At 71.2% G+C, this 56713-nt stretch carries 54 protein-coding genes and 1 pseudogene (1 of these 55 only partly in view); 37 read left to right on the top strand and 18 right to left on the bottom strand.

Features of this window, described 5'->3' with window-relative positions:
- Positions 1-156: 156 nt before the first annotated feature.
- A complete protein-coding gene (locus E1292_RS07425) occupies positions 157-1074 on the top strand; it encodes a gluconeogenesis factor YvcK family protein (RefSeq protein WP_132593361.1) in 918 nt (305 codons plus the stop codon).
- Positions 1075-1145: 71 nt separating this feature from the next.
- Positions 1146-2126, top strand: coding sequence for a DNA-binding protein WhiA (whiA, locus tag E1292_RS07420; RefSeq protein WP_026214667.1), 981 nt, complete (start codon positions 1146-1148; stop codon positions 2124-2126).
- Between the two features lie 615 nt (positions 2127-2741).
- Here whiA and E1292_RS07415 read toward each other — a convergent pair.
- On the bottom strand, positions 2742-3392 hold the full coding sequence (locus E1292_RS07415; protein WP_132593359.1) for a hypothetical protein: 651 nt from the start codon (positions 3390-3392) through the stop codon (positions 2742-2744).
- 186 nt (positions 3393-3578) lie between these two features.
- Here E1292_RS07415 and gap point away from each other — a divergent pair, with 186 nt between their 5' ends.
- The 5 genes from gap (at position 3579) to E1292_RS07390 (ending at position 7434) form a co-directional block, all read left to right on the top strand.
- Positions 3579-4583 (top strand): type I glyceraldehyde-3-phosphate dehydrogenase, encoded by a 1005-nt coding sequence (gene gap, locus E1292_RS07410; protein WP_132593356.1) that lies wholly within the window; start codon positions 3579-3581, stop codon positions 4581-4583.
- Positions 4584-4701: 118 nt separating this feature from the next.
- Positions 4702-5901 carry a phosphoglycerate kinase gene (locus E1292_RS07405; RefSeq protein WP_165974428.1) on the top strand — a complete coding sequence of 400 codons (1200 nt, stop codon included), beginning with the start codon at positions 4702-4704 and terminating at the stop codon, positions 5899-5901.
- Position 5902: 1 nt separating this feature from the next.
- A complete protein-coding gene (gene tpiA, locus E1292_RS07400; RefSeq protein WP_132593352.1) occupies positions 5903-6685 on the top strand; it encodes a triose-phosphate isomerase in 783 nt (260 codons plus the stop codon).
- 99 nt (positions 6686-6784) lie between these two features.
- Positions 6785-7015 carry a preprotein translocase subunit SecG gene (secG, locus tag E1292_RS07395; protein ID WP_132514759.1) on the top strand — a complete coding sequence of 77 codons (231 nt, stop codon included), beginning with the start codon at positions 6785-6787 and terminating at the stop codon, positions 7013-7015.
- A 74-nt stretch (positions 7016-7089) separates the two neighbouring features.
- Positions 7090-7434, top strand: coding sequence for an RNA polymerase-binding protein RbpA (locus E1292_RS07390; RefSeq protein WP_090942943.1), 345 nt, complete (start codon positions 7090-7092; stop codon positions 7432-7434).
- A gap of 72 nt (positions 7435-7506) precedes the next feature.
- Here the strand turns inward: E1292_RS07390 and E1292_RS07385 are convergent, their stop codons facing one another.
- A complete protein-coding gene (locus tag E1292_RS07385; RefSeq protein WP_132593350.1) occupies positions 7507-9108 on the bottom strand; it encodes an amidohydrolase in 1602 nt (533 codons plus the stop codon).
- A gap of 171 nt (positions 9109-9279) precedes the next feature.
- Between E1292_RS07385 and E1292_RS07380 the strand changes: the two genes are divergently transcribed.
- On the top strand, positions 9280-10302 hold the full coding sequence (locus tag E1292_RS07380; RefSeq protein ID WP_132593348.1) for a GNAT family N-acetyltransferase: 1023 nt from the start codon (positions 9280-9282) through the stop codon (positions 10300-10302).
- A gap of 3 nt (positions 10303-10305) precedes the next feature.
- Here the strand turns inward: E1292_RS07380 and E1292_RS07375 are convergent.
- A pseudogene (locus E1292_RS07375) lies at positions 10306-10881 on the bottom strand (Clp protease N-terminal domain-containing protein); the annotation flags it as partial.
- Positions 10882-10955: 74 nt separating this feature from the next.
- Here E1292_RS07375 and E1292_RS07370 point away from each other — a divergent pair.
- Positions 10956-11720: a hypothetical protein gene (locus E1292_RS07370; protein WP_132593344.1), complete on the top strand. Its 765-nt coding sequence runs from the start codon at positions 10956-10958 to the stop codon at positions 11718-11720.
- Positions 11721-11805: 85 nt separating this feature from the next.
- On the top strand, positions 11806-12672 hold the full coding sequence (locus E1292_RS07365) for an oxidoreductase (RefSeq protein WP_132593342.1): 867 nt from the start codon (positions 11806-11808) through the stop codon (positions 12670-12672).
- Positions 12673-12674: 2 nt separating this feature from the next.
- Here E1292_RS07365 and E1292_RS07360 read toward each other — a convergent pair whose 3' ends face one another.
- On the bottom strand, positions 12675-13421 hold the full coding sequence (locus tag E1292_RS07360) for a class I SAM-dependent methyltransferase (RefSeq protein WP_220446712.1): 747 nt from the start codon (positions 13419-13421) through the stop codon (positions 12675-12677).
- A gap of 99 nt (positions 13422-13520) precedes the next feature.
- Between E1292_RS07360 and add the strand changes: the two genes are divergently transcribed.
- Positions 13521-14540, top strand: coding sequence for an adenosine deaminase (gene add, locus E1292_RS07355; RefSeq protein WP_132593338.1), 1020 nt, complete (start codon positions 13521-13523; stop codon positions 14538-14540).
- A gap of 55 nt (positions 14541-14595) precedes the next feature.
- Here the strand turns inward: add and pgl are convergent, their stop codons facing one another.
- The 6 genes from pgl to tkt all read right to left on the bottom strand — a co-directional run bounded on the left by pgl (position 14596) and on the right by tkt (position 22756).
- Positions 14596-15369, bottom strand: coding sequence for a 6-phosphogluconolactonase (gene pgl, locus E1292_RS07350; RefSeq protein WP_132593336.1), 774 nt, complete (start codon positions 15367-15369; stop codon positions 14596-14598).
- 66 nt (positions 15370-15435) lie between these two features.
- Complete coding sequence (locus tag E1292_RS07345) at positions 15436-16350, bottom strand: glucose-6-phosphate dehydrogenase assembly protein OpcA (RefSeq protein ID WP_132593334.1); 915 nt, start codon at positions 16348-16350, stop codon at positions 15436-15438.
- 61 nt (positions 16351-16411) lie between these two features.
- A complete protein-coding gene (gene zwf, locus E1292_RS07340; RefSeq protein WP_132593391.1) occupies positions 16412-17941 on the bottom strand; it encodes a glucose-6-phosphate dehydrogenase in 1530 nt (509 codons plus the stop codon).
- Between the two features lie 73 nt (positions 17942-18014).
- The gene (locus E1292_RS07335; RefSeq protein ID WP_132593389.1) at positions 18015-19628 is read right to left on the bottom strand and encodes a glucose-6-phosphate isomerase; all 1614 of its coding nucleotides are present in this window, start codon (positions 19626-19628) and stop codon (positions 18015-18017) included.
- Positions 19628-20719: a transaldolase gene (gene tal / locus E1292_RS07330; protein ID WP_132593332.1), complete on the bottom strand. Its 1092-nt coding sequence runs from the start codon at positions 20717-20719 to the stop codon at positions 19628-19630. Before tal ends, E1292_RS07335 begins: the two co-directional genes overlap by 1 nt.
- Before the next feature lie 6 nt (positions 20720-20725).
- Positions 20726-22756, bottom strand: coding sequence for a transketolase (tkt, locus tag E1292_RS07325; protein WP_246089978.1), 2031 nt, complete (start codon positions 22754-22756; stop codon positions 20726-20728).
- Between the two features lie 334 nt (positions 22757-23090).
- Here tkt and E1292_RS07320 point away from each other — a divergent pair, with 334 nt between their 5' ends.
- Genes E1292_RS07320 through E1292_RS07305 form a run of 4 tightly spaced genes read left to right on the top strand, consistent with a single transcriptional unit; the run spans position 23091 to position 26657 of the window.
- Positions 23091-24035 (top strand): heme o synthase, encoded by a 945-nt coding sequence (locus E1292_RS07320; RefSeq protein WP_132593328.1) that lies wholly within the window; start codon positions 23091-23093, stop codon positions 24033-24035.
- A 51-nt stretch (positions 24036-24086) separates the two neighbouring features.
- Positions 24087-24470: an ArsR/SmtB family transcription factor gene (locus E1292_RS07315; protein WP_132333267.1), complete on the top strand. Its 384-nt coding sequence runs from the start codon at positions 24087-24089 to the stop codon at positions 24468-24470.
- The gene (locus tag E1292_RS07310; protein ID WP_132593326.1) at positions 24467-25477 is read left to right on the top strand and encodes a cation diffusion facilitator family transporter; all 1011 of its coding nucleotides are present in this window, start codon (positions 24467-24469) and stop codon (positions 25475-25477) included. The genes E1292_RS07315 and E1292_RS07310 overlap by 4 nt, the downstream gene beginning before the upstream one ends.
- Complete coding sequence (locus E1292_RS07305) at positions 25464-26657, top strand: PrsW family intramembrane metalloprotease (protein ID WP_132593324.1); 1194 nt, start codon at positions 25464-25466, stop codon at positions 26655-26657. The genes E1292_RS07310 and E1292_RS07305 overlap by 14 nt, the downstream gene beginning before the upstream one ends.
- A gap of 183 nt (positions 26658-26840) precedes the next feature.
- Here E1292_RS07305 and E1292_RS07300 read toward each other — a convergent pair whose 3' ends face one another.
- Positions 26841-27827, bottom strand: coding sequence for a COX15/CtaA family protein (locus tag E1292_RS07300; RefSeq protein ID WP_132593322.1), 987 nt, complete (start codon positions 27825-27827; stop codon positions 26841-26843).
- A gap of 105 nt (positions 27828-27932) precedes the next feature.
- On the opposite strand from E1292_RS07300, the gene E1292_RS07295 reads away from it, so the two are divergent.
- From E1292_RS07295 to E1292_RS07265, 8 genes are read left to right on the top strand one after another with little or no spacing between them, the layout of a single operon-like run.
- The gene (locus E1292_RS07295) at positions 27933-29090 is read left to right on the top strand and encodes an NAD(P)/FAD-dependent oxidoreductase (protein WP_246089977.1); all 1158 of its coding nucleotides are present in this window, start codon (positions 27933-27935) and stop codon (positions 29088-29090) included.
- On the top strand, positions 29087-29329 hold the full coding sequence (locus tag E1292_RS50940; RefSeq protein WP_165974426.1) for a (2Fe-2S)-binding protein: 243 nt from the start codon (positions 29087-29089) through the stop codon (positions 29327-29329). The genes E1292_RS07295 and E1292_RS50940 overlap by 4 nt, the downstream gene beginning before the upstream one ends.
- Complete coding sequence (locus E1292_RS53535) at positions 29326-30951, top strand: FAD-dependent oxidoreductase (protein WP_165974425.1); 1626 nt, start codon at positions 29326-29328, stop codon at positions 30949-30951. Before E1292_RS50940 ends, E1292_RS53535 begins: the two co-directional genes overlap by 4 nt.
- Complete coding sequence (locus tag E1292_RS07285) at positions 30948-31709, top strand: dihydrodipicolinate synthase family protein (RefSeq protein ID WP_246089975.1); 762 nt, start codon at positions 30948-30950, stop codon at positions 31707-31709. Before E1292_RS53535 ends, E1292_RS07285 begins: the two co-directional genes overlap by 4 nt.
- Complete coding sequence (locus tag E1292_RS07280; RefSeq protein WP_132593316.1) at positions 31706-32707, top strand: proline racemase family protein; 1002 nt, start codon at positions 31706-31708, stop codon at positions 32705-32707. The genes E1292_RS07285 and E1292_RS07280 overlap by 4 nt, the downstream gene beginning before the upstream one ends.
- Positions 32704-33696, top strand: coding sequence for a proline racemase family protein (locus E1292_RS07275; protein WP_246089974.1), 993 nt, complete (start codon positions 32704-32706; stop codon positions 33694-33696). The genes E1292_RS07280 and E1292_RS07275 overlap by 4 nt, the downstream gene beginning before the upstream one ends.
- A complete protein-coding gene (locus E1292_RS07270) occupies positions 33693-34637 on the top strand; it encodes an ornithine cyclodeaminase family protein (RefSeq protein WP_132593314.1) in 945 nt (314 codons plus the stop codon). Before E1292_RS07275 ends, E1292_RS07270 begins: the two co-directional genes overlap by 4 nt.
- 14 nt (positions 34638-34651) lie before the next feature.
- Positions 34652-35320, top strand: coding sequence for a GntR family transcriptional regulator (locus E1292_RS07265; RefSeq protein ID WP_132593312.1), 669 nt, complete (start codon positions 34652-34654; stop codon positions 35318-35320).
- Between the two features lie 384 nt (positions 35321-35704).
- Here the strand turns inward: E1292_RS07265 and E1292_RS07260 are convergent, their stop codons facing one another.
- The gene (locus E1292_RS07260) at positions 35705-36640 is read right to left on the bottom strand and encodes an EamA family transporter (RefSeq protein WP_132593310.1); all 936 of its coding nucleotides are present in this window, start codon (positions 36638-36640) and stop codon (positions 35705-35707) included.
- 112 nt (positions 36641-36752) lie between these two features.
- On the opposite strand from E1292_RS07260, the gene E1292_RS07255 reads away from it, so the two are divergent.
- Both E1292_RS07255 and E1292_RS07250 read left to right on the top strand, forming a co-directional pair.
- A complete protein-coding gene (locus tag E1292_RS07255; RefSeq protein WP_132593308.1) occupies positions 36753-37934 on the top strand; it encodes an MFS transporter in 1182 nt (393 codons plus the stop codon).
- A gap of 123 nt (positions 37935-38057) precedes the next feature.
- On the top strand, positions 38058-38327 hold the full coding sequence (locus E1292_RS07250; RefSeq protein ID WP_246089973.1) for an RNA polymerase sigma factor: 270 nt from the start codon (positions 38058-38060) through the stop codon (positions 38325-38327).
- Between the two features lie 135 nt (positions 38328-38462).
- Here E1292_RS07250 and E1292_RS07245 read toward each other — a convergent pair whose 3' ends face one another.
- From E1292_RS07245 to E1292_RS07235, 3 genes are all read right to left on the bottom strand, one after another.
- A complete protein-coding gene (locus E1292_RS07245) occupies positions 38463-39944 on the bottom strand; it encodes a cryptochrome/photolyase family protein (RefSeq protein WP_132593383.1) in 1482 nt (493 codons plus the stop codon).
- Positions 39945-40155: 211 nt separating this feature from the next.
- Positions 40156-40920, bottom strand: coding sequence for an ABC transporter permease (locus E1292_RS07240; protein ID WP_132593306.1), 765 nt, complete (start codon positions 40918-40920; stop codon positions 40156-40158).
- Between the two features lie 29 nt (positions 40921-40949).
- On the bottom strand, positions 40950-41858 hold the full coding sequence (locus E1292_RS07235) for an ABC transporter ATP-binding protein (RefSeq protein WP_132593304.1): 909 nt from the start codon (positions 41856-41858) through the stop codon (positions 40950-40952).
- Positions 41859-42041: 183 nt separating this feature from the next.
- Here E1292_RS07235 and E1292_RS07230 point away from each other — a divergent pair, with 183 nt between their 5' ends.
- From E1292_RS07230 to E1292_RS07185, 10 genes are all read left to right on the top strand, one after another.
- A complete protein-coding gene (locus tag E1292_RS07230) occupies positions 42042-43268 on the top strand; it encodes a multidrug effflux MFS transporter (protein WP_132593302.1) in 1227 nt (408 codons plus the stop codon).
- Positions 43269-43359: 91 nt separating this feature from the next.
- The gene (locus tag E1292_RS07225) at positions 43360-44058 is read left to right on the top strand and encodes a helix-turn-helix transcriptional regulator (protein WP_132593381.1); all 699 of its coding nucleotides are present in this window, start codon (positions 43360-43362) and stop codon (positions 44056-44058) included.
- Complete coding sequence (gene sufB, locus E1292_RS07220) at positions 44055-45467, top strand: Fe-S cluster assembly protein SufB (protein ID WP_132593300.1); 1413 nt, start codon at positions 44055-44057, stop codon at positions 45465-45467. Before E1292_RS07225 ends, sufB begins: the two co-directional genes overlap by 4 nt.
- Positions 45467-46591, top strand: coding sequence for a Fe-S cluster assembly protein SufD (gene sufD / locus E1292_RS07215; RefSeq protein ID WP_132593298.1), 1125 nt, complete (start codon positions 45467-45469; stop codon positions 46589-46591). The genes sufB and sufD overlap by 1 nt, the downstream gene beginning before the upstream one ends.
- Positions 46588-46908: a non-heme iron oxygenase ferredoxin subunit gene (locus E1292_RS07210; RefSeq protein ID WP_132593296.1), complete on the top strand. Its 321-nt coding sequence runs from the start codon at positions 46588-46590 to the stop codon at positions 46906-46908. The genes sufD and E1292_RS07210 overlap by 4 nt, the downstream gene beginning before the upstream one ends.
- A gap of 5 nt (positions 46909-46913) precedes the next feature.
- A complete protein-coding gene (sufC, locus tag E1292_RS07205; protein WP_132593294.1) occupies positions 46914-47660 on the top strand; it encodes a Fe-S cluster assembly ATPase SufC in 747 nt (248 codons plus the stop codon).
- On the top strand, positions 47657-48913 hold the full coding sequence (locus E1292_RS07200) for a cysteine desulfurase (RefSeq protein WP_132593292.1): 1257 nt from the start codon (positions 47657-47659) through the stop codon (positions 48911-48913). The genes sufC and E1292_RS07200 overlap by 4 nt, the downstream gene beginning before the upstream one ends.
- A gap of 2 nt (positions 48914-48915) precedes the next feature.
- Positions 48916-49356 (top strand): Fe-S cluster assembly sulfur transfer protein SufU, encoded by a 441-nt coding sequence (gene sufU, locus E1292_RS07195; RefSeq protein ID WP_132333233.1) that lies wholly within the window; start codon positions 48916-48918, stop codon positions 49354-49356.
- 61 nt (positions 49357-49417) lie between these two features.
- Positions 49418-49777 (top strand): metal-sulfur cluster assembly factor, encoded by a 360-nt coding sequence (locus tag E1292_RS07190; RefSeq protein ID WP_132593290.1) that lies wholly within the window; start codon positions 49418-49420, stop codon positions 49775-49777.
- A gap of 305 nt (positions 49778-50082) precedes the next feature.
- Positions 50083-51852 carry a DEAD/DEAH box helicase gene (locus E1292_RS07185; RefSeq protein ID WP_132593288.1) on the top strand — a complete coding sequence of 590 codons (1770 nt, stop codon included), beginning with the start codon at positions 50083-50085 and terminating at the stop codon, positions 51850-51852.
- Positions 51853-51919: 67 nt separating this feature from the next.
- Here E1292_RS07185 and E1292_RS07180 read toward each other — a convergent pair whose 3' ends face one another.
- From E1292_RS07180 to E1292_RS07170, 3 genes are all read right to left on the bottom strand, one after another.
- Complete coding sequence (locus tag E1292_RS07180) at positions 51920-52876, bottom strand: carbohydrate ABC transporter permease (protein WP_132593286.1); 957 nt, start codon at positions 52874-52876, stop codon at positions 51920-51922.
- Positions 52876-53787: a carbohydrate ABC transporter permease gene (locus E1292_RS07175; protein WP_132593284.1), complete on the bottom strand. Its 912-nt coding sequence runs from the start codon at positions 53785-53787 to the stop codon at positions 52876-52878. Before E1292_RS07175 ends, E1292_RS07180 begins: the two co-directional genes overlap by 1 nt.
- An 86-nt stretch (positions 53788-53873) precedes the next feature.
- Complete coding sequence (locus E1292_RS07170; protein ID WP_132593282.1) at positions 53874-55130, bottom strand: extracellular solute-binding protein; 1257 nt, start codon at positions 55128-55130, stop codon at positions 53874-53876.
- 419 nt (positions 55131-55549) lie between these two features.
- Between E1292_RS07170 and E1292_RS07165 the strand changes: the two genes are divergently transcribed.
- Positions 55550-55813, top strand: a complete 264-nt coding sequence (locus E1292_RS07165) for a phosphoribosyl-ATP diphosphatase (RefSeq protein WP_132593280.1) — start codon at positions 55550-55552, stop codon at positions 55811-55813.
- Between the two features lie 62 nt (positions 55814-55875).
- Positions 55876-56713: the 5' portion of an ATP phosphoribosyltransferase gene (gene hisG, locus E1292_RS07160; RefSeq protein ID WP_132593278.1), read on the top strand. The gene runs 8 nt beyond the window's last position; 838 of the gene's 846 nt are visible here — the first part of the coding sequence; the start codon lies at positions 55876-55878; its stop codon lies beyond the right edge, outside the window.

Raw genomic sequence — 56713 nt, 5'->3', positions numbered from 1 at the left:
TTGGGTCCGTCGGAGGGTGGCCTGGGCGAGGCTGTCTCGGGTCCGTCGGGGAGTGGCTCGGATGGAGTCGTTGCGGACCTCTCGGGCGGTGGCGCCAGGTCGTTGACTGCCGGCGCGGATGAGTGCGGGGCTCGGGTCGGCGGGATCGGGCCGAAAGTGGTGGCGCTCGGAGGCGGGCACGGGCTCTACGCCTCCCTGTCGGCCTTACGGATGGTCACCGACCAGCTGACCGCCGTGGTGACCGTCGCCGACGACGGCGGATCGAGCGGCCGGTTGCGCCGCGAGCTCGGCGTGCTGCCGCCCGGCGACCTGCGGATGGCGCTGGCCGCCCTGTGCGGCGACGACGAGTGGGGCAGCACGTGGAGCGAGGTCGTGCAGCACCGCTTCCGCAGCGAGGGCGAACTGCACGGGCACGCCGTGGGCAACCTGCTGATCGTCGCGTTGTGGGAACTGCTCGGCGACTCCGTGGCCGGGCTCGACTGGGTCGGACGGCTGCTCGGCGCACACGGCCGGGTGCTGCCGATGGCGTCGGTGCCACTCGACATCGTGGCGCAGGTGGAGCTGGACGGCGTCATCTCGACCGTACGCGGGCAGGTGGCGTGTGCGCTGACGCCCGGCAGGGTGCAGGCGATCACGCTCGTGCCCGAGGATCCGCCGGCGCGGCCCGAGGCGGTCGCGGCCGTGCTCGACGCCGACTGGGTGGTGTTCGGGCCGGGATCGTGGTTCACCAGCGTGTTGCCGCACCTCAAGGTGCCCGAGCTGGCCAGGGCCCTGCACGCGACCAGAGCCAGGCGGCTCGTCACGCTCAACCTGGCGCCCCAGCCGGGCGAGACCGACGACTTCTCCCCCCAGCAGCATCTGGAGGTGCTCAGGCAGCACGCTCCCGATCTGTCGATCGACGTCGTGCTCGCCGACACCGGGATCGTCGACGATCCCGGCGCGCTGGAGAAGGCCGCCGCCGCCCTCGACGCCCGGCTGGTGATGGCCGACGTGGCGGCCGCTGACGGGTCTCCCCGGCATGACCCACGACGTCTTGCCTCCGTCCTGGACGAGATTTTCCTCCAGAAGCGTTGATCCTGGTCGGCGTGGCGCCAAGGTGCGAGAGACTGACGGGAGCCGGTCTGAATGGGGGAGGACTAACGCTTATGGCGATGACAGGTGTGGTGAAAGACGAGCTGAGCCGCCTGCCGGTGCTGAAGCCGTGCTGCCGCAAGGCGGAGGTTTCGACGCTGCTGCGGTTCGCCAGCGGCCTGCACCTGGTGGGCGGGCGGATCGTGATCGAGGCCGAGCTCGACACCAACGCCACGGCGCGGCGGCTGATCAAGGACATCGGTGAGGTGTTCGGGCACAAGGCGGAGGTCCTCGTGCTCGCGCCCGCCGGGCTGCGCAAGGGCTCGCGCTACGTGGTCCGCGTCTACCGCGACGGCGAGGCGCTCGCCCGGCAGACGGGCCTCATCGACAACCACGGCCGGCCGGTTCGCGGGCTGCCCCGCCAGGTGGTGGCGGGGGCCGCCTGCGACGCCGAGGCCGCCTGGCGCGGGGCCTTCCTCGCCCACGGCTCGCTGACCGAGCCGGGCCGCTCGATGTCGCTCGAGGTCACCTGCCCGGGGCCGGAAGCCGCCCTCGCGCTGGTGGGCTCGGCACGGCGGCTGAAGATCCACGCCAAGGCGCGCGAGGTGCGCGGCGTCGACCGCGTCGTGGTGCGCGACGGCGACGCGATCAGCGCGCTGCTCACCCGGCTCGGGGCGCACGACAGCGTGCTCGCCTGGGAGGAGCGGCGCATGCGCCGCGAGGTGCGGGCCACCGCCAACCGGCTGGCCAACTTCGACGACGCCAACCTGCGGCGTTCGGCGCGGGCCGCGGTGGCGGCCGGAGCGCGGGTGCAGCGGGCGCTCGAGATCCTGGGCGACGAGGCGCCCGAACACCTGGTCGTGGCCGGGCGGTTGCGGGTCGAACACAAGCAGGCGTCCCTGGAAGAACTGGGGCAGATCGCCGACCCGCCGCTGACGAAGGACGCGATCGCGGGCCGCATCCGGCGGCTGCTCGCCATGGCCGACAAGCGCGCCTCCGACCTGGGCATCCCCAACACCGAGGCCAATCTCACCGTCGACATGCTCGCTCCCTGACCGGCGTCACGGTGCGTCCCCCCGCGCCGACGTGGCCGTTCGTGCTTGTGGCATGTTTTACGGCACCGCACAGTGGACCGCACGCGCCGACGTGTGTCGCCGTCTGTCCTGGCCGGTCGTGAAGGCTCACGGGCTGCTCGCCGTGACGAGCGCGTCGTCGGCCGGGTTCCGTGGTCCGGAGGGACGGCGGGGGTTCGCCCGACGAATGTGCCTGCCGGGGTCGGCGTGTTCGGTGCGGGCACTGGCTGGGTGAGGCTTTGCGGGCATGGGCTTCTGCGCTGGGCAGTCATTCGTGGACATGGGCTCTGCGCTGGGCAGTCACAGGTCAACCCGTGCGACTGCGCGGGTTCGGTCCGGCCGCCTGGTCACGGGTCGGGGTTGTACCGGGTGGCATGGTTGGGGCTGGGTGGCCGCCTGGTCACGGGTTGGACTGTGGTGGGCGGCCAGGGTGAGCCGCCCTTGGTGGGGCGGTGCCGCCGCAGGCGGAGTGGTCTGAGCCGCCGTCCGATACGGGTTGGTTGTGTGCCGTCTGATTGTGGGCATGCTGGGCCGAGGGTCGCGATGGGTCGTGGGTCGTAGGTGGTGATGGGTCGTGGGTCGTGATGGGCCGTGTGATCATTCGCGGGCCGGTTTGCGGGGGGTGAACAGGTCCGTGGTGGGCTTGGGCGCCGGGGCCTGGGCGGGTTCGAACGGCGCCCGGTATTCCGGCTCGCGCGGCTCCTCCGCCTCCACCTCGGTTTTCTCGGCTTCCTGGGCCCGCTGCGAGCGGCGTACGCGGGTGACCCGGAGAGTGACCAGGACGAGGGCGGCCAGAGCGGCGACGGCGATGTAGAGCCAGGCGGGCCAGGTTTCCGTCAGCGGGTCACGATAGAGGGCCGTCGCCTCGGGCAGGCCTTCGGTGAAGGCGGGCAGGGTGACGTCGGACAGACCGGCCGGGGTCTGCCTGCCGGGTGTGCGCTGGGCGGAGCCGATCATGACGGCCAGCCCCGCGATCTGGCCCGCCGCCACGGATCCGCCCGCGTACAGCGTGGCGACGGGCACCAGGACGAAGGTGCGCGGGCGCACCGAGCCCATGGCGAAGGACACCACCAGAGCGATGACGAGAGACAGGGCCAGAGGGAGAGGAAGTCCGTTGCCGAACGCCGTGATGTCGCCGGGCAGGCTTTCCTGCAAGAGCACGGCCGCCCCCAGGCCCGCCGCGCAGATCAGCCCGGCCAGCAGGCCGACGATCAGTCCGGATAGCAGGCCGGACCGCTTGTGTGACATCTCAGCCCCCAGAGAATCACGAATTTACTCCGACGAGTCGGGCACTTTACTCGAACCTCGCAAAACGCGCCCCCGGAACGACGATTCACAGCGGGGCACCTGAAGTGGTCTAAACCAATTTGAGTCCGATAAGGTTCGTGGTTGAGGTACCAGCCCGCCATCATTTGTTCGAGGAGATCGGTTCCCGTGAGCATCCGCGTAGGCGTCAACGGCTTCGGCCGCATCGGTCGCAACTTCTGGCGCGCTGTCGCCGCCAGCGGCAAGGACATCGAGATCGTCGCGGTCAACGACCTGACCGACAACGCGACGCTCGCTCACCTGCTGAAGTACGACAGCATCCTCGGCCGGCTGCCCTACGAGGTGAAGGCCACCAGCGACGAGATCACCGTCGACGGCAAGGCGATCAAGGTCTTCGAGGAGCGTGACCCGGCCAAGCTGCCCTGGGGCGACCTCGGCGTCGACGTGGTGCTCGAGTCCACGGGCCTGTTCACCGACGCCACCAAGGCCAAGGTGCACGCCGACAACGGCGCGAAGAAGGTCATCATCTCCGCGCCCGCGAAGAACGAGGACGTCACGATCGTCCTGGGCGTCAACGACGGCGCCTACGACCCGGCCAAGCACACCATCATCTCCAACGCCTCCTGCACCACCAACTGCCTGGCGCCGATGGCCAAGGTCCTGCACGACACCTTCACCATCGAGAAGGGTCTGATGACCACCATCCACGCCTACACGCAGGACCAGAACCTGCAGGACGGCCCGCACAAGGACCTGCGCCGCGCCCGCGCCGCCGCGCTCAACGTGGTGCCCACCTCCACGGGCGCAGCCAAGGCCATCGGCCTGGTCCTGCCCGAGCTCAAGGGCAAGCTCGACGGCTTCGCCATGCGGGTGCCGATCCCCACCGGCTCGGCCACCGACCTCACCGTCGACGTCAGCCGCGACGTCACCGTCGACGAGGTCAACGCCGCGATCAAGGCCGCCGCCGACGGCCCGCTCAAGGGCATCATCAGCTACACCGAGGACCCGATCGTCTCCTCCGACATCGTCACCGACCCGGCCTCCTGCATCTTCGACGCCGGCCTCACCAAGGTCATCGGCAACCAGGTCAAGGTCGTCGGCTGGTACGACAACGAGTGGGGTTACTCCAACCGCATCGCCGACCTGATCGAGCTGGTCGGCCGCGGTCTCTGATGCTGCGAGGGAGCGCCGCCGCCTGGAGGAGCGGCGGGAGCGAAGCGACCAGAGTGGGGGAAGGCGGCGGCATATGGCGACCGCGCCGGCCTCACGGAGTGAGAGCAGGAGCATGAGCATGCGCACGCTCGACGATCTCGACGTGAAGGGCCGGCGCGTGCTCGTGCGCGCCGACCTCAACGTTCCCCTCGACGGGGAGAAGATCACTGACGACGGCCGTATCCAGGCGTCCGTGCCGACGATCACCGCGCTGACCGGCGCGGGCGCCAAGGTCGTGGTCTGCGCCCACCTGGGCCGGCCCAAGGGCCAGGTCACGGCGAAATACTCGCTCCGGCCGGTGGCCAGGCGGCTCGGCGAGCTGCTCGGCCAGGACGTGGCATTCGCCTCCGACGTGGTCGGCGACAGCGCCCGCGGTTGTGTCGAGTCGCTCCAGGACGGCCAGGTCGTCCTGCTGGAAAACCTGCGGTTCGAGCCCGGCGAGGAGTCGAAGGACGACGCCACGCGGCGTGCCTTCGCGGAGCGGCTGGCCGGGCTGGCCGAGCTCTACGTCGGCGACGGCTTCGGCGCGGTGCACCGCAAGCACGCCAGCGTCTACGACGTGCCCCAGCTGCTGCCGCACGCGGCGGGCGGGCTGGTCGTGGCCGAGGTCGAGGTGCTGAAGAGGCTGACGCAGGAGCCCGAGCGGCCCTACGTGGTCGTGCTGGGCGGCGCCAAGGTCTCCGACAAGCTGGGCGTCATCGCCAACCTGCTGACCAAGGTCGACCGGCTGCTCGTCGGCGGCGGCATGGCCTACACCTTCCTCAAGGCGCAGGGCCACGAGGTCGGCAGGTCGCTGCTCCAGGAAGACCAGCTCGACCAGGTCCGCGGCTTCCTCGACGAGGCCGCCAAGCGGGGCGTCGAGCTCGTCCTGCCGGTCGACGTGCTGGCCGCCGTCACCTTCGCCGCCGACGCCGAGCACGAGGTGGTCGACGCCACGGCGATCCCGGCCGACCGGGAGGGGCTCGACATCGGGCCCAGAACGCGCGAGCTGTTCGCGAGCAAGCTGGCCGATGCCAGAACGGTCTTCTGGAACGGCCCGATGGGCGTGTTCGAGTTCGACGCGTTCGCGGGCGGCACGAGGGCGGTGGCCGAGGCACTGATCGCCCAGACCGGCAGCGGCGGCGCCTTCACCGTGGTGGGTGGCGGCGACTCCGCGGCGGCCGTACGCCGGCTGGGGCTGCCGGAAGACGGGTTCTCGCACATCTCCACAGGCGGCGGGGCCAGTCTCGAATATCTTGAAGGCAAGACCCTTCCCGGACTCGCGGCTCTGGAGGCATGACGTGACCACCCGCAAGCCGCTCATCGCCGGCAACTGGAAGATGAACCTCAACCACCTCGAGGCCATCGCGCTGGTCCAGAAGCTGGCCTTCGGGCTCAGCGACAAGGACTTCGACAAGGTCGAGGTCGCCGTCCTGCCGCCGTTCACCGACCTGCGCAGCGTCCAGACCCTGGTCGACGGCGACAAACTGCGCATCGTCTACGGCGCCCAAGACCTCTCCGAGCATGACGCCGGGGCCTACACCGGCGAGGTGTCGGGCGCCATGCTGGCCAAGCTCGGCTGCACGTACGTCACGATCGGCCACTCCGAGCGGCGGCAATACCACGGCGAGGACGACGACGTCGTCAACGCCAAGGTGCAGGCCGCCTACCGGCACTCGCTCACCCCCATCCTGTGCGTGGGCGAGGGGCTGCCGGTGCGCCAAGAGGGCGGCCACATCGCGCACAGTCTTGGCCAACTCGACGGAGCGCTGCGCAAAATCACGGCCGAGCAGGCAAAATCGATAGTGGTGGCCTACGAACCGGTGTGGGCGATCGGCACCGGCGAGGTGGCCACCCCGGAGGACGCTCAGGAGGTCTGCGGAGCTTTGCGAGTGAGACTCGCTGAGCTCTACGACTCCGAAGTGGCCTCCGCGGTCCGTATCCTTTACGGTGGCTCGGTCAAGTCAGGCAATATCGCAGGGATCATGGCTCAGCCCGATGTCGATGGCGCGCTCGTTGGTGGTGCGAGCATCGACGCCGGGGAGTACACGAAGATCTGCCGTTTCTCCGATATGCCCGGCTAACTGAGCCGTTCTGGGGGTGCGACTTGACATCAGGCCGTACCCTCAAGAAGCAAGTCTGAATCGTCACGCGTAACAGAGCATTGAAGGAACAGGCATACCGTGGAACTCGGAATCTCTATCGCCCTCATCCTGGCGAGCCTTCTCATGATCCTGCTCGTCCTGATGCACAAGGGTAAGGGCGGCGGCTTGTCCGACATGTTCGGCGGCGGGTTCTCGTCGAACTTCGGTGGTTCCTCGGTGGTGGAGCGCAACCTCGACCGGCTGACCGTCATCACCGGCATCATCTGGTTGGTCTGCATCGTCGCTCTCGGCCTGCTTCTGCGGCCCTGAGCAAGCAAGTCAACGCGTGACAGTGATTCTCCCCCCGTGTCTGCGCGCGGGGCGATCGAGCGAGGAGTTCATCCGTGGGTAGTGGCAACGCGATCCGTGGCAGCCGAGTCGGCGCCGGCCCTATGGGGGAGGCCGAGCGCGGCGAGGCAGCTCCGAGAGTGCGGGTCTCGTTCTGGTGCGCCAACATGCACGAGACGCGCCCCAGCTTCGCCAGTGACGCGGCGGTCCCCGAGCTATGGGACTGCCCGCGTTGCGGCCTCCCAGCCGGACAGGACGAGGAGGCCCCGCCTGCCCCGCCCAAGAACGAGCCGTACAAGACGCACCTGGCTTACGTGAAGGAGCGCAGGAGCGACAAGGACGGCAAGGCGATCCTCGAGGAGGCACTGGAGCGCCTGCGTAACAACAAGTCCCCCTGGTAGGCGTGTCAACGGAAGGGTCCCGGCGTCGTGCGGGGCCCTTTCGCCGTTCCCGGCCCTGGAGGGATGCGCTCGTCAGCCCTGTTCGTGGACCGGCTCGCCGTCCACGAACGTCATGCGCACCCGCGTCGTCCAGAGGTCGCCAGGCGGCAGCTCGAACGGGTCGCGGTCCAGGACCACCAGGTCGGCGGGGCGTCCCGGTTCGACCACGCCCGCCGGGGAGCGGTTGATCCAGGCCGAGCCCGCCGTGTAGGCGGTCATGGCCGTCGCCAGGTCGAGGCGCTGGGCGGGCAGGAACGGGATCTGCGCGGTGGGGTAGCCGGCGTGCACCGAGCCGCCCGGCTCCGTGCGGTTCACCGCGACGTGCATGCCCTGCAGCGGGTCGGCGTCCGAGACCGGCCAGTCGCTGCCCGCGCAGCACCGGGCGCCGTGCGCGATCAGGTCGGCGAAGGGATACTGCCACGACGCGCGCGGCTCGCCCAGGAACGGCAGCGTCAGCTCGTCCATCTGCGCGTGGTGTGTGGCCCAGAGCGGCTGCAGGTTGGCCGTGACGCCCAGGGCGGCGAAGCGCGGCACGTCGGAGGGCTCGATGATCTGCAGGTGGGCGATGTGGTGGCGGTTGGCGGGGTTCGTGCCCTCGAAGCCGTCCAGCGCCTCGCGCACCGCCCGCTCCCCGATGGCGTGGACGTGCACCTGGAAGCCGTGCCGGTCCAGCTCGGCCACATAGCGCCTGAGCTCGACCGGGTCCACGTACGACAGGCCCGTGCCGCCGCACACGCAGTACGGCTCCAGCGTGGCCGCGGTGAAGTTCTCCGTGATCCCGTCCTGCATGATCTTGACTGAGGTGGCGCGGAACCGGTCGAGTCCCTCGGTGGCGGCCCGCCGCTCGACCAGGCCGGGGATCTGGTCCAGGCCGCGCGTTCTGTCCCACCACAGGGCGCCCACCACGCGGGCCCGCAGCAGGCCGGAGCCGGCCGCCGCCACATAGGTGGGCAGCTGGTCGTCCGAGCCCGCGTAGGAGCCCACGATGGCGTCCTGCCAGCCGGTGATGCCCAGCGAGAACAGGTGCTCCTGCGCCCGTGCCAGCGCGTCGAGCAGATCCTGGGCGGACGGGCGCGGGGTGAGCAGGCCGACGAGATCCATCGCACCCTCGTGCAGGACCCCGGTGGGCGCGCCCCCGGCGTCGCGCTCGATCCGGCCGTCGGGCGGGTCGGGGGTGGCGGCGGTGATGCCGGCCAGTTCGAGTGCCCGGCCGTTGACCCAGGCGGCGTGGTGGTCACGCTGGATGAGGTACGCGGGACGGTCGAGGAAGTCGAGCTGGTCGCGGTGGGGGAGCCCGTTCGGGAATGCCGACATGTCCCAGCCGCCGCCATCAATCCACGCTTTATCGGGATTTTTCGCAGCATAGGCGGCGATCGTTCCGACATACGCATCAAGGCCGAATACCTCCGACAAATCGCACCTTGCGCGTTCGAGACCCGCCTGCACCGGGTGCATGTGCGCGTCGATGAATCCCGGCGCCAGCAGCCCGCCGTCCAGGTCCACGGTCTCGTGGGGGAGCCGCGCCAGCTCCCGCTCGGGGCCCACCGCGGCGATCACGCCGTCGCGCACCAGCACCGCCTCCGCCACGACGCCGTCGGGCGTGAAGACGCGGCCTCCTCGGAAGAGGATGTTCATGGGGTCTCCCTCTCTGGACAGGTCGTCGGGCGCCCATCGTGCCGTCCCCGCGGCGTGCCACGATGAGGGCCGGTGGGCGGATGCATCGCCAGATACGGTGATAAACCGGCACATATCCCGATGAAACACTTCGTTAGCGGTGGTGTAACAGCCACCAGGCATGCTCGTGCCATGGGATTCTTGCGCATCCGGACCACGGTGGACGAGCGACCCGGACGGCTGGCGTCACTGGCGGCGGCCCTGGCCGACAGGGGCGGCAACATTCTCGGGCTGAGCGTCCAGCCCGACACCGACGGCACCGTCGACGAGTTCGTCGCCGACATCCCCGCCCACCCCGAGACCGTGCGTCAGGCTCTGGAGGCGGCCGGTGGCCGCCGGGTCCAGGTGGTCCCCGCCACGGCCCATGAGCTCACCGACGAGCCCACCAGGGCCCTGCTGCTGGCCTCCCGGCTACGCTCGATGCCGTGGCGGCTGCCGGAGCTGCTGGCCGAGCTGCTGCGCGCGGACGATGCCCGGTGGATCTATGGTGAATCCGTGCCTGATCTTCCCGACCCCACCCTGCTCGTCGTGCCCGTGGCCGCCCGGCGCGCGGTCCGCCTGCGCCGCGGCGAGCTGCCCTTCACCTCGACCGAGGCGGCCAGGGCGGCCGCCTTCGCCCGGCTCGCCCAGCCGGCGACCGAGCGGGAGGGCGCCGAACGCGGCATCAAGCTCGCCGACGGGGTGGAGGTCACGGTCCGCCCGCTCACCTCGATCTACCGCGAGGCCGTACGCGACCTGCACGACAGGTGCTCGCCGGAGTCGCGCAGGTTCCGCTACTTCACCGCGCTGCCGGTGCTGCCCGAGCGCGTTTTCGACCGGATGTGCGACAGGAACCGGGGGCATTCGCTGGTCGCCGGGCATGACGGGCAGGTCGTCGGGCTGGCGAACCTCATGTTCACCTCCGATCCCGGCAGCGCCGAGATGGCCATCCTGGTCGAAGACCGCTGGCAGGGGCGCGGTCTGGGCGCCGTGATGGCCAGGCTGCTGGTGCACGCGGCCCGCGATCTCGGATACGCCGAGGTCAGGGCCACCCTGCTGTCGGACAACGCCAGGATGCGCAGGCTCCTGATCTCTCTGGGCGCCACGCTCGGCTACACCGAGGACCCTGGGGTCGTGGCGGCCCGCCTGCCCGTGGGCGCGATGGCCTCAGCCTAGGCCCTCTTCGTCCTGCGGCTTTCCGGCCGGCGGTTGGATGCCCAGGTGGCGTTCGATGCGCTCCAGGCTCTCCTGGATCTGCGTGAGCCGTTCGTTGAGGGCGGCGCCGCCGGAGTGGAACATCTCGCCGGGGTGGTCCCTGGAGCCGCGGCCCACCCGGTCCAGCAGGCGCTGGCGTACGTCGGCCAGGTCCGCGCCGGCGTCCACGAGCGCCTGGGCGGCCAGCCCCGCGCCCTCCCTGACCAGCCCGAGCAGGATGTGCTCGGTGCCGATGTAGTTGTGGCGCAGTTGCAGCGCCTCGCGCAGCGACAGCTCCAGCACCTTCTTGGCGCGCGGCGTGAACGGGATGTGCCCGCCCGGCGACTTCACGCCGCGGCCCTCCTCGCGCTCGACGAAGGCGCGTACGGGGCCCAGCTCCACCCCGCAGCCGTCGAGCACCAGGGCGGCCAGCCCCTCGCCCTCGTGGATGAGGCCGAGCAGGATGTGCTCGGTGCCGATGTGGTCGTGGTCCAGCCTCCGCGCCTCCTCCTGGGCGAGGACGACGACCCTGCGCGCACGGTCGGTGAAGCGCTCGAACACCGGATGTCTCCGTTCGACTCGGGGCTGTTTCCACTATGCGCTAGAAACCCGCGGATGTGGGGTATTTGTCCTGTGTGGATCTTGACGAGGTGGCCGGCCGGCTCTACGCCCTGCCGCCGTCCGAGTTCACCGCCGCCCGCGCGGCCGAGGCAAGCGCGGCCAAGGACGCGGGTGACGTACGGCTGTCGCGCGAGATCGCGAAGCTGCGCAAGCCGACCGTGTCCGCCTGGGCGGTGAACCGGGTCGCCCGCGAGCACCCCGGCGAGCTGGGCGAGCTGCTGGAGGTGGGGGAGCGGCTGCGGGCGGCCTGGGAGGAGCAGGACGCCGCCGCGCTGGCCGAGCTCACCCGGCGTCGCGGCGAGGTGACGCGTACGGTGGGCAGGCTCGCCAGGCAGGCAGGGGACCTGTCGGCCGCGGCGTCCGTCGAGGTGGATCAGACCCTGGACGCCGCCATGGTCGACGCCGACGCGGCCGGGCAGGTGCGGCGCGGCACTTTGGCGAAGCCGCTCAGCTACAGCGGCTTCGCCCCCGCTCCGGTCCCGCACGAGCGGCCGGCGGGCCGCAGGAAGCCGTCACCCGACGACGAGGCCGCCCGCGCGAGGGAGCGCGAGGAGGCCGAGGCCAGGAAGGCCAGGGAACGCCAGGAGGCCGAGGCCGCGCACCGCGAGTGGCGCGAGGCGCTCGATGCGGCCACGAAGGAGCACGACGAGCGCGCGGACAAGGTCGCGTCGCTGGAGCGCAAGCTGGCCAAGGCACGCAGAAGGCTGGCCGACAGCCGGCAGCGGCTCGAGGTGGCGCGGCGCGAGGAACGGCACGCGCGCGGGCGACTGGAGCACTGACCACGGGAGCGGCACGTGCGCCGGCAGGCGTCCCGAGCCGGGCTTGTAACGTGAGGGAAACGGCTGCGTACACCCAGGAGTGGCGATGAGCTGGACTTCCGCCTCGATGCCCGGCCTCGCGGGCACGACGGCCATCGTGACCGGTGCCAACACCGGCATCGGCAAGCCCACCGCTCTCGAGCTGGCCAGGCACGGCGCCCACGTGATCGTGGCGGCGCGTGACCCGGCCAAGGGAGCCGCGGCCGTCGCGGAGATCCGGCGGGCCGCGCCCGGCGCGCAGGTCGGGTACGGGCGGCTCGACCTGGCCGACCTGGCCTCGGTCAGGGAGTTCGCCGCCGGGGTCGAGCGGCTCGACCTGCTGGTCAACAACGCGGGCGTCGGCATGATCCCCAGGCGGGAGACCAGGGACGGGTTCGAGGAGCAGTTCGGCACCAACCACCTGGGTCACTTCGCGCTCACCGGGCTGTTGTTGCCGCTCCTGCTCGCCGCCCCCGCCGCCCGCGTGGTGACCGTCGCCAGCGACGCGCACTCCGCGGGCAGCATCGACTTCGACGACCTGGGCATGAGGCGCGGTTACGGCAGGATGAAGGCCTACGCCCGCTCCAAGCTGGCCAACATGCTCTTCGCCCTTGAACTGCAGCGACGCGCTGAGCGGGCCGGCGCGAGGCTGATCAGCGTCGCCACCCATCCGGGCATGACCGCCACGGGCATCTTCGGCACAGGGCTGGTCAAGCCCGTCGCGAACCTGCTCATGAAGCGGCCCGAGCGCGGCGCCGTGTCCTCGCTCTACGCCGCCACCTCGCCGGACGTCCGCGGCGGCGAGTACATCGGCCCCACCCTCAAGCGGCTCACGCCCTCCGCAGCGGCCAGGTCGGAGGAGCTCGCCCGGCGGCTCTGGGAGGTCTCCGCGGAGCTGACGGGCGTGCGTTTCGAGGAGCTCGCCCTCAGCTGACGTCAGCGCGCGGCTCGGGCCAGGTGGGCGCCGACGGGAAACCCCTCCAGCGCGTACGGGGCCGCGAGGCGGGCGTAGTGGGCCTTGACGCGCTCGACGGTCTCCGGCGGCTGCCGGGAGATCACCGCGAAGCGCGGGCCGCCCGCCTGGACGATGTCGTCCCACCACGAGCCGGGGTCGACGCGGTGCCGCCACCGCACGGTGTCGACGGCCACTCCCTGGAAGCCCGCCGCCCGCAGCAGCGCGGTGAAGCGCGGCGGCGTGTCGTGGGCCGTGAAGGGGCGCGGCGGGGGGTCGTACGGGATGCCGGCGGCGGCGATGGCGTCGGCGAAGACGCTCGTGGCGGTCATCTCGCCGGACTTCCACCAGGTCAGGGCGAGCGTGCCGCCCGGGCGCAGCACGCGGTGCAGCTCGGCGAGTGCCTTGGCGGTGTCGGGCACATGATTGATGACGAAATTTCCCGCTACGGCGTCGAATGCTTCGTCCTCGAACGGCAGGTCGGGCAGCGCGGCCGCCCGTACCGCCGCGTGCGGGTGGCGGCGGGCGACCAGCTCCAGCATGCCGGGATCGGGGTCGACGGCGGTGACCTCGGCGCCCAGCGCGAGCGCCGCCGCCGTCACCACACCGGTGCCGCAGCCGACGTCCAGCAGCCGCGGCGCCCGGGTCTCGCGGGCCGGAGCGAGCAGGGGCGCGACGGTGTGCGCGCTGAGACGGGCGAAGCCGCGATCGTACGCTTCGGCGTTGGTCACGCCTCTCAGCCTAGCCCTGTCGCAGAAACTAACATCTTGATGTGAAATTTCGTGCCAAAGCCTGTTTTGCCCTGTGAAGCCGGTCATATCGTCGTCGTCATGACCATCGACGCCTTCATCGACGCCCTACCCAAGGTCGAACTCCACGTGCACCTGGTTGGCTCGGCCTCCGTCGCGACCGTGCTGGAGCTCTCACGCCGCCACCCCGGCAGCGAGGTCCCCGTGACGGAGGAGGAGCTGCGCCGCTTCTACGCCTTCCGCGACTTCCCCCACTTCGCCCAGGTGTACGCCGCCGTCAACGCGCTCGTCCGCGAGCCGGAGGACGTGGCCACGCTCGTGCTCGGCCTGGCCCGCGACCTCGCCCCCCAGGGTGCCCGCTACGTCGAGCTCCAGGTCACGCCCTACGCCCACCACGTCGTCGGCATGCCCATGCGCGAAGTGACCGAGGCCCTGGACCTGGCGGCCCGCCGGTCGCTGGCCGAGCACGGCGTGGAGATGGCCTACATCTTCGACATTCCCGGCGAGTGCGGCGAGGAGGGCGCCAGGATCACGGTCGAGCACGCCCTGCAAGAACCTCCCGCCGCGCTGGTAGGTTTCGGCATCGGCGGGATCGAGCAGAGGCGCCCGAAATACCGCGACGCCTACCGTTCGGCCTTCTCGGCGGCGCGCGCGGCGGGCCTGCACAGCGTCCCGCACGGTGGCGAGATGAGCGGGCCCGAGACGATCTGGGAGGTCATCGAGGGCTACGGCGCCGAGCGCATCGGCCACGGCATCAACTGCCTGGCCGACGACCGCCTGGTCGCCCACCTGCGCGAGACGCAGCTCCCCTTGGACGTCTGCCCCACCTCCAACCTCCGCACCGGCCAGGTCGCCCGCATCGAGGAACACCCGCTGCCACGGATGCTGGAGGAAGGCCTGTACGTCACGCTCAACAGCGACGACCCGCCCATGTTCGCCACCACGCTGGCCGGGGAGTACCGGCTCGCCGCGAACGTCTTCGGGCTCGGCCAGCGGGAACTGGCCTCCCTCGCCCGCAACGGCGTCCGGGCCTCCTACCTGGCCGAGGAGCGCAAGCAGGCCCTGGTGGCGGAGATCGACGCGCTCGTCGCGGCCGGCTGACAGGACGAGGCGACCGCCCGACCCCACGGCGAGGGTCGCCCGCGGAACGGCAGGTCTACGGCGAGGCCATGCGGCCGAGCCCCGGCGGGATCTTGCCGGCCGCCGCGCGGTCCAGGAGGAACAGGGTCCGCCCCCGGCCCCTGGCGCCCGCCGCCGGCACCTGCACGGGCCCCGAGTCGGACAGGGCCAGGCGTACCGCGCCCGACTTCTCCTCCCCGGCGGCCACCACCCACACCTCGCGCGCGGCCTGGATGGCGGGCAGCGTCAGGGAGATGCGTGTGGGGGGCGGTTTCGGCGAGCCGTGCACGGCCACAACCGGGCGCGTGTCGTAGAGCGCCGGCATGCCGGGGAACAGGGAGGCCACGTGGGAGTCGGGGCCCATGCCGAGCAGCATCACGTCGAAGCTCGGCACCGGGCCGTGATCCTCCGGCCTGGCGGCCTTGCGCAGCTCGGCGGCGTAGGACTCGGCGGACTCCTCGGCCGTCATGCCCGAGTCGGGGCCGCGCATGACGTGCACCCGCTCGGGGTCGACGTCGACGTGGTCGAGCAGCGCCTCGCGGGCGCCGGTCTCGTTGCGTTCCTTGTCACCCGAGGGCACGAACCGCTCGTCGCCCCACCAGACGTCCAGGCGCCGCCAGTCGACGGCGTCGCGGGCTGGCGTCGCGGCGATGGCGGCGAGCGTGGCGATGCCGACCGTACCGCCGGTCAGCACGATGGACGCGGCCCCCTTGGCCGACTGCACGTCGACCAGCCGGGTGATGATCCGCGCCGCCACCGCCTTGGCCAGGACGTCGGCGTTGCGGTGTACGACAACATTGGGCACGCTCACGAGCACTACTTTCTCACCAGGATCAGCAGGAGGCCCCGGACGGCCGGGCCGCCCGGGGAGGGAGAGTCATCCCTTGTACGTGCGGGCGAAGTGCTTGACCGCTGCCTCGTAGACCTCGTCGCTGTCGAGCCGGCGCAGCTCCTCGGCCAGCAGCTCGGAGGTGTGGCGCCGGGCCAGCGCCACGTTCCTGTCGGGCTGCCCAGGCCGCGACAGCGTGGCCAGGCGGGCGTCGGTCCGGCAGATCGACAGCTCGCCGCCGTCCAGGCTCAGCCGCACGGACGTCAGGCCGGGGCCCGCCGAGTCGGCGACCTCGATCGGCGCGCCGAGGCGCTCCGACAGCCAGGAGGCCAGCAGCGGCGCGCTCGGGTGACCCTTCGAGCTCTCCACGACCCCCTCGCGCACCTGGCCCACCGGCTGGTCGAACGCGGCGGCCAGCAGGCTGCGCCACGGCGTCAGCCTGGCCCACGACAGGTCGGTGTCGCCGCGGGCGTACCCCTTGGCCCTGGTCACCAGCGACTGGATGCCGCCCTCGTCCAGGCCCTTGGCGTCGGTGATGCGCCGCTGCGCCAGAGCTCCGATGGAGTCCTTCGACGGCACCTCGGGAGCCGCGCCCGGCCACCACACCACGACCGGGGTGTCGGGCAGCAGCAGCGGGCTGACCACGGAGTCGGCGTGGTCGACGAGCTCGCCGTACAGGCGCAGCACCACGACCTCGCCGGGCGTGGACTCGCCGATGCGCAGCTCCGCGTCGAGCCTGATCGGCTCGTCGTCCTCCCGCTTGATCACGACGATGATGCGGGAGGGGTGCTCGCGGGCCGCCTCGGTGGCGGCGCGCAGGGCGTCGTACTGGTGGCGCTCCTCGCAGACGACCACGAGCGTCAGCACCATGCCGATGGCGGGCGCGCCCATCTGGTGGCGCAGGTGCATGAACTGCGCCGAGATCCTGCCCGCCGTCGTGTCGGACAACATGAAGGTCGTCACGGGCGCTCCTCCGTCGAACTCGCGGCGACAGCCGTGCCGGGTCGGATGGTTCGTTCGCTCACTAGAGCCTCCTCCAGACGCGGCCGTCGCGGGCCATCATCGCGTCGGCCGACTCCGGCCCCCACGAACCCGACTCGTAGCCTTCCGGCTGGCCCTGCGTGGCCCAGAACTCCTCGATCGGGTCGAGGATCTTCCACGACAGCTCGACCTCCCGCTGGTGCGGGAAGAGCGGCGGATCGCCGATCATGACGTCGAGCAGCAGCCGTTCGTACGCCTCCGGGGACGACTCGAGGAACGACTCGCCGTAGGCGAAGTCCATGGAGACGTCGCGCACCTCCATGGCCGTGCCCGGCACCTTGCTGCCGAACCTGACGGTGATGCCCTCGTCCGGCTGGACCCTGATGACGAGCGCGTTGTGGCCGAGGATCTCGGTGTCGTCGGCGCTGAAGGGCAGGTGCGGCGCCCGCTGGAACACCACGGCGACCTCCGTCACCCGGCGGCCCAGGCGCTTGCCGGTGCGCAGGTAGAACGGCACGCCCGCCCACCGCCGGTTGGCGATCTCCAGCTTGATGGCGGCGTACGTCTCCGTGGTGGACGCTGACGAGATGCCGTCCTCCTGGAGGTAGCCGACGACCTTCTCGCCGCCCTGCCAGCCCGCCAGGTATTGTCCGCGCGCGGTGTTGAGCCCGAGATCGGCGGGCAGCCGCACGGCCTTGAGCACCTTCTCCTTCTCCCGGCGCAGCGCGGAGGCGTCGAACGAGGTCGGGTCCTCCATCGCGACCAGCGCGAGCAGCTGGAGCAGGTGGTTCTGGATCACGTCGCGGGCGGCGCCGATGCCGTCGTAGTAGCCGGCCCGCCCTCCGATGCCGATGTCCTCGGCCATCGTGATCTGCACGTGGTCGACGAAGCTGCGGTTCCAGATGGGCTCGTAGAGGTTGTTGGCGAACCGCAGCGCCATGATGTTCTGGACGGTCTCCTTGCCCAGGTAGTGGTCGATCCGGAAGATCGAGCTCTCCGGGAACGCGGAGGTGGTGATCTCGTTCAGCTCGTGCGCCGAGCGCAGGTCGTGACCGAACGGCTTCTCGATAACCACCCGCCGCCACGAGCCCTCGGGCGCGTCGGACAGCCCCGTCCGCTTGAGCTGCTCGACCACCACGGGAAAGAACTTCGGCGGCACCGACAGGTAGAACGCGTAGTTTCCCCCGGTGCCCCGTGTCTCGTCGATCTCGTTCAAGGCCATGGCCAGCGCGTCGAACGCCCCGTCGTCGTTGAACTCGCCGGGCACGAAGTGGATGCCCTCACGGAGCTGCTTCCAGACCTCCTCGCGGAAGGGCGTCCTGGCGTGTGCCTTGACGGCGTCGTGCGTCAGCTGGGCGAAGTCCTGGTCCTTCCAGTCGCGCCTGGCGAACCCGACCAGCGAGAAGCCGGGCGGCAGCAGCCCTCGGTTCCCCAGGTCGTAGATCGCCGGCAGCAGCTTGCGCTTGGCCAGGTCGCCTGTCACGCCGAACAACACCATCACGCACGGTCCTGCCACCCGCGGCAGCCGCTTGTCACGCGGGTCGCGCAGCGGGTTGGCCGCCAGGACTTCCATGGTGGTGGAGGTGCCCGCGGCCGAGGTTGCCACCGTGGCGGCCTCCTCCGCGGGTGCTGCCGGGTCTGTCATCTCAAGCCTCCTGTGCGGCTGCGAGCAGGTGCGCGACTCCCGCCGCGCGGTCGGTCAGATGCAGGCGTACGGCGGGACGCCCGCGGGTCTCCACGGCGCCGAGATCGCCGAGAGCCTGCGCCAGCTGGAGCCGGCCCAGGGTGTACGGCCGCCCGGGGACCGCGACGTCCTCGGCCACCGCCCCCGTGATCAGCAGGAACACGCCGTTCTGGGGGCCGCCCTTGTGATACTGGCCGGTCGAGTGCAGACAGCGCGGGCCCCAGCCGAAGGTCACCGGCCGGTCGGTACGCAACGCGAGCAGCGCCCGCAGCGTCGCCGCGTCGGCCATCATCCAGGCGTCGGTCATCTGCTCGAAGTCGGCCCCGTCGGGCACCGGAGCGTCGAACGCGGCCAGCCGGTCGAGATAGGCCATGATCGACAGGTATCCGCCGGCCGGAACGGTGCGCAGCAGCTCCGCGAACAGCCCGGGCAGGTCCTTGGCCGTGACCCCGCCGTACACCTCGACGGGGCCGTCGGTGAACGCGGGAGCGCCGGTCGGCAGGTCGGGCAGGGCCAGCAGCGCGACGGTGTTGTCGCGCGCGCCGGCCTCGTCGGGCCGGTCGAACGGGTCGACGTCCAGCGCCAGCCCGGCGACGGCGGCGGCGTACTCCCACACCGGGAACTGCGCGCCGAGGGGTCCGTCGACGCGTACGTCGCCGACGTCGGACTCGATGGCGACGACCAGTTCGTCGCCGCCGCGGCCGGGATCGGCGCCGACGACGGGGAGGATGCCCCTGCCCCGCTTGCCGGTGGCCCCCGCGACCAGCTCCTCGATCCAGCCGGGCAGCCCGGCGATGGCCGAGAGCTGGTCTTCGAGCAGCAGCTTGTCGCGCCCGCCCAGCGCCGCGCCGCCGAGCGCCGCCCCCAGGTCGAGCCCGGGGTTGCCGGTGTCGAGGGACAGCAGCGGGAGGGCCTGCTCGGCGTCGTCGAGCAGCCGCTCCACGCGGGCGCCCGCCAGCGCGCAGGCCACCAGCGTGTACGCCGACAGCGCCGGAGCACGGCCGCCCGCGCCGGGGGCGGCCGGCACCACCTGGTGGCCGCTCTCACGCGCGCGCCGCTCCAGCGGCGAGCCCGGCGCGGTGACGACCACGATGCGCTCGGCCGGCGCGATGCCCGCGTCGGTGAAGTATCGCTCGTAGATCCGCAGCAGGCAGCCGGTCTCCAGGGCCGAGCCGTCCGCGTCGGCCACGACCACGATCGTGGCGTCCGGAGGCTCGGCGAGCGCGCGCAGCACCTGCCCGGGATCGGTCGTGTCGAGCACCGTGAGCGGCACGTCGTCGGTGTCGCAGATCACCTCGGCGGCGGCGGGCGAGCCGCCCGCCCCCGCCAGCACCACGTTCGTCAGTCCCTGCGCGCGCGCTCGCTCGGCGAGCCTGCCCAGCTCGGGCAGCAGCTCGCGCGAGGTGCGGGACGGCGCCGGCCGGCGGGGGCCGGCCGGCGCTCCCGCTTCGGCGTCCTCACCCCACAACGTGGGGTCGCCGGCGGCGAGCCGCGCGGGCACGCCGCCGGCGACGAGGCGCCCCGCGAAGGAGGCGGCGGCGGACGCCACCCCCTCGTCGCGGCAGGAGACCTCCATCACGGGACCAGGTTCTTGGTGACGCTCTCGAGCAGCTCGTTCCAGGATGCCTCGAACTTGTCGACGCCCTCGTCCTCCAGGACCTTCACCACGTCGTCGTAGTCGACGCCGGCCTCCTTGAGCGCGGCCATGGTGTTCCAGGCCTGCTCGTAGAAGGGCCGCACGGTGTCGCCCGAGATGTTGGCGTGGTCGGCCGTCGCGTCGAGCGTCTTCTCCGGCATCGTGTTGACGGTGCCGGGGACGACGAGCTGGTCGACGTAGAGGGTGTCGGAGTATTCGGGGTTCTTCACGCCGGTCGAGGCCCACAGCGGCCGCTGCGGGCGGGCGCCCGCGGCGCGCAGCCGCTGCCAGCGCTCGGAGTTCATCACGTCCTCGAACGCCGCGTACGCCAGGCGCGCGTTGGCCACGCCCGCCTTGCCCTTGAGCTCGGGCTTGCCGAGCTTGTCGAGCCGCTTGTCGATCTCGGTGTCGACCCGGCTGACGAAGAACGACGCCACCGAATCGATCTTGCTGAGGTCGAGGCCCTTGGCCTGCGCCGCCTCCAGACCGGCCAGCCAGGCGTCCATGACCGCGCGGTAACGCTCGAGGGAGAAGATCAGCGTGACGTTGACGCTGATGCCCTCCGACAGCGCCTGCGTGATCGCGGGCAGCCCCTCCACCGTCGACGGGATCTTGATGAACAGGTTGGGCCGGTCGACCAGCCACCACAACGCCCGCGCCTCGGCCACGGTCTTCTCGCTCTCGCGGGCCAGGCGCGGGTCGACTTCGAGCGACACCCGGCCGTCCACGCCGCCGGTGGCGTCGTAGACGGGACGCAGCACGTCCGCGGCCCAGCGGATGTCGTAGGAGGTGATGGCGCGTACGGCCTCGCCCACGTCGACGCCGCGTACGGCGAGGTCGTGCAGCTGGGCGTTGTACGCGTCGCCCTTGCTGAGCGCGTTGGCGAAGATCGTCGGGTTGGAGGTCACCCCGACGACGTTCTTCTCGCGGATCAGCTGCTCCAGGTTGCCGGTGCGCAGGCGCTCGCGGCTGATGTCGTCGAGCCAGATGGCGACGCCCTGGCCGGACAGCTTGTTCAGGATCTCAGTCATCTTCGTTCAGTTTCCCGTCGTCTCGCCCTTTTCCTGACCGAGCTTGGCCAGGCTCGCATGTGCCGCCGCGGCCACGCGTTCCGCCGTCAGCCCGAACTGCTCGTACACGGTCCTGTACGGGGCCGACGCGCCGAAGTGTTCGAGGCCGACGACCTCGCCGCACTCGCCGACGAACTGGTGCCAGCCGAGGGCGACGCCCGCCTCGACCGCGACCCGAGCCCGGATCGACGCAGGCAGGACCGTCTGCTTGTATGCGATGTCCTGCCCGTTGAACCATTCGACACACGGCATCGACACCACGCGCGTCGGGATGCCCTGCGCCTCCAGCAGGTCGCGGGCGTTCACCGCGATCTCCACCTCGCTGCCCGTGGCGATGAGCAGGACCCGCGGCTGGCCGTCGGAGGCCTCGCGCAGGACGTAGCCGCCCTTGGCCACGCCCTCGGCGCTGGTGCCCTCGAAGACGGGCAGGTTCTGCCTGGTCAGGGCCAGGGCAGCGGGCCGGTCGGTGTGCTGGAGCACCGCCTTCCACGCGTACGCGGTCTCGTTGGCGTCGGCCGGGCGGACCACGTCGAGGCCGGGGATCGCGCGCAGCGCCCACAGGTGCTCGATCGGCTGGTGCGTGGGGCCGTCCTCGCCCAGGCCGATGGAGTCGTGCGTCCAGACGTAGGTGACCGGCAGCTTCATCAGGGCGGCCAGGCGCACCGCCGGCCGCATGTAGTCGGAGAAGACCAGGAACGTGCCGCCGTAGGGGCGAGTGCCGCCGTGCAGGGCGATGCCGTTGAGAATGGCGCCCATGGCGTGCTCGCGGATGCCGAAGTGCAGCGTGCGGCCGTAGCGGTTACCCGGGAACTCCTTGGTCTGGTATTCCTCGGGGATGAAGGACGGCTCGCCCTTCATGGTGGTGTTGTTCGACTCGGCCAGGTCGGCCGAGCCGCCCCACAGCTCGGGCAGCACCGGCGCCAGCGCGTTGAGCACCTCGCCGGAGGCCTTGCGGGTGGCCATCGAGGCGCCCGCCTCGAACGACGGCAGCGCCCGCGCCCAGCCGTTGGGCAGCTGGCGCTGGGAGATGCGGTCGAGCTCCTCGGCCCGCTCGGCGTTGGCCTGCCGCCACTCCGCGTAGCCCTTCTCCCACTCGGCATGGGCGGTGCGGCCGCGCTGGGCGACCGCGCGGGCGTGCTTGAGCACCTCGTCGGGCACGTCGAAGCTCTTGGCGGGGTCCATGCCGAGGACTTCCTTGGTGGCGGCTACCTCCGCCTCGCCCAGGGCCGAGCCGTGGATCTTGCCGGTGTTCCGCTTGTTGGGCGCGGGCCAGCCGATGATGGTGCGCAGCCGGATGAACGACGGCCGGCCGGTCTCGGACCTGGCCGCCTGCAGCGCGTCGTAGAGCGCCTGGACGTCCTCGGCGTAGTCGCCGTTCTCGGTCCAGTCGACGCTCTGGGTGTGCCAGCCGTAGGCGTCGTAGCGGGCGACGACGTCCTCCGACTTGGCGATGAGCGTGTCGTCCTCGATGGAGATCTGGTTGTCGTCCCAGATGACGATGAGGTTGCCCAGCTTCTGGTGGCCGGCGAGCGAGCTGGCCTCGTGGCTGATGCCCTCCTCGATGTCGCCGTCGCTGACCAGGCACCAGATGTGGTGGTCGAACGGCGAGACGCCCGGCTCGGCGCCGGGGTCGAACAGGCCGCGCTCGCGGCGGGCCGCCATCGCCATGCCGACCGCGTTGCCCAGACCCTGGCCGAGCGGACCCGTCGTGGTCTCGACGCCGGCCGTGTGGCCGTGCTCGGGGTGACCGGGCGTGAGGCTGTCCCATTGGCGCAGCCGCCTGAGGTCGTCGAGCGACAGGCCGTAGCCGGAAAGGAAGAGCTGGATGTAGAGCGTCAGACTGGTGTGGCCGCACGACAGCACGAAGCGGTCGCGCCCGATCCATCCGGGATCGGTCGGATCGTGGCGCATCACGCGCTGGAAAAGCAGGTATGCGGCGGGGGCCAGGCTCATGGCGGTGCCGGGATGACCCGAGCCCGCCTTCTCCACTGCGTCCATCGCCAGGGCTCGAACGACGTCGACGGCCTTCTTGTCGAGGTCGGTCCATTCGAGGGCTGGCACGAGTTCGGTGCTCAAGTGCTCGATCTCCGGAATCTAGTTGTCTTTGGTCACGCCGGTTTGGCTATCCCGCCCACAGGGACCCTAACCGAGTGGAGGCGACGATCAATTCCCGTTCCACTCCGGCGTCCCACATGGGGCGCAAGCCCCCCATTGGCCGGACCGGCCGACCCTGCGACTACAGTTTGGTTGTTCGCAGAGGCGTCACGGCGCCCACCCATGGATCCGCTCTAATCAGAGGTTACGCGTTGACCCCGCACAGGCTGGAAGCGCCTTGACGGTGCTCACCAACAGGCAGGCGACGGCCCCGTCCCCGAAGGTGGGCGAGCCGCGTTCGATCGGCATGATCGTCAAGGCCTACATCGCGCTCACCAAGCCGCGGATCATCGAGCTGCTGCTGATCACGACGCTGCCCGTGATGTTCCTCGCCGCGGGCGGGCTGCCGCCGCTGTGGACGTCCGTCGCCGTCATGGTGTTCGGCACCCTGTCGGCCGGCAGCGCCAACGCGCTCAACTGCTACGTCGACCGTGACATCGACCAGAAGATGCGCCGCACCCGCCGCAGGCCGCTGGCCAGGCACCAGGTGTCGCCGCGCGCGGCGCTCGTCTTCGGCATCGTGCTCGGCGTGCTCTCCACCCTGGGCCTGTGGCTCACCACCAACGCGCTGGCCGCCCTGCTGTCCACCGGCGCGATCCTGTTCTACGTGCTGGTCTACTCGATGATCCTCAAGCGGCGCACCGCCCAGAACATCGTGTGGGGCGGCATCGCGGGCTGCATGCCGGTGATGATCGGCTGGGCGGGCATCACCGACCGGCTCGCCTGGGCGCCGCTGGTGCTGTTCGGGGTGGTGTTCTTCTGGACGCCGCCGCACACCTGGACGCTGGCCATGCGCTACAAGGAGGACTACGCGGCGGCCAAGGTGCCGATGCTGCCGGTCGTGGCCACCGAGCGGCGGGTCGTCCTGGAGTCCATCGCCTACACGTGGGCGACCGTGCTGTGCTCGCTGGCGCTGTGGCCGGTGGCCGGCACCACGCTGTTCTACCCCGTCGTGGCGGCCGTGCTCGGCGCCGTGTGCCTGTGGGAGGTGCACCGCCTGCTGGCCCGGCTCAACGCCGGCAAGAGCGGTGTCGCCCTGCGCCCGATGCGGTTCTTCCACTGGTCCAACGCCTACCTGGCGCTGCTCTTCCTCGCGGTCGCGATCGACCCGCTGCTCGCCTGACCCTCCGCCCGGCCGTTGCGCCGGGCCCTCCTTGCTCCTTATAGTGCACATATGAATAGCTCTTCAGGTGTTATCACGGGTCTGGACGGCTGCGCGGTGCAGGAGCCGGACGCCGCCAGGGTCGCGGCCACCCGCGACCGGCTCGTGACGCCGGAAGAGGCCACCCGGCTGGCCGAGTTGTTCCGCCTGCTCGGAGACCCGACACGGGCCCGGTTGCTCTACGCCCTGCTGGAGGCGGGGGAGCTGTGCGTGTGCGACCTGGCCGACGCCGTCGAGGTGACCGACACCGCCGTCTCCCACGCGCTGCGCCTGCTGCGTACGGCGGGGATCGTCGCCAGCCGCAGGGCCGGACGGATGATCTACTACCGGCTGGCCGACGCCCATGTCCGCATGCTGCTCGACCTGAGCCGGGAGCATCTGAAGGAGACCGGATGAGCGGAGATCATCACGGCCAGGGGGCCGGTCGCGGGTCCGATGGGGGGCAGGGTCATGGGCACGGTCATGGGCACGGTCACGCGCTGAGCGCGAACGCCGACAGGCGTTATCTGGCCGGGGCGCTCGCGCTCATCGTCGGCTACATGGTCGTCGAGGTGATCGCCGGGGTGATCGCCAACTCGATCGCGCTGATCTCCGACGCCGCCCACATGCTGACCGACGCGAGCGCCATCGCGCTGGCCCTGCTCGCGATGCGCATCGCCGCCAGGCCGGCCAGGGGCGCCTACACGTTCGGCTGGAAGCGGGCCGAGATCCTCTCCGCGCAGGTCAACGGCGTGACGCTGCTTCTGCTCGTGGCCTACTTCGTCTACGAGGGCGTGCGCAGGCTCATGGAGCCGCCCGAGGTGTCGGGGCCCGTCGTCGTGTTCACCGCGCTGGCGGGCATCGGCGTCAACGCGCTGGCCGTCTGGCTGCTGTCCAGGGCCGACCGGCGCAGCCTCAACGTCGAGGGCGCCTTCCAGCACGTGCTCAACGACATGTACGCCTTCATCGCCACGGCGGTGGCGGGTGTCGTGGTCTGGCTGACCGGCTTTCGCCAGGCCGACACGATCGCCGCCCTGGCGGTGGCCGCGCTCATGCTCAAGGCCGGCTGGGGGCTGCTGCGCGACTCCGGCCGGGTGCTGCTGCAGGCGGCGCCGAGCGGGCTCGACCCCGACGAGATCGGCGGCGTGCTGGCCGCCGACCCCGACGTCGAGGAGGTGCACGACCTGCATGTCTGGGCGGTGACGAGTGGCTACCCCACGCTGTCGGCCCACGTGATCGTGGCGGAGGGCTCCGACTGCCACGACGTACGCACGCGCCTCGCCCGCCTGCTGCACGAGCGCTTCGAGATCGGCCACACCACGCTCCAGGTCGACCACGGCATGCCGGGCCTGGACCCGCACTGCTCCGACCCGCACGGACCCCGGCACTCTGATCCGTTAAAGTCACCCTATGGCGACCCGTGATCCACGCTGGGTGTTCAAGGACCGCCCATCGTTCGCGTTGATCATCGGGCTGGTGCTCACCGGCATCTGTGCTCTCGTCTCGTTCTCGTTCGACGTGGTGTTCAACGGCGCGCCGGTGCAGTTCTTCATCGCCCTCATGCTCGCGCTGGCGCCGGTGCCGCTGCTGCTGGCCGCGGTGCTGGCGCTCGACCGGATGGAGCCGGAGCCGCGCAGCAACCTGGTCTTCGCGTTCGCGTGGGGCGCGGGCATCGCGGTGCTGGTCGCCGGCGTGATCAACTCGCTCAACCTGCACTACATCATCGACACCGCCCGCCTGTCGGAGGCCAGCGCCCGCAACATCGCGGCCACGTTCGGCGCGCCCGTGGTGGAGGAGACGATGAAGGGCCTGGTCCTGCTGGGCCTGCTCAGGTTCCGCAGGGCCGAGCTCGACGGGCCGACCGACGGCGTCATCTACGCGAGCATGGTCGGCCTCGGCTTCGCCATGAGCGAGAACGTCAGCTACTACATCGCCGCGCTGTCCGGCTCGGGCGTCAAAGGGCTGGCGGTCACGGTGGTGCTGCGCGGCATCCTGTCGCCGCTCGCGCACCCGCTGTTCAGCTCCATGATCGGCGTCGCGGTCGCCTACGCGGCCCAGCGCGGCGGCGGCGACCGGATCTTCCCCGTCCTGGCCGGCTGGTCGGGCGCGATGATCCTGCACGGCCTGTGGAACGGCCTGGCCTCCTACGGCGGCTTCCCTGGGCTCGTGGTGGCCTACCTGACGCTGCTGGTCGTGCTGGTCGTGCTCATCGGCGTGGTGTTCAGGGACCGGCGGCGCATCGTCGCCCTCATCCAGCGCTATCTTCCGCCCTACGAGCCGACCAAGCTGGTCACCCAGGCCGACATCTACATGTTGTCGGCGTTCACCCGGCGGCGGCAGGCCAGGCAGTGGGCCAAGGCCCACGGCGGCAAGCGAGGGTTGCGCGCGATGCGCGACTACCAGCTGGCCGCCACCGAGCTGGGCCTGCTGCACGAGCGGGCGGCCCGCCACGTGGTCGACGAGCAGACCTTCCACGAGGAGCAGCGGGCGCTGCTGGAGTGCATGAGCACCGCCAGGGCGGACTTCCCCGTACGATCGATGCACGCCGGCTCGGTCGCCAGGGGCTCATCCCCGCCGGGCTACGCCCCCGGTGCTCCCGGTTGACGCGGGCCGCCCCGGGCTCCCGGCTGGGGCGTGGTGCCCTGAGGCTGCCCGGCTGACGCGGGACGCGCGTGGTGCGTACGGCCTGAGCGGTTTTCCGAGCGGGGCGGACCTATCCCCGCAAAACGCACCTGTCCCAGGCCGGGGGAGTGGCGGACCTAACGCCAGAAACCACGCGATTTCCCCTCAGACGGCGGCGTGCGCCGCGGTGGGGGAGGGGCCGGCGGGCGCGGTCTCAGGGGCACGCGTGCGCAGCGAGGTGACCACCCGCAGCGCGGCGATCCAGACCAGCGTCGAGCCGAGGACGTGGAGCAGGACCAGCATGGCGGGCACGGCCAGGAAATACTGGGTGTAGCCGATCACGCCCTGGGCCAGCTCCACCGCGAAGAGCACCAGCGCCGCCCGGCGTGCGGGGCGCGGGGCGTTGTTCACGTGCAGCGCGAACGCCAGCGCGAACGTCAGCCCCACCACGACGTAGGCGATGTCGGCGTGGACGCGCGCCACGATCTCGATGTCGAGGTCGAAGCGGGAGGCCATGGCGTCGCCCGAGTGCGGCCCCGTGCCGCTCACCACCACGCCGGCCACCAGCAGCACGAACACCGCCGCGAGCAGCACGTGGCCGAGCCGCCTGATGTCGCGGTGCGTCACCCGGCGCGCGGGGCCGTCGCCCTCGCCCGCGCGGGCGTACAGCACCCAGCAGGCGGCGATCAGGCCGCTGGAGATCAGGAAGTGCATGCCCACCGTGAACGGGTTGAGCATGGTGTTGACCACCAGCCCGCCCCACAGCGCCTGGGCCACGATGCCGACCGGCTGGAGCCAGGCCAGCAGCACCAGCGAGCGCCTGCGCGGCGTCATCCGCAGCGCGGACAGCACGCACGCGACCCCCACGGCCAGCACCAGGAAGGTGAGCAGCCGGTTGCCGAACTCGACGGCCATGTTGAGCGGTGAGACCTCGGGGTGCGCGACCGGGATGAAGCTGTCGGGCGTGCACCTCGGCCAGGTCGGGCAGCCCAGCCCGGAGCCGGTGACCCGCACTCCCGCGCCCGTCACCGTGATGCCCGCGTTGACCACCACCGAGGCCATGGCCCAGCCGCGCATCGACCTCTCGGTGGGCGCCCAGAAGGAGAACAGGCGGCGCACGAAGGGGTGGGGATGGTCCGTGGGTAGCTTCACGTATCGATGGTAAGGGCCGGGCGGGCCGGTCCCTGGAACGGGGCTTCTCAAGGTCATTGAGTATGTGACATATTACTGTTTGGGAGGTGGTGGTTTTTGTCCGACGTGATCGTCGTCGGCGCCGGCGTGGTGGGAGCGGCCTGCGCCTACTACGCCGCACGGGCGGGACTCGACGTGACCGTGATCGACCGTGGCCCCGTGGCGGGCGGCACGACCGGCTCGGGCGAGGGCAACGTCCTGGTGTCCGACAAGGAACCCGGGCCCGAGCTGGAGCTGGCCGTCCTGTCGAACCGGCTGTGGCGCTCGCTGGCGGAGCGGCACGGCGGTAACGGCGGGTTCGAGTTCGAGGCCAAGGGCGGGCTCGTCGTCGCCGAGACCCCCGAGGTCCAGGAGCGGCTCGCCGACCTCGCCGCCGAACAGGCCGCCAAGCACGACGTCGAGCACACCCTCGTGCCCGCCGGATCGTTGCGCGACTACGAGCCGCACCTGGCCGGCGACCTCGCCGGCGGCGTCCACTACCCGCAGGACGCCCAGGTGCAGCCCATGCTGGCCGCCGCCGCCCTGCTCGGGCACGGGGCACGCAGCTACGGCCGCGGCACGCTGCGCCTGCGGCTGGGCGCCGCGGTGACCGGGTTCACGCGTTCGAGCGGCCGGGTGACGGGCGTGCGCACCACGCAAGGCGACGTCCGCGGCGGAGCGGTGATCAACGCGGCGGGCACCTGGGGCGGCGAGGTGGCCGCGCTGGCGGGCGCCGACCTGCCGATCCTGCCCAGGCGCGGGTTCATCCTCGTCACCGAACCCCTGCCCGAGCCGCTGATCAGGCACAAGGTCTACACCGCCGCCTACGTCACGAACGTCGCCAGCGACTCGGCGGGACTGGAGACGTCCGCCGTCGTCGAGGGCACCCCCGCGGGGACCGTGCTCATCGGGGCCAGCAGGGAACGGGTCGGCTTCGACCGGACGACGTCGGTGCCGGTGCTCGCGCGGCTGGCCGGGCAGGCGGTCGCGCTCTTCCCGGCGCTGCGCGAGGTGCGGGCCATCAGGTCCTACTGCGGGTTCCGGCCGTACTGTCCCGACCACCTGCCCGTCATCGGCGCCGACCCGCGCGTGCCCGGGCTCTACCACGCGTGCGGGCACGAAGGCGCGGGGATCGGGCTCGCCCCCGCGACCGGGCACCTGCTCGCCCAGCTCGTCGCCGGCCAGGAGCCCGACCTCGACCTGAGCCCCTTCCGGCCCGGACGTTTCTCCGAGGAGGACCAGTGACGTTCCACATCACGGTCGACGGCCGGTCCGTGCCGGTCGTCCCCGGGCAGACGATCGGCGCGGCCCTGCACGCGGCCGGCGTGCGGTCGTGGCGCAGCACCCGCTTCGGCGGGCGGCCCAGAGGGCTGTTCTGCGGGATCGGCGTCTGCTTCGACTGCCTGATCTCCGTCAACGGGCGCGCGCCCGAGCGGGCCTGCCTCCTGGAGGCCGCGCCGGGGGACGAGGTGACGACGTCGTGACGTACGACCTCGTGGTGATCGGCGGCGGGCCCGCGGGGGTCGCGGGCGCGCTCACGGCGGCGCGGGCGGGCCTGCGGGTGGCGCTCGTGGACTCCGGCGCGCGGCTCGGCGGCCAGTACTTCCGCCACTCCGCCGTCCCGGGCGCGGAGCCCGGGCTCGGCCGGTTCCTGCGCCAGGGACGGGCCCTGGGCGAGCGTGCCGACGTGCTGCTGCGGCACCAGGCGTGGAGCGCCGCCCGCGAACCGGACGGGACCCTGGTCGTGCACTGCGTGACGCGCTCCTCCTCCGCGCCGGGCGGCGGGGCGGGTGAGCGGACGGTCGCCGTGCGGGCGCGGCGGCTGCTCATCGCCACCGGCGCGTACGACCGGCCGCTGCCCTTCCCCGGATGGGACCTGCCCGGCGTGCTCACCGCCGGCGGCGCGCAGGCGCTGCTCAAGGGCAGCGGCGTCGTGGCGGGCCGGCGGATCGTCGTCTCCGGCACCGGGCCGTTCCTGCTCCCGGTGGCCTGCGGGCTGGCCGGGGCGGGGGCGCGTGTGCTCGGCGTGTTCGAGGCCGGCGTGGGGCTCGGGCTGGTCAGGCAGCCGCTCCTGGCCCTGGACAAAGCGGGCGAAGCGGTACGGTACGCGGTGGGCCTGGCCCGGCACCGGGTGCCGTACCGCACCCGCCAGGCGGTGGTCGCGGCGCACGGCGAGCGCGAGGTGGAGGCCGTCACCGTGGCCCGCCTCGACAAGGCGTGGAACGTCCTCGCCACCCGCGTCGTCGAGTGCGACACCGTGGCCGCCGGGTACGGTTTCGTGCCGCAGATCGAGCTGGGCACGCAACTCGGCTGCGAGACCCGGCACGACGTGGACGGCAGCCCCGTGCTCAGCGTGGACGCCGCCCAGCGCACCACCGTCCCGGGCGTCTGGGCGGCGGGCGAGCCCACGGGGGTCGGCGGGTGGCGGCTGTCCGAACTGGAGGGCCGCATCGCCGGCCTGGCCATCGTGGCCGGCCACGGGACGGCACCCCGGACCGCCCCGGCGCCGTCCACGGACGCGGCAGCGGGCCCTCGCGGTGACCTGACGACGGCGCGTGCTCCGGCGCCCGGCGGCGATCCGGCGGCTGCTGCCGGGAGGCCCGGGGAGCAAGAAATGCCCGGGGAGCCAGAAGTGCCCGGGGAGTTGGAAATGCCCGGGGAGTTGGAAATGCCCGGGGAGCCGGGGGAGCCCGGGGTGCCCGTGGTGCCTGGGGTTCTCGTGCGGCGGCGGGCGCGGTGGCGGGCATTCGGGGAGGCGTTGCAGCGGGCCTACCCCGTCGAACCGGGCTGGCAAGGGTGGCTGCGCGACGACACGCTGGTGTGCCGGTGCGAGGAGGTGCCGCTGGCCCGCGTACGCGAGGCGCAGGACCTCGGCGCGACCGACGCGCGCTCCGTCAAGTTGCTGGCCCGGCCGGGCATGGGCTGGTGCCAGGGCCGCATCTGCGGATACGCCGTCTCCTGCCTGGCGGGGGAGCCGCCGCGGCCGCCCCGCCGCCCCATCGCCCAGCCGGTCACCCTCGGCGCGCTCAGCGAGAGCGGCGAGGCGAGCGATCGGGCCCCCGCGGACGATCCACCCCCTCACCCGAACCCCCGGAGGAGCTCGTGACGGAACACCGCAGCAAGCCCTGGCACGGCGTCATGGTGGCCACCGCGCTGCCGATGCGCGGCGACGGCGACGGCCTGCCGGTCGACTTCGACGCCTACGCCGCCCACTGCCGCTGGCTGACCGGCAGCGGCTGCGACGGCGTCGTGGCGAACGGATCGCTCGGCGAGTACCAGACGCTGACCCCGCGGGAGCGGGCCCGGGTGATCGAGACCGCCGCCGAGGCGGTCGGCGGGCGCAACGTGATGGCCGGGGCGGGCGTGCCGGTGGTGGCCTACAACAACCCGTACGACACCAAGGTCGACCTGACCCCCGCGCTGCTGGCCAGGCTGCACGAGGAGGGGCTCATCGTGGCGGTCAAGGAGTTCACGGGGGATCCGCGGCGGGCGTACGAGATCGCCGAGCTGGCGCCAGGGCTCGACGTGCTGATCGGCTCGGACGACGTGCTGCTCGAACTGGCCGTGGCCGGGGCGGTGGGCTGGATCGCCGGCTACCCGAACGCGCTGCCGGTCTCCGGCGTCGCGCTCTACGAGGCCGCGGTCGCGGGCGACCTCGACACCGCGCTGCCGCTCTACCGCGCGCTCCACCCGCTGCTGCGCTGGGACTCGAAGAGCGAGTTCGTCCAGGCCATCAAGCTGTCCATGGACGTGGCGGGCCGCTACGGCGGGCCGTGCAGGCCGCCCCGGCAGCCGCTCACGGAGGAGCAGACCGCTATTGTGCGGGCGGCGACCGGAAAGGCACTGGCGGAAGGGCTGCGATGAGGACCAAGCGCGTTTTCCACGCCGTCGACTCCCACACCGAGGGCATGCCCACGCGGGTGATCACCGGCGGCGTGGGCGTGATCCCCGGCGCCGGCATGGCCGAGCGGCGCGTCTACTTCCGCGACCATCTCGACCACATCCGCACGCTGCTGATGACCGAGCCGCGCGGCCACTCGGCGATGAGCGGCGCCATCCTGCAGCCGCCCACCCGGCCGGACGCCGACTGGGGTGTGCTGTTCATCGAGGTGTCGGGGTTGTTGCCGATGTGCGGGCACGGAACCATCGGCGTGGCCACCGTGCTGGTCGAGACCGGCATGGTGGAGGTCACCGAGCCGGTCACCACCGTGCGCCTGGAGGTGCCCGCCGGGCTGGTGGCGGTGGACGTGGCCGTCGAGGACGGCATGGCCACGTCGGTGACGCTGCGCAACGTGCCCTCCTACTGCGACCGGCTGGACGCCGCCGTGACCGTGCCGGGGTTCGGGACGATCCCGTACGACCTGGCCTACGGCGGCAACTTCTACGCGATCGTCGACCTCGGCTCCTACGGCCTGCCGTTCGACCGCAAGGCCAAGAACGAGATCATCGCGGCCGGTCTGGCCACCATGGAGGCCGTCAACGCCGCCGACGAGCCCGTGCACCGCGAGGACGACCGCATCCGCGGCTGCCACCACGTCTATTTCGCCGCGCCCGGCTCCGACGCCCACCACTCGCGGCACGCCATGGCCATCCACCCCGGCTGGTTCGACCGCTCGCCGTGCGGCACCGGCACCAGCGCCCGCATGGCGCAGCTGCACGCCCGCGGCGAGCTGCCGCTCGGGCGGGACTTCGTGAACGAGTCGTTCATCGGCACCCGGTTCATCGGCCGGGTGCTGGAGGAGACCACTGTGGGCGGCGGACCCGCGGTGGTGCCGTCGATCACCGGCCGCGCCTGGATCACCGGCACCGCCCAGTACTTCCTCGACCCCCGCGACCCCTTCCCCGCGGGGTTCGAGCTGTGAGCCGCGCGCCCGGTCCACGCGACGCGATCACGACGGTCGACTACCACACGGGCGGCGAGCCGTTCAGGATCGTGACCGGCGGCGTGCCCGAGATCCCCGGCTCCAGCGTGCTCGACCGCCGCTCCACGGCGATGGCGGAGTTCGACCACGTGCGGCGGCTGCTGTGCCACGAGCCGCGGGGCCATGCCGACATGTACGGGTGCTTCCTGGTCCCTCCCGACGACCCCGGCGCGCGGTTCGGCGCGCTGTTCTGGCACAAGGACGGCTTCTCCACCGCCTGCGGCCACGGCACGATCGCGCTGGGCGTCCACGCGGTGCGCGAGGGCCTGGCCGGCGCGGCTCCCGACGGCGAGACGGACGTGGTCATCGACGTGCCGTCGGGCCGCGTCACGGCCCGGGTGCGCTGCTCCGGTGGCCGCGTGCGCGCGGTGACGTTCGTCAGCGTGCCGTCGTTCGTGATCGCCCGCGGCGTGCCGGCCGGAGGGGTGACGGCCGACGTCTCCTACGGCGGCGCCATCTACGCCTCGGTGCCCGCCGCGGCGGTGGGGCTGTCGGTGGAGCCACGGCACCTGCCCGCGCTCATCGAGCACGCCCGGCGCGTCAAGGCCGACCTGGCCGGCCACCCCGCCTCCCGGCATCCCTCCGACGACCGGCTCTCCGGCGTCTACGGCGTGATCTTCTACGACGAGCTGCCCGACGTGGACGGCGTGGCGCACCAGCGCAACGTGGCGGTGTTCGCCGACGGGGAGGTGGACCGCTCGCCCTGCGGGTCGGGCACCGCCGCCCGGCTGGCGCTGCTGCACGACTCGGGCCTGCGCGGCCCGCTGATCCACACCAGCGTCGTCGGCAGCACCTTCCGCGCCCGGGTGGCCGGCGTCACCGAGGGCGCGGTCGTCCCGGAGATCGAGGGCATGGCGTACCGGACCGGGCGGCACTCCTTCGAGCTCGATCCCGACGATCCGATGGGAACGGGGTTCACCCTGCGATGAGCACGCTGCCGTATCTCGACGCCGCCACGCTGGAGCGGCTGGTGCCGCCCGGGCGGGCCGTACAGGTTCTCGAGGACGCCCTCAGGGCCGGGCTCGACCCGGAGGACACGCCGCAACGGTCGGTCGTGGACGTGCCCGCCGGGCAACTGCTGCTGATGCCCGCCGCGGCCGGGCGGTACGCGGGGGTGAAGGCCGCCACCGTCGCGCCGGCCAACCCGGGGCGGGGGCTGCCCCGGATCCAGGGGACGTACCTGCTGCTGGACGGCGGGACGCTGGCCCCGCTCGCGGCCATGGACGGGATCGCGCTCACCTCGCTGCGCACGCCCGCCGTCTCGGCGCTGGCCGTCCGCCACCTGGCCCAGCCGGGGGCGCGGCGGCTGGTGGTGTACGGCAGCGGGCCGCAGGCGTGGGGGCACGTGGCGGCGTTGCGCGAGGTGGCGCCCGTCGCGGAAGTGACGGTCGTCGGGCGCGATCCCGGACGCGCCGAGGCGCTCGCCGGGCACTGCCGCGCGCTCGGGCTGGACGCGCGGGCGCTGACCTCGGCCGAGGACGGCGAGAGCCATGAGGCGGTGGCCGGGGCCGACCTCGTGGCGTGCTGCACCACCGCCAGGGAACCCCTGTTCCCCGGTAAGCTCGCCCGCGACGGCGCCACCGTCGTCGCCGTAGGGTCGCACGAGCCCGGCGCCCGCGAGCTCGACGGCGATCTCGTCGCGCGTGCCACCGTGGTCGTCGAGGCCAGGGCGGCCGCCATGGAGGAGGCGGGTGACCTGATCGTCCCGATCCGCCAAGGTACGATCACGACTGGTCATCTCGCCGGCAACCTCGCGGACCTGATCGCCGGAAGAGTGCTCGCAGGGCCGGGGCCGCGCGTGTTCAAAGGCACGGGCATGGCGTGGGAGGACCTCGTGGTCGCGGCTGCCGCTTACGAGGCCTGGACGTAGGAGGGGGTGGCGGGATGGTCGCCGAGGACCGGCTCGACCTGCCGATGGTGGGGGAGCGGCAGAGCCTGCGGGAGCAGGTCGCTCATGCGCTGCGCGCCGCGCTGATCACGGGTGAGATGCGGCCGGGGGTGGTCTACTCCGCGCCGGTGCTGGCCGCCCAGTTCGGCGTCTCGGCCACGCCCGTCCGCGAGGCCATGCTCGACCTGGCCAAGGAGGGCCTGGTCGAGGCGGTGCGCAACAAGGGTTTCCGGGTGACCGAGCTGTCCGACCGCGATCTCGACGAGCTCACCGAGATCCGCCAGCTCATCGAGGTGCCCACGGTGGCCAGGCTGGCCGACAGCGCGCGGGCCGAGGAGTTCGAGCGGCTCAGGCCCGTCGCCGAGGAGATCGTCTCGGCCAGCGAGCGGGGCGACCTGCTGGCGTACGTCGACGCCGATCTGCGTTTCCACGTCGAGCTGCTGGCCCTGTGCGGCAACGCCCACCTGGTCTCCGTGGTGCGTGACCTGCGCACCAGGGCCAGGCTCTACGGGCTGTCGCAGCTCTCCGAGCGGGGCACGCTGGCCGACTCGGCCAGGGAGCACCTGGCGCTGCTCGACGCGCTCAAGAGCGGCGACGCCGCCGCCGTCAGCCAGATCATGGAAGAGCACATCGGTCACGTACGCGGCATCTGGGCCGAGCACTGAGCCCGGCGATGCCGGGTTGGCCCGCGATCCGAGCGGTAAGTTCCGACATTTAGGGATCGTGCGCTCCCTGATCGAGGTAACCTCGATGCGGGCCGGCTGAGCGGCGCCTCGCGCGGGCGCCCGGCGGCCCTGTCGTCCTGGTCCATCGGACCACCGGACCACGCCACTCCCGCTGCCGGGTGGTGGCGTCAGCCTGGTCAAGCGGACTCCCGCACTCCGCTGACCTTCACCGGGCTCGGCACACCCGCCCACCGAGGCCGAGCCCCCCGCCGCGCGCCCGAGACCCCATCCCACGGGCGCGCGGCGGCCCATCACGTGGGCCCGTCATGCGGACCTGTCACGCGGACCTGTCACGCGGGTGCGGACACTGTCTCCTGCGCCCGCTCACGATTTCCCGCGCCTGCTCACGCGGTCGGCCATCCGCGTCGAGCCGAGGCTCGCGGCCACGATGCAGAGGATCGCCGCCCACTGCTGCACGTGCAGGAACTCGCTCAGCAGCAGCACCCCGATCAGCGCCGCCGCGGCCGGTTCCATGCTCATCAGGATGCCGAACACCCGCTTGGGCATGCGCCGCAGCGCCTGCAGCTCCAGCGAGTAGGGGATAACCGACGACAGCAGCCCCACGCCGAGGCCGATCAGCAGCAGCTCGGGCTGGAGCAGGTCGGCCCCGCCGGTCGTGATCCCGACGGGGGCGACCACCACGGCCGACACGATCATCGCGAACGACAGCCCGCTCGTGCCGGGAAAACGCTGCCCGGCCGCCGCCGACAGCAGGATGTATCCGGCCCAGCAGGCCCCCGCCAGCATCGCGAAGGCGATCCCCGCCCAGCTCACCGACGCCGACTGCCCCCAGGGGGCGAGCAGCACCACGCCCGCGCCGGCCAGGCCCACCCACAGCAGGTCGAGCCTGCGCCGGGAGGCCGCCACCGCCACGCCCAGCGGCCCGAGGAACTCGACGGCCACGGCGATCCCCATCGGCAGCCGCGACAGGGCCTCGTAGAAGGAGAGGTTCATCAGCGCGAGCGTCGCGCCGAAGCCGATGCCCAGCGCCCAGTCGCGCCCGGCCAGCCCTTTGAGCCGCGGCCTGACGAACGCGCCCAGGATGAGCGCCCCTGCCGCGATGCGCAGGAACACCACCGCGCTCGGAGGCAGCGCCGCGAACAGCTCCTTGGCGAATCCGGCGCCGAGCTGCACGCTGAAGATCCCCAGCAGGACGAGGCTGGAGGGCGGTATCGAGTCGGCGGCCGCGCGCAGCACGCTGCCCGGCCGCGACAGTCCGGGGCGGCGATCGAACGGGTCGTCGAGGGCGAAGGCGGACACGGATCTCCTCACCTGTGAGAAGGACAACCCTTAGAGCCTACTGACGCCCTACGACATTCCCACACTTAGAGTGGTACTCGATCTCTTAGTTAGACAAACGAACTATGGACGCATGAGAGCCCCTGACCTCCCCGTGAGCATCGAGCGGCCGCCGGCTGCCCTGTCCGTGTCGTCGTTCGTCAGCAGCTTCGACCGCTTCGCCGTCACCCCCATGCTCGTGCTGATCGCCGAGGACCTGGACGTGTCGCTGTCGGCGTCCGTCGCCGCCGCCAGCGGCTACTACTTGGCCTACGGGCTGTCCCAGCCGTTGTGGGGGCTGCTGTCCGACCGGTTCGGCCGGGTACGGGTGATGCGCGGAGCGCTGCTCGGCGCGGCGCTGGCAGGGCTGGTCTCCGCCCTCATGCCCGTGCTCGGGGCGCTGGTGGCGGCCAGGATCGTCGCCGGGGCCTGCTTCGGCGCGGTGATCCCCACCAGCTTGACGTACGTGGGCGACACGGTCCGGGCGTCGATCCGGCAGCGCGCGCTCACGGACCTGATGGCCGCCGCCTCCCTCGGCACCGCCCTGGCCACCGGCCTCGGCGGGGTGCTCGCCGGCCTGCTGAACTGGCGGGTGGCGTTCGTGGTGCCCGCCGCCTGCGCGCTGGTCTGCGCGTTCGCGCTCCGCTCGCTGCCCGAGCCGCCCCGCGCCGGGCCCGCGGGCGCCGCGCGGGGCGTGGGCCGCTACCTGGGGGCGGTGCTCGGGCACGGCTGGGCGCTGCTGGTGTTCGGGCTGGCGTTCGTCGAAGGGGCGATCCTGCTCGGCGTCATGCCCTTCCTGGCCACCGCGCTGCAGCACGCCGGGTTCGCCGCCGCCGTGGCCGGGCTCGCCATCACCGCGTACGGGCTGGGTCTGTGGGCGCTGTCCAAGCTCGTCAAGCGGCTGGTGGGACGCTGGCCCGCGCCGCTGCTGATGACCGTGGGCGGCGCGCAGCTGTGCGCCGGCTTCGCGATCGTGACCGTGCACGTGAGCCTGCCGACCGTGACCGTGACGGCGCTGCTGCTCGGCGGCGGCTGGTCGTTCCTGCACTCGTCGCTGCAGACGTGGGCCACCTCCGTGGTGCCGGAGGCGAGGGGGACGACGATCGCGTTCTTCGCCTCGGCGCTGTTCGTGGGCAGCGCGGCGGCGTCATGGGCGGCCGGGCCGCTGGCCGACCACGGGAGGTACGCGCTGCTGTTCGGCCTGGCGGCGGGCGCGGCGGTCCCGCTGACCGTGGTGGCCGCGCTCGCCAGGCGCCGCTACCAGGGTCGTCGGTAGCGCTTCGGCCTTCGGCTGAGGTGAGGCCGACCGCTCCGTGTGACGGGGCGGGGGGCCGATTCGCCAACTCTGAAGATCTCTCAAAGTCACGCGAAATGACGGGCTTCTTGCGCCATGTAGAGGATGTTCGAGTTTCGTACTTACGAAGAAGACCAGCCATGGGAACCGCCCGTGGATGACAACCGGGTAGCCACGTTCGAGGTCGTCTACGGGGAGACACGCGACCGGATCGCAGCCTATGCCGCACGCCGCTGTGACTCTCCGCAGTACACGGCCCACGTCGTGGCGGAGACCTTTACCATCGCCTGGCGCCGGGTGGACGAACTGCCGCCGGAGCAGGAGGCCAGGCTCTGGCTGTATGGAGTAGCGCGGCCTGTCCGACGACGACCGTGAGCTGCTTTCGCTGGTTCGCCCGGTAGGGCCCGGGAAGCGCCGCCCGCATCAAGGATCCGTTCGCCGGCCACTACAGACTCACCGAGGCGCTCCACGCGGTCGGCCTGGACGTCGATCTGCGGCCGGTACCCCGGGTCACGGCGGATCGGTTCCCCGGTCCCGCTCGCGTGCGCACACCTCGTCGATGTCGGACAGCCGGTGCAGGTTCTTGAGCTGGACGGCCACGCGATGGTTGCCTTTGAGACGGTGCTCATTACGGGCCAGGAACCACCAGTAGCCTGCGGTGAAGGGGCACGCCGCCTCGCCGGTGCGCTCGGTCGGACGGTAGCGGCACTCGCCGCAGAAGTCGCTCATCCGGTTGATGTAGGCGCCGCCCGCCGCGTACGGCTTGGTGGCCAGGGTGCCGCCATCGGCATACTGGGACATGCCGACGACGTTGGGGATCATCACCCAGTCGTACCCGTCGACGAAGCAGCGGTGGAACCAGTCGGCCATGTCGCCGGGGTGGAACCCGCGCTGGAGGGCGTAGTTGCCGAGCACCATCAGGCGGACGATGTGATGGGTGAACGCGTGGTCACGAACTTGCTCCAACGCCCATGACAGGCAGCGGGCCTGCACCGATCCGGCGTCCAGTTCGCGGAACCATTCAGGCGGCCGGAGCTCGGCGGCCAGCCGGTTCTCCTCGCGGTAGGAGGGGCCCAGGTGCCAGTACAGGTGCCAGATGTAGTCACGCCAGCCGATGACCTGGCGGATGTACCCCTCCACGCTCGCCAGCGGCGCCCGCGCCGCGAGATAGGCCGCCTCGGCCGCGCGCACGCACTCCATGGGGCCGAGCAGGCCAAGGTTCAGCGCGGCAGACAGGAGACTGTGCGCCATCACCGGGTCGTCCGCGAGCATGGCGTCCTGGTGAGGGCCGAAGCGGGGCAGCCGATGGGTCGTGAAGTCTTCCAGTGCGGCGAGGGCCTCGGCCCGGGTGGCGGGGAAAGCGCGGGGTGCGTCACGGCCGACGAAGGCCATGTCGCCGTCGCGTTCCCACCGGGAGAGATCGTGACGGACCTGCTCGTCGATCTCGTCCTCTGTGGGCCGCCAGGGGCTGAGGGCGTCCATCCCGCCCGGGGGAGGAGGCTGTCGGTTCTCGGTGTCGAGGTTCCACCGTCCGCCGACGGGCTCGTCCCCTTCCATGAGCACGTCCAGCCGTCGCCTGGCGTCCCGGTAGAAGTCCTCCATCAGCAGACGTCCCCGCCTGCGCTCCTGCGCCCAACGGGCGAACTCTGCCTCTGTGCTGGCGAATCCGCGCGGCTCCAGCACGGTGACGTTCGGCAGCCCGGCGACGAAGTCCGCTGCGGTGTGTGAGGTGGGACGGCACACCGTCAGGGGCTCGCGCACGCGGGCGAGCGCCTCGCTGTAGGTGTCGCTCCGGATGAAGGCGGCGCGGTCACCGAGCTCGGCCGCACGGTGCCGCAGTGCCGAGAGCACCAGGTGGGCCTTCTGACGGTGGAATTTTCTGCGGCGCAGCACGGCCCGCGACTCGATCAGCAGCACCGGCTGGTCGGCCGCGTCGAGGAAGTGCTCCCCCAGCTGATCGGCGAAGATCCAACGCCTGCCCTCGGTGCTCATCACTCACTGTCCTGTACGAGAGGGGGTGTTCTCCTCCTATGCCTCGGGCCCTTACCTACCGCTCGAGAGGGAGCGGCATGTCCATCGCAACGGCTGGAAGCCGTAAAGGTTGTGGCGAGCAGCGGGCTCGATGAAAGCCTGGGCGGCGTGTCACCTCGGGTCCCTCACCATCGCGCCCCGGCTCGCGGTCATCGCCGCCCGGGGCTCTCCTTCACTCCCAGCGGAAGGTGCGCGAGACCAGCCCCAGCGACAGCACCGCCCACGCCGCCAGCACCGCCAGCGGGACGAGCGGCAGCGCCGCGCCCCCCGCGAGCACCGATCGCAGCCCGCCGGTCAGCGCCGAGATCGGCAGGATCTCCAGCACCGGCCGCATCCCCTCGGGGAACTTCGACAGCGGGAAGACGACCCCGCCCGCGCCCAGCAGCACGAGGTAGACGAGGTTGGCGGCGGCCAGCGTCGCCTCGGCGCGCAGCGTGCCCGCCATGAGCAGCCCCAGGCCGCTGAACGCCGCCGTGCCGACCACGATGAGCAGCGCGGCGCTCAGGAACGACCCGTGCGGCCGCCACCCCAGCGCCAGCCCCACGGCCACGATCACGACGGCCTGGATGACCTCCACGGCCACGACGGCGGCCGTCTTGGCGAGCATGAGACCGGCTCTGGACAGCGGCGTCGCGCCCAGCCGCTTCAGCACGCCGTAGCGGCGCTCGAACCCGGTCGCGATGGCCTGGCCGGTGAACGCCGTGGACATGACGGCCAGGGCCAGCACGCCGGGCGTCAGGAAGTCGACCCGGCTGCCGCCGACGTCGATCAGCGGCATCATCGAGAACCCCGTCAGCAGCAACACCGGGAGGACCAGCGTGAGCGCCAGCTGCTCGCCGTTGCGGAGGGTCGCGCGGACCTCGGCGCGCGCCTGCGCGAACACCATGCGCGTGAACGGCGCCGCACCGGGCGCGGGGGTGAAGTCCAGCGTGGTCATCGCGCCTCCAGCGGGTGCGGGCCGAGCGGTCATCGCAGTTCCCTGCCGGTCAGCTCCAGGAACACGTCTTCGAGGGTGCGGCGCTCGATGCGCAGGTCGTCGGCCGTGACGCCCTCGGAGGCGCACCAGGCCGTCACCGTGCCCAGCAGCTCGGGCCCGACCAGGCCCTCGATGATGTAGTGCCCGGCGGGTGACTCCTTGGCCGCGCTGCCCGCGGGCAGCGCGTTGAGCAGCTCTTCCAGCGCCAGCCCCGGCCGCGCCCTGAACCGCAGCTGGCGCTCCGCGCCCGTGAGCGAGGCGGGGCTGCCCTCGGCCACCACCCGCCCCCTGTCGATGATCGCCACGTGGTCGGCCAGCCGCTCGGCCTCGTCCATGTGGTGGGTGGTCAGCACCACGGACACGCCCGCGCCGCGCAGCTCGCCCACCAGGTCCCAGCAGGCGTGCCTGGCCTGCGGGTCGAGCCCGGCCGTCGGCTCGTCGAGGAACACCAGCTCCGGCCGCCCGACGACGGCCGCGGCCAGCGACAGGCGCTGCTGCTGCCCGCCCGACAACCTCCGGTAGGGGGTGCGTACGTGCTCCGTCAGCCCCAGCCGGGCGAGCAGCGCGTCAGCGTCGAGGGGCCGGGCGTAGAAGCGGGAGACCAGGCGCAGCCACTCGGCGCAGCGCATCGCCGGCGGCACGCCGCCCGCCTGCAGCATGACTCCCACCCTCGGCCGCAGCTCGGGCAGCGCGGGCGCCAGGCCGAGCACTCTGACCGTGCCCGCGTCGGCCACGCGGAACCCCTCGCAGATCTCCACCGTGGACGTCTTGCCCGCGCCGTTGGGGCCGAGGACCGCGGTGACCGCCCCGCGTTCGGCGCGGAGCGTGAGGCCGTCGACGGCGGTGGTGCCGCCGTAACGTTTGACCAGGTCGATGATCTCGACGGCTGGGGAGTCCATGCCATGAGTTTAGGGACTGCGGTGGGCGGTCCCGGCCGCAGGTGAGCACGGCCGATGCGGTGTTCCTCGTGCGGGTCATGGAATTCCCAAGAAATATCTGATGACCGGGAATTAGGAGAAGCCGGTCCTGGTTTGATCCTTCGGCCCTCGTGGGCCACCGGTCCGCGAGGGAGAGGGGCATCCATGTCCGTGGCAGAGGCCACGTCCGCCGTCGTCGTTCATGAGCGAAGGAGCCGCCGCGGGCTGCTGCTGGTGATCCTCGGGGCGCTGTCGGCGATCGGGCCGCTCTCCATCGACATGTACCTGCCCGCGCTGCCCGCCATCACCTCCGAGATGCTCAGCGCCCCCGCGCAGGTGCAGCTCACCCTCACCGCCTGCCTCATCGGCGTCTCCGTCGGCCAGGTGATCGCCGGGCCGGTCAGCGACGTGCGCGGCAGGAGGGTGCCGCTGATGGTGGGCGTGGCCGGGTTCATGGCGGCCTCCCTGTTGTGCGCGTTCGCGCCGTCGGTGCCCATGCTCATCGCGTTCCGGCTGCTGCAGGGCATGCTGGGCGGCGCGGCGCTGGTCATCGTGCGGGCGGTCGTGCGCGACCTGTACGACGGCGCCGCCATCGCCCGCATCTTCGCCACGCTCATGCTGGTGAGCGGCCTGGCCCCCATCCTGGCGCCGATCGCGGGCGCCCAGCTGCTGGCGTTCACCTCGTGGCGGGGCGTGTTCGTGGTGCTCAGCCTCATCGGCCTGGTGCTGCTGCTGGCCATGCTGGCGGGCGTGCGCGAGACGCTGCCCGCGGCCGAGCGCGAGAGCGGCGGGCTCAAGCACACCGTGCGCACGTTCTGGCGGCTGCTGCGTGACCGCCCGTTCATGGGCTCCGCCCTGACGGCCGGGCTCGCGTTCGGGGCGATGTTCAGCTACATCTCCGGCTCGCCGTTCGTCCTCCAGGAGGTGTACGGCGCCACGCCCCAGCAGTACTCCCTCATCTTCGGGCTCAACGCGCTCGCCCTCACCGTCATGGCCCAGCTGGGCGGCCGGCTGTCGGGGCGGGTGGCGCCGGCCCGGCTGGTGCTCGTCGGGCTGGCCATCGGCCTGACCGGAGCCACGTTGCTGCTGTCGGCCGCGCTCGCGGGGCTCGGCCTGTGGTACATCGTCGGCGGGTTGTTCGTCATCATGCTCGGCCAGGGCCTGGTGTTGCCGGGCACCGGCGCGCTGGCGCTGGCCTCGCAGCCCGCTCAGGTGGCGGGCAGCGCCTCGGCGCTGCTCGGCGTGCTCCAGTTCGCGCTCGGCGCGGTCGCGGCCCCGCTGGTCGGGCTGGTGGGATCCGCCAGTGCCGTGCCCATGGCCTGTGTCATGCTGGGGCTCATCCTCGGCTCGGCCCTGATCTTCGCCGCCCTGGGTCGTCCGCAAGTTAGGTAAGCCTACCCTGCGTGAGAAATTGCATTCACCCTGTTCCCGGATCCGTTTGTGCAGCGGGAAGGAATTACGGCACACTGATGTTGTGAAAAACATGCACCTGAGCGAGCCAGGCAACGAGCGCGGCACCCGCGCCCGTGTCGCCAGGCTGATTCTGGAGCATGGTCCCGTCACGGCCGGGGCGCTCGGCGAGCGGCTCGGGCTCACGCCCGCCGCCGTCCGCAGGCATCTCGACGCGCTGCTGGCCGACGGGATGATCGAGCCTCGCATGGCGCGCCCGCGCGGACAGCGCGGTCGCGGGCGGCCCGCCAAGCTGTTCGCCATCACCGACGCGGGGCGCAGTGCTTTCGAGCACGCCTATGACGACCTGGCCGGGAGCGCGCTGCGTTTCCTGGCCGAGCGCATGGGACAGGAAGCGGTGACCGACTTCGCCCGCTCGCAGGTCTCGAGCCTGCTGAGGCGGCTGGAGCCGGCCATGCGGACGGTGCCGGCGGACCAGCGCGTGCAGGTGCTGGCGCAGGCGCTGTCGGCGGAGGGGTACGCCGCCTCGGCCAGCAAGGCCAAGTCGGGGGGCGACCAGCTCTGCCAGCATCACTGCCCGGTGGCACACGCGGCGGCGGAGTTCCCGCAGCTGTGTGAGGCCGAGACGGAGGCGTTCGCGCAGCTGCTCGGCGTCCCGGTGCAGCGCCTGGCCACGATCGCCCACGGCGACGGGGTCTGCACGACACACGTGAGCCCGCAGACGCTGGGCGAATCCGCACATAGAGACAAGAGCAAGGAGACCGGAAGGTGAGTGTCACCGACCGCCCGGAGCTGGAAGGCCTCGGAAATTACAAGTTCGGCTGGGCCGACCCGGATGCCGCGGGTGCGGCGGCCAAGCGCGGCCTGTCCGAGGAGGTCGTCCGCAACATCTCCGGGCTCAAGAACGAGCCGGAGTGGATGCTCGACCTTCGCCTGAAGGGCCTCCGCCTGTTCGACAAGAAGCCGCTGCCGACCTGGGGCTCCGACCTCACGGACATCGACTTCGACAACATCAAATACTTCGTGCGCTCGACCGAGAAGCAGGCCGCTTCCTGGGACGAGCTGCCCGCCGACATCAAGAACACCTACGACAAGCTCGGCATCCCCGAGGCGGAGAAGCAGCGCCTCATCGCCGGCGTCGCCGCCCAGTACGAGTCCGAGGTCGTCTACCACAAGATCCGTGAGGACCTCGAGGAGAAGGGCGTCGTCTTCGTCGACACCGACACGGGCCTGAAGGAGCACGAGGAGCTCTTCAAGGAATACTTCGGCTCGGTCATCCCGGTGGGCGACAACAAGTTCGCCGCGCTCAACACCTCGGTGTGGTCGGGCGGCTCGTTCATCTACGTGCCGCCCAACGTCGAGGTCGAGATCCCGCTGCAGGCCTATTTCCGGATCAACACCGAGAACATGGGCCAGTTCGAGCGGACCCTGATCATCGTCGACGAGAACAGCTACGTCCACTACGTCGAGGGCTGCACCGCGCCGATCTACTCCTCCGACTCGCTGCACAGCGCGGTCGTCGAGATCATCGTGAAGAAGAACGCCCGCTGTCGTTACACGACCATCCAAAACTGGTCCAACAACGTCTACAACCTGGTCACCAAGCGCGCCGTGGCGTACGAAGGCGCGACCATGGAGTGGATCGACGGCAACATCGGCTCCAAGGTCACGATGAAATACCCGGCCGTCTACCTCATGGGCGAGCACGCCAAGGGCGAGACGCTGAGCGTCGCGTTCGCCGGCGAGGGCCAGCACCAGGACGCCGGCTCCAAGATGGTGCACCTGGCGCCCCACACCAGCTCCAGCGTCATCTCCAAGTCGGTGGCGCGCGGCGGCGGCCGCACCTCCTACCGCGGTCTCGTGCAGATCGAGGAGGGCGCCCACGGCAGCGCCAGCACCGTCAAGTGCGACGCGCTGCTCGTCGACCAGATCAGCCGCTCCGACACCTACCCCTACGTCGACGTCCGCGAGGACGACGTCTCGATGGGGCACGAGGCCACGGTGTCCAAGGTCAGCGAGGACCAGCTGTTCTACCTCATGAGCCGCGGGCTCGACGAGGACGAGGCGATGGCCATGATCGTGCGCGGCTTCGTGGAGCCGATCGCGCGCGAGCTGCCCATGGAATACGCCCTCGAGCTCAACCGGCTGATCGAGCTGCAGATGGAAGGAGCCGTCGGCTGATGGGCCTGAACGAGAAGCCCTTGTCGACCCTGCACGAGAAGGCGTCCTACGACCTGGCCGACTTCGCCGTCCCGACCGGGCGCGAGGAGGCGTGGCGGTTCACGCCGCTCTCGCGCCTGAAGGGGCTGCACAACGGCAAGGCCGAGATCACCGGCCAGGCGCTCACCCAGGTCTCCACCCCGGCCGGCGTCACCGCCGAGTGGGTGGGGCGCGGCGACCCCCGCATCGGCCAGGCCTACGTGCCGGCCGACCGGGTCAGCGCGCAGGCGTACACCGCCTTCGAGAAGGCGCTGGTCGTGACCGTGCCCAAGGAGGCCACGCCGGACGAGCCGATCCGCGTCGAGGTGCGCGGCGGCGGCCTCGACGGCGTCACCTACGGCCACATCGTGGTCAAGGTCGAGCCGCTCGCCGAGGCCGTGGTGATCATCGAGCACCAGGGGCACGCGGTCTACGCCGACAACGTCGAGTTCGTCGTCGGCGACGGCGCCACGCTCAAGGTCGTCAGCCTCCAGGACTGGGAGGACGACGCGGTCCACGTCTCCCACCACCACGCCCAGCTCGCCAAGGACGCGACCTTCCGCAGCTTCGTGGTGACGCTCGGCGGCGACCTCGTACGCCTGTCGCCCAGCGTGTCCTACACCGCCGCCGGCGGCGACGCCGACCTGGCCGGCGTCTACTTCGTCGACGCCGGCCAGCACCTGGAGCACCGCCTTCTCGTCGACCACTCGCAGCCCAACTGCAAGAGCAACGTCGACTACCGCGGCGCCCTGCAGGGCGAGGAGGCGCACGCCGTCTGGATCGGCGATGTGATCATCAGGGTCGAGGCCGAGGGCACCGACACCTACGAGCTCAACCGCAACCTCATCCTCACCGACGGCGCCCGCGCCGACTCGGTGCCCAACCTGGAGATCCTCACCGGCGAGGTCGCGGGAGCGGGGCACGCCTCCGCGTCCGGCCGCCTCGACGACGAGCACATCTTCTACCTCCAGGCCCGCGGCATCCCCTACGACGAGGCTCGCCGCCTGGTCATCAGGGGCTTCCTCGGCCAGCTCATCGAGAAGATCCAGGTCGAGGAGATCCGCGAGCGCGTGATCAGCGCGCTGGAGGCGGAGCTGGCCCGATGACCGCATTCGAGAAGGTGTGCACGCTCGACGACATCCCCGACGGGGGAGTGATCGGCGTCGAGGTGGAGGAGACGCCCGTCGCGCTCGTGCGCAAGGGCGGCGAGGTCTTCGCCCTGCACGACGTCTGCTCCCACGCGGAGGTGAAGCTCAGCGAGGGCGAGGTCTACGACGGCACGCTGGAGTGCTGGCTGCACGGCTCGTGCTTCGACGTCCGTACGGGCAAGCCCACGGGGCCGCCCGCGACCCGGCCCGTGAACGTATACACAGTCAAGATCGACGGCGATGACGTCCTCGTCTCGCTCTCGAAGGAGTCATAGAAGACATGTCCACCCTAGAGATCCGTGACCTGAAGGTCGCCGTCGAGGACAAGGAAATCCTGCGCGGCGTCAACCTGACCGTGAAGTCCGGCGAGACCCACGCCATCATGGGCCCCAACGGCTCGGGCAAGTCGACGCTCGCGTACGCGATCGCCGGTCACCCGAAATACACCATCACCGGCGGCGAGGTGCTGCTCGACGGCGTCGACCTGCTGGAGCTGTCGGTCGACGAGCGGGCCCGCGCCGGCCTGTTCCTGGCCATGCAGTATCCCGTCGAGGTCCCCGGCGTGTCGGTCTCCAACTTCCTGCGCTCGGCGGTCACCGCCGTCCAGGGCGAGGCGCCCAAGCTGCGCCAGTTCGCCAAGGACCTGAAGACCGGCATGGACGCGCTGGCCATCGACGCCGCCTTCGCCCAGCGCAACCTCAACGAGGGCTTCTCCGGCGGCGAGAAGAAGCGCCACGAGATCCTCCAGCTCGAGCTGCTCAAGCCGAAGATCGCGGTGCTCGACGAGACCGACTCCGGCCTCGACGTCGACGCGCTGCGCGTGGTGTCGGAGGGCATCAACCGCTTCCGCGCCACCGGCGAGACCGGCGTGCTGCTGATCACCCACTACACGCGCATCCTGCGGTACGTGAAGCCCGACTTCGTGCACGTCTTCGCGGCCGGCAGGATCGTCGAAGAGGGCGGCCCCGAGCTGGCCGACAAGCTCGAGTCGGAGGGCTACGAGCAGTACACGAAGGCGTCTGCATGACATACGACGGCTTTGACGTGGAGAAGATCAGGAAGGACTTCCCGGTCTTCTCCCGCGAGCTGCCCGACGGGCGACCGCTCGTCTACCTCGACTCGGGCAACTCCTCGCAGAAGCCCAACCAGGTCATCGAGACCATGCGCGACCACTTCGCGCTCCACTACAGCAACGTCGGCCGGGCGATGCACGTGCTGGGCGCGGAGTCGACCGACGCCTACGAGAACGCCCGTGACAAGGTCGCGGGCTTCATCGGGGCGCCCTCGCGTGACGAGGTGGTCTTCACCAAGAACGCCTCAGAGGCGCTCAACCTGGTCGCCTACTCCTTCGGCAACCCCGCCTCCACCGATCCACGGTTCACGCTCGGCCCCGGCGACGAGATCGTCATCTCCGAGATGGAACACCACTCCAACATCGTGCCGTGGCAGCTGCTCGTGCAGCGCACCGGTGCGACGCTGAAGTGGTTCGGGGTCACCGGCGACGGGCGGCTCGACTACGACCCCGGCCTCATCACCGAGCGGACGAAGATCGTCTCGATCGCCCACCAGTCCAACGTGCTCGGCACCGTCAACCCGGTCGCCGCCGTGGCCGCGCGGGCCCACGAGGTGGGCGCGCTCGTCCTGCTCGACGCCTCCCAGTCCGTGCCGCACCACCCGGTGGACGTGGCCGGGCTCGGCGCCGACCTCGTGGCCTTCACCGGTCACAAGATGGTCGGCCCCTCGGGCATCGGCGTGCTGTGGGGCAGGGCCGAGGTGCTCGAGGCGATGCCGCCGTTCCTGGGCGGCGGCGAGATGATCGAGGCGGTCTGGATGGACCGCTCGACGTACGCGCCCATCCCGCACAAGTTCGAGGCGGGCACGCCGCCGATCGTCGAGGCCATCGGGCTCGGCGCGGCCGTCGACTACCTCACCGGCGTCGGCATGGAGGCCGTGGAGGCCCACGAGCGCACGCTGACGGCCTACGCGCTCGACGCCCTGCGCGAGGTGCCCGGCCTGCGCCTCATCGGTCCTGACACGCTAGAGGAGCGCGGCGGCACGCTGTCGTTCACGCTGGAGGGCATCCACCCGCACGACGTGGGGCAGATTCTCGACGACCAGTTCGGCGTCGCCGTACGCGTGGGGCACCACTGCGCGCGCCCCCTGCACCTGCGCTTCGGAATACCGGCGACCACGCGGGCGTCGTTCTATCTGTACAACACCACGGGCGAGATCGACGCCCTGGTGCGTGGCCTCCATCACGTTCAGAAGGTGTTCGCATAGCCATGATCGGCGAGTCGATGTACCAGGAGCTGATCCTGGAACACTACAAGCACCCGCAGGGGCGGGGGCTGCGCGAGCCGTACGACGCCGAGGTTCACCACGTGAACCCGACGTGCGGCGACGAGATCACGCTCAGGGTCAAGGTGGGCGACGCCGGCAAGATCCTCGATGTCTCCTACGACGGCCAGGGCTGTTCGATCAGCCAGGCGGCCGCGTCAGTGCTGCACGAGCTGGCCACCGGCTCGACGGTCGAGGAGACGCTCTCCGTGGTCGACGAGTTCACCCGGCTCATGCAGGGCAGGGGCAAGGTGGAGGCCGACGAGGAGGTGCTCGGCGACGCGGTCGCGTTCGCGGGTGTCGCCAAATTCCCGGCCCGGGTGAAATGTGCGTTGCTTTCCTGGATGGCCTACAAAGACGCTGTAGTGAGGAGCGCTGCCACGTGAGTGAGCGATTCGAAGGCATGATGCGACACGGCGGTGCACTCACGCCGGCGGAGGAGGTGTCATGAGCAAGCCAGTGGAGACCCCGACCGGCTTCGACGGTGACACGAGCGTCGACGAGGTCATGGAGGCGCTCAAGGACGTCGTCGACCCCGAGCTCGGCATCAACGTGGTCGATCTGGGCCTCGTCTACGGGCTCAATCTCGATCCGTCCGACGGCGGGCAGCCGGTGGCGACCATCGACATGACGCTGACCAGCGCGGCCTGCCCCCTGACCGACGTCATCGAGGACCAGGCCCACTCCGCGCTGGACGGCATGGTCTCCGATGTCAAGATCAACTGGGTCTGGTTGCCGCCATGGGGGCCTGACAAGATCACCGACGAAGGTCGTGAGCAACTGCGTATGCTAGGCTTTAACGTCTGATCTTTTCTGCTGTAACGGCTGGCGTAAAGCGTCGGCCGTTTCGGTGTGTGCCAGAGCGGGTTTTGGAAGGTCCGGACCCATCCGGGGAATATCCGATAACATCCCGGCGTTGGCACCAAACGCACCCGACGCCTCATTGCGCGTCTAGCGCCGCCTGCGGCCGGTGCCCCGGTGTGTCCCCCTCATTCTCGACCCGCCCCGACGGCGGGTGCCCTTGAACGTGTACGGCCAGCGCCGTACGTCCCGGCTCGTCCTTTCGCAGAAGTGACGCGCCACTTCGACGGAAAGGCACGACTTTCGTGACCATGCTTGACGCTGTCATGCCCGAGCTCGACGAGACCGCTCCCGAGCCAGGCCCCTCCGAGTTCGAGCTCCTCGGCCTGCCGAAGCCGCTCGTCAACGGGCTGGCCAAGCTGGGCTTCGACAGCCCCTTCCCCATCCAGAGCGCGACGATCCCCGACGTGCTCGCCGGCCACGACGTGCTCGGCCGGGGCCAGACCGGCTCCGGCAAGACGCTCGCCTTCGGCCTGCCCACCATGGCCCGCATCGCGGGCGTGCGGCCCGCCCCCGGCCGGCCCAAGGCCATGATCCTCGTGCCGACCCGCGAGCTCGCGCTCCAGGTGCACGACGCCCTCGAACCTCTCGGCCGCGGCCTCGGGCTGCGGATGAAGGTCATCGTCGGCGGCATGTCCATGGGCAAGCAGATCGAGGCGCTGCGGCGCGGCGTCGACGTCGTCATCGCCACCCCCGGCCGCCTGGGCGACCTGATCAGGCAGGGTGAGTGCTCCCTGTCCGAGGTCGAGGTCAGCGTCCTCGACGAGGCCGACCACATGTGCGACCTCGGCTTCTTCCCCGTCGTGACCGAGCTGCTCGCGCAGACGCCGGCCGACGGGCAGCGGCTGCTGTTCTCCGCCACGCTCGACGGCGACGTCGACAAACTCGTGCGGCGCTTCCTGAAGGACCCGATCACCCACTCCGTGGCACCCGCGACCTCTCCGGTCGACACCATGGAGCACCACGTGATGCAGGTCACGCGCGACGACAAGTTCGACGTCACGGCCGCGATCGCCAATCGCGAGGGCCGTACGATCATCTTCGTCCGCACCCAGCACGGCGTCGACCGGCTCTGCAAGCAGCTGGCCAGGGTCGGCGTCAAGGCGGGCGGCCTGCACGGCGGCAAGCGCCAGAACCAGCGCACCCGCATCCTCGCCGAGTTCCGCGAGGGCTCCATCGGCGTGCTCGTCTGCACCGACGTCGCGGCGCGGGGCATCCACGTCGACAACATCAGCCTCGTGCTGCACGTCGACCCGCCGCAGGACCACAAGAGCTACCTGCACCGGGGCGGCCGTACGGCCCGCGCCGGCGAGAAGGGCACCGTGGTCACGCTGGTGCTGCCCAACGAGCGGCGCTCGACCGACGCGCTCACCCGGCGCGCCGGCATCCACCCGTTCCGCCTGAAGGTCACGCCGAGCCACCCCAGGCTCGCCGAGGTCGCCGGGGCCCGCACGCCGAGCGGTGAGGCCGTCCCCGTCTGGGAGCCCGACGTGCGCAAGCCGCTGCGGCCCCGCCGCGACGGCGGCCACAACGGCTCCGAGCGCCGCGGCCGCCGCCCGCGCCGCGACTTCGACGGTGACCGGCGTCCGCGCCGCCACGACGAGGGCGGCGAGCGGCCGTTCGCGTCGGGTGACGATCGCCCCCGCAGGGAGTTCGACGGTGACCGGCGTCCGCGCCGGCACGCCGAGGGCGAGCGTCCCTTCGGCCGCGGCCAGGAGCCCCGTGACGGCAGGCCGCGCGGCGGCTACCGCTCCGACGACCGCCCCTTCCGCCAGGACGACCGCGGCCAGCGGGGCGGGTTCCGCTCCGACGACCGCGGGCCGCGCTACGCCTCCGACCGCGGCCGCCCGTTCTCGGCCGACCGCGAACGCGGCTACCGCTCCGACGAGCGCGGGCCGCGTGACGGCTACCGCTCGGGCGGCGGGCGCCCGGACGAGCGCGGGCCGCGTGACGGCTACCGCTCGGGTGAGCGCGGCAAGGGCGGCGGCTACCGCAGCAACTCCGGTCGCTACGAGCGCTGACGCCCCTCCGTCCGTGATTCCGGCGCTGCCCGCCGCACCTGACCATGGTGCGGCGGGCAGCGCCGTTTCAGCCCTTCAGGCCGCTCAGCGCGATGCCGCGGGTGAAGTACCGCTGGAAGACCAGGAAGAAGACGATCGTCGGAACCGACGCGAGCAGCCCGCCCGCCATGATGGCGCCCTGGTGGTCGGGCCCGGCGAAGTAGGAGTTGAGCCTGGCCAGCGCGACCGGCAGGTTGGCCATCTCGTCGCTCTGCACGATGATGAGCGGCCAGAGGAAGTTGTTCCACTCCGCGAGGACGATGAAGATCGACATCGCGGCGAGCGCCGGCCGCAGCAGCGGCAGCACGATCCGCCACCAGATCCGCCACTCCCCGGCGCCGTCCACCCGGGCGGCCTGGATCAGCTCGTTCGGCAACGACTGCAGAAACTGCACGAGGAAGAAGAGCACGAACGCCTTGGCCAGCGCCGGGACGATGTACGCGGCGTAGCTGTCCAGCCACCCCAGGTTCCGCATGATCACGTAGTTGGGGATCAGCGTGGTCTGCCAGGGCACCATCATCGACGCGATGATCATCAGGAAGATGACCCGGCGGCCCCTGATGTCGTGCTTGGCGATCACGTACGCGGCCAGCGAGCAGATCAGCAGCGAGCCGGCCGTGATGGTCGTGGTGATGAGCAGGCTGTTGAACAGGAAGCGCCAGAACCCGAAGTCCACCTGGAAACGCTGGAAGATGCCCTGCAGGTGGCCGGGGTTGACCCCTTGGGCGGTCCACCCGGGGTCGTAGAAGTTGGCGAACGTCGGCGACCGCGGCACGAACGACGGCGGCGTCCTGGCCAGCTCGGACGGCGGCTTGAACACCGTGATGAGCAGCCAGTAGAACGGCGCCACCATCGTCAGCGCCAGCAGGTAGAACGGCAGGCGCAGCAGGTGCCCGTTGATCCGTGAGCGCCTGCCCGCGCCGGTCTCCGCCCTGCGCGGCGGCCGCCGGACCGGGGCGACGGTGTCCATCGGGGCGACGGCCATCACAGCTCCTTCATGGCGCGGCCCACGCGCAGGTTGACGAGGCTCAGCACGAAGATGACCAGGAAGAGCACCCAGGCGATCGCCGAGGCGTAGCCCAGCCTGAAGTGGGTGAACCCCTGGTCGTAGAGGTAGGGGACGATCATCAGGCCCGAGTCGAGCACGCCGCCGACGTTGTTGGCGCCCGTCTGGAAGACGATGTAGACGGCCTCGAACACCTGGAAGGCGCCGATCAGGCCGGTCACCACCACATAGGTGGTGACCGGGCGCAGCAGCGGCAGCGTGATGTGCCGGAACTGCCGCCAGGTGGACGCGCCGTCGATCCTGGCGGCCTCGTAGTACTCGTGGGGGATCGCGCCGAGGCCGGCGACGTACAGCACCATGCCGTAGCCCATGCCGCCCCATACCGACATCAGCACCAGGATCGGGATCGCCAGGCCCGGTGTGGCCAGCCAGGCGACGGCCTGGCCGCCGAACCAGCTCACGATCGTGTTGCCCAGGCCCACGTCGCTGGGGAAGAACACCCACTTCCACATCAGCATGAGCGCGATGGAGGAGGTCACCGAGGGCAGGAAGAACACCGTACGCATGATCCGGTGGGGCCAGCCGGTGCCGCTGAACGCGAGCGCCAGGCCCAGCGAGAGCAGCGTGCCGAGCACGACCGACGCCACCACGTACAGGCCCGTGTTGCTCAGCGCGTGGTGGAACCTGGTGTCCTCCGCCAGCAGCCGGAAGTTGTCCAGGCCGGTGAACGCCGCGGGGTTGATCCCGTCGAACGTGGTGAAGCTCAGGTAGAGCGAGTTGGCCAGCGGCCAGATCAGGAACCCCGCGAACAACGCGAGGAACGGCAGGAGCATCGCGTACGAGGTGCCGTAGCGGCGTAGCCTGCGGCTCAGGGGGACGGGGGAGGCCATGTCGAACTCCTGGATCTCGTGGATCTCCTGGATTCCCGGGAACGAGGGCAGGCCGGGACCGGCCGGCGCCCGGTCCCGGAAGGCGGTTACCGGGCGTTGCGCTCCATGACCTCGGCGGCCTCCGCCAGCGCGGTCCTGACGTCCGCCTTGCCCAGGATCACCGACTGGAGTTGCTTGGCCACGTCCGACGCGCTCTCGTCCCAGCCCGGGCAGCCGGGCGCGGCCTTGCCCGTCCTGATCGCCGACTCGAAGACCTGAGCCTGCTCGGGTGTGAACACCGAGCCGTCCACGATCTTGTCGGGTCGCGGCGGGATGTAGGAGATGTTCCGCTTCTTGGCCTCGTCCGAGATCGCGGCGATGGCCTCGTCGCTGTACAGGAACGTGACGAAGTCCGCGGCGGTCCTGATGTGCTTGCTGAAGGAGGTCACGCCGATCGCCCTGCCGCCGATGAACGTGGTCGGCCCCGCGGGGCCCGCCGGCAGCGTGGCCATCGCCCACTTGCCCTTGAGCTTCGGCTTGTTGAGGTCGATGCCCTTGGCGATCCAGTTGCCCGCCACCACCATCGCCGTGCCGGTGTCCAGGGCGTCGGAGCCCTCCACGGTGGCGGTGGGCGCGCCGTGCTCGCGGTAGAGGTCCACCCAGTACTTCAGCGCCCGCTCGGCCTGCGGGGTGTCGAGCGAGGGCTTGCAGTCGGAGGTGTAGAACGAGCCGCCCGCCTGGTAGAGGTAGTTGAAGTAGCCGATCCAGTCCAGGTTGCCCCAGTCCTGGCTGTAGGGCTTCTTCACCCCGGCCGCCTTGAGCCTGTCGATCGCCTCGGGCAGCTCCTCCCATGTCCTGGGCGGCTCGACGTCGGCCTTCTCCAGCAGGTCGGTGCGGTAGTAGAGGGTCATGGTCGACATGTCCAGCGGCACGCCGAACACGGAGCCGTCGGGCGAGACGGCCGACTCCCACTGGGCGGGCAGCGCCTGCGCCTTGAGCGCGTCGCCGCCGTGCTTGCGCAGGTCCACCATGGCGCCCCTGGCGCCGAACTGGATGGTCCAGGTCATGCCGCCGGAGATGATGTCGGGACCGCTGCGGCTGGTGGCCGCCGCCAGCAGTTTGGCGTACGCGTCGCTCCAGGCCAGGGTCTGCACCTTGATGGTCACGTTCGGATGCTTCTGGTGGTAGAGATCGGCCGCCTTCTGGAAGGTCGCGGTCTCGTCGTCCCCGCCGGTGGACCAGAAGGACAGGGTGGCGGGGGCGTTCTGGGCGGCCTGCTCGGTCTGGGTCTGGCCGCTCGTGGCGCAGGCCGCGCTCAGAACCGCCAGCAGGATCGTGCTGCACGCTGCCATCGTTCGTCGCATGGGCAATCCGATCTATCGGTCGGAGGGGCTCCGGAGCTCCCGCTGAGGGCGTGCGGATGTGCGTGGAGCCGGTGCCCGCCTACTGCTGCTGGGATCTCATCACTTAAACGGGTAAGTGACAATAGGCAGGCCCGATGGCTCGTAGGGCGGTTGGACAAGGTGCTGATCCTTGACAACGATGTCTGAAACTTTCATCGTGCGCTGCTTTCTCGGTTCACCGCCTGACGGTCTCTCCCCGCCCGCTGCCCGGACCGGGGCCTCGCGTGCCGCTCACTGAGCTTGGGGTAAAGTGCGGTGAATCGTCCGATGTGTCCCCCGTCCGTCGGCCGAGGCGTCCCGCGTGGCGGACACCGGGCAGCGCCAGTGCCTGGCGCAGACTAGGCTTGACAGGCACGTCAGCCAATCGACGAGAGAGACCAATGAAGACCTTCGAAGAGCTGTTCGCCGAGCTGTCAGAGAAAGCCGCCACCCGGCCCGCGGGCTCGGGCACCGTGGCCGCGCTCGACGCCGGCGTCCATGCCATCGGCAAGAAGGTCGTCGAGGAGGCCGCCGAGAGCTGGATGGCCGCCGAGCACGAGTCGGACGACAGAGCCGCCGAGGAGATCTCACAACTGCTCTACCACGTGCAGGTGCTCATGATCGCCAAGGGCATCGGGCTCGACCAGGTCTACAAGCATCTCTAGGGCGCGACGCGCCCGTCACCGGCAAGCCCTGGAGAAGCGACAGAGACAACAAAGGACCTGACATGCTGCGTCTGGCAGTACCCAACAAGGGCGCCCTCAGCGAGGCCGCCCAGAGCATGCTCAAAGAGGCCGGCTACCGGCCGCGCAGGGACAGCAAGGAGCTCGTCGTGGTCGACGAGGCCAGCGGCTGCGAGCTGTTCTTCCTGCGCCCCCGCGACATCGCCGTCTACGTCGGCGAGGGCACCCTCGACGCCGGCATCACCGGCCGCGACATGCTGATCGACTCGGGCGCCCCGGTCGAGGAGATCATGCCGCTCGGTTTCGGCGGCTCCACCTTCCGGCTGGCCGCCATGGCGGGCACGATGGCGTCGGTCAAAGACCTCGACGGCCGGCGCATCGCCACCTCCTACACGGGGCTGCTCGACAAATACCTCTCCGACCAGGGCGTCGACGCACGCGTGATCAAACTCGACGGCGCCGTCGAGACCGCGATCCGGCTGGGCGTGGCCGACGCCGTCGCCGACGTCGTCGAGACCGGCACCACGCTGCGCAACGTCGGCCTCGAGGTGTTCGGCGAGCCGATCATGCGCTCGGAAGGCGTGCTGATCAAGCAGCAGAGCGCGCCGGAGACGCAGGGCCTCGACCAGCTCGTACGCCGCCTCCAGGGCGTCGTGCACGCCCGCGACTTCGTCATGATGGACTACGACATCCGCGCCGAGCGCATCGAGGAGGCCATCGCCCTCACGCCCGGCATGGAGGGGCCCACGGTCTCCCCGCTGCACCGCGAGGGGTGGGTGGCCGTGCGCGCGATGGTCCGGCGCAAGGGCCACCAGCAGGTGATGGACCAGCTCTGGGACATCGGCGCGCGGGCCATCCTGGTCACCGACATCTACGCCTGCC

It is taken from the genome of Nonomuraea deserti (genome assembly GCF_004348685.1).
In the GTDB taxonomy this organism is placed as follows: Bacteria; Actinomycetota; Actinomycetes; order Streptosporangiales; family Streptosporangiaceae; genus Nonomuraea; species Nonomuraea deserti.
The sequence above is the reverse complement of the archived record's forward strand: the minus strand, read 5'-3'. Positions and strand labels throughout refer to the sequence as shown.

Bases quoted from the DNA above. Each gene is read 5' to 3' on its own strand.
- whiA (WP_026214667.1), top strand. From the start codon at position 1,146: ATGGCGATGACAGGTGTGGTGAAAGACGAGCTGAGCCGCCTGCCGGTG.
- E1292_RS07415 (WP_132593359.1), bottom strand. From the start codon at position 3,392: ATGTCACACAAGCGGTCCGGCCTGCTATCCGGACTGATCGTCGGCCTG.
- E1292_RS07405 (WP_165974428.1), top strand. From the start codon at position 4,702: ATGCGCACGCTCGACGATCTCGACGTGAAGGGCCGGCGCGTGCTCGTG.
- E1292_RS07385 (WP_132593350.1), bottom strand. From the start codon at position 9,108: ATGAACATCCTCTTCCGAGGAGGCCGCGTCTTCACGCCCGACGGCGTC.
- E1292_RS07380 (WP_132593348.1), top strand. From the start codon at position 9,280: ATGGGATTCTTGCGCATCCGGACCACGGTGGACGAGCGACCCGGACGG.
- E1292_RS07365 (WP_132593342.1), top strand. From the start codon at position 11,806: ATGAGCTGGACTTCCGCCTCGATGCCCGGCCTCGCGGGCACGACGGCC.
- add (WP_132593338.1), top strand. From the start codon at position 13,521: ATGACCATCGACGCCTTCATCGACGCCCTACCCAAGGTCGAACTCCAC.
- zwf (WP_132593391.1), bottom strand. From the start codon at position 17,941: ATGGAAGTCCTGGCGGCCAACCCGCTGCGCGACCCGCGTGACAAGCGG.
- E1292_RS07335 (WP_132593389.1), bottom strand. From the start codon at position 19,628: ATGGAGGTCTCCTGCCGCGACGAGGGGGTGGCGTCCGCCGCCGCCTCC.
- tal (WP_132593332.1), bottom strand. From the start codon at position 20,719: ATGACTGAGATCCTGAACAAGCTGTCCGGCCAGGGCGTCGCCATCTGG.
- tkt (WP_246089978.1), bottom strand. From the start codon at position 22,756: ATGGACGCAGTGGAGAAGGCGGGCTCGGGTCATCCCGGCACCGCCATG.
- E1292_RS07315 (WP_132333267.1), top strand. From the start codon at position 24,087: ATGAATAGCTCTTCAGGTGTTATCACGGGTCTGGACGGCTGCGCGGTG.
- E1292_RS07310 (WP_132593326.1), top strand. From the start codon at position 24,467: ATGAGCGGAGATCATCACGGCCAGGGGGCCGGTCGCGGGTCCGATGGG.
- E1292_RS07305 (WP_132593324.1), top strand. From the start codon at position 25,464: ATGGCGACCCGTGATCCACGCTGGGTGTTCAAGGACCGCCCATCGTTC.
- E1292_RS07280 (WP_132593316.1), top strand. From the start codon at position 31,706: ATGAGGACCAAGCGCGTTTTCCACGCCGTCGACTCCCACACCGAGGGC.
- E1292_RS07270 (WP_132593314.1), top strand. From the start codon at position 33,693: ATGAGCACGCTGCCGTATCTCGACGCCGCCACGCTGGAGCGGCTGGTG.
- E1292_RS07265 (WP_132593312.1), top strand. From the start codon at position 34,652: ATGGTCGCCGAGGACCGGCTCGACCTGCCGATGGTGGGGGAGCGGCAG.
- E1292_RS07255 (WP_132593308.1), top strand. From the start codon at position 36,753: ATGAGAGCCCCTGACCTCCCCGTGAGCATCGAGCGGCCGCCGGCTGCC.
- E1292_RS07250 (WP_246089973.1), top strand. From the start codon at position 38,058: ATGTTCGAGTTTCGTACTTACGAAGAAGACCAGCCATGGGAACCGCCC.
- E1292_RS07245 (WP_132593383.1), bottom strand. From the start codon at position 39,944: ATGAGCACCGAGGGCAGGCGTTGGATCTTCGCCGATCAGCTGGGGGAG.
- E1292_RS07240 (WP_132593306.1), bottom strand. From the start codon at position 40,920: ATGACCACGCTGGACTTCACCCCCGCGCCCGGTGCGGCGCCGTTCACG.
- E1292_RS07235 (WP_132593304.1), bottom strand. From the start codon at position 41,858: ATGGACTCCCCAGCCGTCGAGATCATCGACCTGGTCAAACGTTACGGC.
- E1292_RS07230 (WP_132593302.1), top strand. From the start codon at position 42,042: ATGTCCGTGGCAGAGGCCACGTCCGCCGTCGTCGTTCATGAGCGAAGG.
- E1292_RS07225 (WP_132593381.1), top strand. From the start codon at position 43,360: ATGCACCTGAGCGAGCCAGGCAACGAGCGCGGCACCCGCGCCCGTGTC.
- sufD (WP_132593298.1), top strand. From the start codon at position 45,467: ATGGGCCTGAACGAGAAGCCCTTGTCGACCCTGCACGAGAAGGCGTCC.
- E1292_RS07210 (WP_132593296.1), top strand. From the start codon at position 46,588: ATGACCGCATTCGAGAAGGTGTGCACGCTCGACGACATCCCCGACGGG.
- sufC (WP_132593294.1), top strand. From the start codon at position 46,914: ATGTCCACCCTAGAGATCCGTGACCTGAAGGTCGCCGTCGAGGACAAG.
- E1292_RS07200 (WP_132593292.1), top strand. From the start codon at position 47,657: ATGACATACGACGGCTTTGACGTGGAGAAGATCAGGAAGGACTTCCCG.
- sufU (WP_132333233.1), top strand. From the start codon at position 48,916: ATGATCGGCGAGTCGATGTACCAGGAGCTGATCCTGGAACACTACAAG.
- E1292_RS07190 (WP_132593290.1), top strand. From the start codon at position 49,418: ATGAGCAAGCCAGTGGAGACCCCGACCGGCTTCGACGGTGACACGAGC.
- E1292_RS07185 (WP_132593288.1), top strand. From the start codon at position 50,083: ATGCTTGACGCTGTCATGCCCGAGCTCGACGAGACCGCTCCCGAGCCA.
- E1292_RS07180 (WP_132593286.1), bottom strand. From the start codon at position 52,876: ATGGCCGTCGCCCCGATGGACACCGTCGCCCCGGTCCGGCGGCCGCCG.
- E1292_RS07175 (WP_132593284.1), bottom strand. From the start codon at position 53,787: ATGGCCTCCCCCGTCCCCCTGAGCCGCAGGCTACGCCGCTACGGCACC.
- E1292_RS07170 (WP_132593282.1), bottom strand. From the start codon at position 55,130: ATGCGACGAACGATGGCAGCGTGCAGCACGATCCTGCTGGCGGTTCTG.
- E1292_RS07165 (WP_132593280.1), top strand. From the start codon at position 55,550: ATGAAGACCTTCGAAGAGCTGTTCGCCGAGCTGTCAGAGAAAGCCGCC.